The organism is Celeribacter sp., from assembly GCF_048270365.1.
Classification (GTDB): Bacteria; Pseudomonadota; Alphaproteobacteria; order Rhodobacterales; family Rhodobacteraceae; genus Celeribacter.
The window spans coordinates 57,274-112,800 of sequence record NZ_JBLWTA010000011.1 but is presented as its reverse complement, the minus strand read 5'-3'; the positions used below and the strand labels follow the sequence as shown (position 1 = coordinate 112,800).

General features: G+C 60.2%; 60 protein-coding genes (1 of these 60 only partly in view). 30 read left to right on the top strand and 30 right to left on the bottom strand.

Features of this window, described 5'->3' with window-relative positions:
- Positions 1–110: 110 nt before the first annotated feature.
- A complete protein-coding gene (gene dprA, locus ACN0X0_RS15595) occupies positions 111–1,184 on the top strand; it encodes a DNA-processing protein DprA (protein ID WP_417279893.1) in 1,074 nt (357 codons plus the stop codon).
- A 24-nt stretch (positions 1,185–1,208) separates the two neighbouring features.
- On the opposite strand, the gene ACN0X0_RS15590 is transcribed toward dprA, so the two are convergent.
- Positions 1,209–1,664 (bottom strand): hypothetical protein, encoded by a 456-nt coding sequence (locus ACN0X0_RS15590; protein ID WP_417261995.1) that lies wholly within the window; start codon positions 1,662–1,664, stop codon positions 1,209–1,211.
- A gap of 164 nt (positions 1,665–1,828) precedes the next feature.
- Between ACN0X0_RS15590 and topA the strand changes: the two genes are divergently transcribed.
- Entirely contained in the window at positions 1,829–4,468 is a 2,640-nt protein-coding gene (topA, locus tag ACN0X0_RS15585) for a type I DNA topoisomerase (RefSeq protein WP_417279892.1), read from the top strand.
- Between the two features lie 45 nt (positions 4,469–4,513).
- Here the strand turns inward: topA and ACN0X0_RS15580 are convergent, their stop codons facing one another.
- Complete coding sequence (locus tag ACN0X0_RS15580; protein WP_417279891.1) at positions 4,514–5,413, bottom strand: MBL fold metallo-hydrolase; 900 nt, start codon at positions 5,411–5,413, stop codon at positions 4,514–4,516.
- 217 nt (positions 5,414–5,630) lie between these two features.
- Here ACN0X0_RS15580 and ACN0X0_RS15575 point away from each other — a divergent pair, with 217 nt between their 5' ends.
- The 6 genes from ACN0X0_RS15575 (at position 5,631) to ACN0X0_RS15550 (ending at position 11,154) form a co-directional block, all read left to right on the top strand.
- Entirely contained in the window at positions 5,631–6,335 is a 705-nt protein-coding gene (locus ACN0X0_RS15575; RefSeq protein ID WP_417279890.1) for a CoA transferase subunit A, read from the top strand.
- A 12-nt stretch (positions 6,336–6,347) separates the two neighbouring features.
- Complete coding sequence (locus ACN0X0_RS15570; RefSeq protein ID WP_417279889.1) at positions 6,348–7,400, top strand: GSCFA domain-containing protein; 1,053 nt, start codon at positions 6,348–6,350, stop codon at positions 7,398–7,400.
- Positions 7,397–8,212, top strand: a complete 816-nt coding sequence (locus tag ACN0X0_RS15565; protein ID WP_417279888.1) for a hypothetical protein — start codon at positions 7,397–7,399, stop codon at positions 8,210–8,212. Before ACN0X0_RS15570 ends, ACN0X0_RS15565 begins: the two co-directional genes overlap by 4 nt.
- Positions 8,213–8,243: 31 nt before the next feature.
- Positions 8,244–8,888 (top strand): 3-oxoacid CoA-transferase subunit B, encoded by a 645-nt coding sequence (locus ACN0X0_RS15560; protein ID WP_417279887.1) that lies wholly within the window; start codon positions 8,244–8,246, stop codon positions 8,886–8,888.
- Positions 8,889–9,086: 198 nt separating this feature from the next.
- Complete coding sequence (locus ACN0X0_RS15555) at positions 9,087–10,406, top strand: FAD-binding protein (protein ID WP_417279886.1); 1,320 nt, start codon at positions 9,087–9,089, stop codon at positions 10,404–10,406.
- A gap of 1 nt (position 10,407) precedes the next feature.
- Positions 10,408–11,154, top strand: coding sequence for an SDR family oxidoreductase (locus tag ACN0X0_RS15550; protein ID WP_417279885.1), 747 nt, complete (start codon positions 10,408–10,410; stop codon positions 11,152–11,154).
- A 48-nt stretch (positions 11,155–11,202) separates the two neighbouring features.
- On the opposite strand, the gene ACN0X0_RS15545 is transcribed toward ACN0X0_RS15550, so the two are convergent.
- Positions 11,203–12,090, bottom strand: a complete 888-nt coding sequence (locus ACN0X0_RS15545; RefSeq protein ID WP_417279933.1) for a lytic transglycosylase domain-containing protein — start codon at positions 12,088–12,090, stop codon at positions 11,203–11,205.
- Between the two features lie 389 nt (positions 12,091–12,479).
- On the opposite strand from ACN0X0_RS15545, the gene ACN0X0_RS15540 reads away from it, so the two are divergent.
- The 12 genes from ACN0X0_RS15540 to ACN0X0_RS15485 all read left to right on the top strand — a co-directional run bounded on the left by ACN0X0_RS15540 (position 12,480) and on the right by ACN0X0_RS15485 (position 23,603).
- Entirely contained in the window at positions 12,480–12,671 is a 192-nt protein-coding gene (locus ACN0X0_RS15540; protein WP_417279884.1) for a Flp family type IVb pilin, read from the top strand.
- A gap of 31 nt (positions 12,672–12,702) precedes the next feature.
- Complete coding sequence (locus ACN0X0_RS15535) at positions 12,703–12,894, top strand: Flp family type IVb pilin (protein ID WP_226554137.1); 192 nt, start codon at positions 12,703–12,705, stop codon at positions 12,892–12,894.
- Between the two features lie 299 nt (positions 12,895–13,193).
- The gene (cpaB, locus tag ACN0X0_RS15530) at positions 13,194–14,036 is read left to right on the top strand and encodes a Flp pilus assembly protein CpaB (RefSeq protein WP_417261985.1); all 843 of its coding nucleotides are present in this window, start codon (positions 13,194–13,196) and stop codon (positions 14,034–14,036) included.
- Positions 14,037–14,317: 281 nt separating this feature from the next.
- Complete coding sequence (locus ACN0X0_RS15525) at positions 14,318–15,727, top strand: type II and III secretion system protein family protein (protein WP_226554135.1); 1,410 nt, start codon at positions 14,318–14,320, stop codon at positions 15,725–15,727.
- 4 nt (positions 15,728–15,731) lie between these two features.
- Positions 15,732–16,397: an OmpA family protein gene (locus ACN0X0_RS15520; protein ID WP_417279883.1), complete on the top strand. Its 666-nt coding sequence runs from the start codon at positions 15,732–15,734 to the stop codon at positions 16,395–16,397.
- A gap of 277 nt (positions 16,398–16,674) precedes the next feature.
- Entirely contained in the window at positions 16,675–17,928 is a 1,254-nt protein-coding gene (locus tag ACN0X0_RS15515) for an AAA family ATPase (RefSeq protein WP_417279882.1), read from the top strand.
- A gap of 47 nt (positions 17,929–17,975) precedes the next feature.
- A complete protein-coding gene (locus ACN0X0_RS15510; RefSeq protein ID WP_417279881.1) occupies positions 17,976–19,430 on the top strand; it encodes a CpaF family protein in 1,455 nt (484 codons plus the stop codon).
- A 26-nt stretch (positions 19,431–19,456) separates the two neighbouring features.
- Entirely contained in the window at positions 19,457–20,428 is a 972-nt protein-coding gene (locus ACN0X0_RS15505; protein ID WP_417279880.1) for a type II secretion system F family protein, read from the top strand.
- 19 nt (positions 20,429–20,447) lie between these two features.
- Positions 20,448–21,434: a type II secretion system F family protein gene (locus ACN0X0_RS15500; RefSeq protein ID WP_226554130.1), complete on the top strand. Its 987-nt coding sequence runs from the start codon at positions 20,448–20,450 to the stop codon at positions 21,432–21,434.
- Positions 21,435–21,480: 46 nt separating this feature from the next.
- The gene (locus ACN0X0_RS15495) at positions 21,481–22,071 is read left to right on the top strand and encodes a tetratricopeptide repeat protein (RefSeq protein ID WP_417279879.1); all 591 of its coding nucleotides are present in this window, start codon (positions 21,481–21,483) and stop codon (positions 22,069–22,071) included.
- 147 nt (positions 22,072–22,218) lie between these two features.
- Positions 22,219–23,094: a tetratricopeptide repeat protein gene (locus ACN0X0_RS15490; protein WP_417279878.1), complete on the top strand. Its 876-nt coding sequence runs from the start codon at positions 22,219–22,221 to the stop codon at positions 23,092–23,094.
- Positions 23,095–23,102: 8 nt separating this feature from the next.
- Positions 23,103–23,603 carry an A24 family peptidase gene (locus ACN0X0_RS15485; RefSeq protein ID WP_417279877.1) on the top strand — a complete coding sequence of 167 codons (501 nt, stop codon included), beginning with the start codon at positions 23,103–23,105 and terminating at the stop codon, positions 23,601–23,603.
- A 132-nt stretch (positions 23,604–23,735) separates the two neighbouring features.
- Here the strand turns inward: ACN0X0_RS15485 and ACN0X0_RS15480 are convergent, their stop codons facing one another.
- A complete protein-coding gene (locus ACN0X0_RS15480; RefSeq protein WP_417279876.1) occupies positions 23,736–25,370 on the bottom strand; it encodes a hypothetical protein in 1,635 nt (544 codons plus the stop codon).
- Positions 25,371–25,645: 275 nt separating this feature from the next.
- Between ACN0X0_RS15480 and ACN0X0_RS15475 the strand changes: the two genes are divergently transcribed.
- Positions 25,646–26,959, top strand: coding sequence for an ATPase (locus ACN0X0_RS15475; protein WP_226554125.1), 1,314 nt, complete (start codon positions 25,646–25,648; stop codon positions 26,957–26,959).
- A gap of 78 nt (positions 26,960–27,037) precedes the next feature.
- Here the strand turns inward: ACN0X0_RS15475 and ACN0X0_RS15470 are convergent, their stop codons facing one another.
- The 10 genes from ACN0X0_RS15470 to ybgC all read right to left on the bottom strand — a co-directional run bounded on the left by ACN0X0_RS15470 (position 27,038) and on the right by ybgC (position 36,489).
- A complete protein-coding gene (locus ACN0X0_RS15470; RefSeq protein WP_417279875.1) occupies positions 27,038–27,340 on the bottom strand; it encodes a chorismate mutase in 303 nt (100 codons plus the stop codon).
- A gap of 125 nt (positions 27,341–27,465) precedes the next feature.
- Positions 27,466–29,421 carry an ATP-dependent zinc metalloprotease FtsH gene (gene ftsH / locus ACN0X0_RS15465; RefSeq protein WP_417261972.1) on the bottom strand — a complete coding sequence of 652 codons (1,956 nt, stop codon included), beginning with the start codon at positions 29,419–29,421 and terminating at the stop codon, positions 27,466–27,468.
- 56 nt (positions 29,422–29,477) lie between these two features.
- The gene (gene tilS, locus ACN0X0_RS15460) at positions 29,478–30,737 is read right to left on the bottom strand and encodes a tRNA lysidine(34) synthetase TilS (protein ID WP_417279874.1); all 1,260 of its coding nucleotides are present in this window, start codon (positions 30,735–30,737) and stop codon (positions 29,478–29,480) included.
- A gap of 10 nt (positions 30,738–30,747) precedes the next feature.
- Complete coding sequence (gene ybgF / locus ACN0X0_RS15455; protein ID WP_226554121.1) at positions 30,748–31,584, bottom strand: tol-pal system protein YbgF; 837 nt, start codon at positions 31,582–31,584, stop codon at positions 30,748–30,750.
- A 12-nt stretch (positions 31,585–31,596) separates the two neighbouring features.
- Positions 31,597–32,130 (bottom strand): peptidoglycan-associated lipoprotein Pal, encoded by a 534-nt coding sequence (gene pal, locus ACN0X0_RS15450; RefSeq protein WP_417279873.1) that lies wholly within the window; start codon positions 32,128–32,130, stop codon positions 31,597–31,599.
- A 97-nt stretch (positions 32,131–32,227) separates the two neighbouring features.
- A complete protein-coding gene (gene tolB, locus ACN0X0_RS15445) occupies positions 32,228–33,577 on the bottom strand; it encodes a Tol-Pal system beta propeller repeat protein TolB (RefSeq protein ID WP_417279872.1) in 1,350 nt (449 codons plus the stop codon).
- Positions 33,574–34,749, bottom strand: coding sequence for an energy transducer TonB (locus ACN0X0_RS15440; protein ID WP_417279871.1), 1,176 nt, complete (start codon positions 34,747–34,749; stop codon positions 33,574–33,576). The genes tolB and ACN0X0_RS15440 overlap by 4 nt, the downstream gene beginning before the upstream one ends.
- 36 nt (positions 34,750–34,785) lie before the next feature.
- Positions 34,786–35,256, bottom strand: a complete 471-nt coding sequence (gene tolR, locus ACN0X0_RS15435; protein ID WP_417261967.1) for a protein TolR — start codon at positions 35,254–35,256, stop codon at positions 34,786–34,788.
- A gap of 1 nt (position 35,257) precedes the next feature.
- Positions 35,258–35,953: a protein TolQ gene (gene tolQ / locus ACN0X0_RS15430; protein WP_417279870.1), complete on the bottom strand. Its 696-nt coding sequence runs from the start codon at positions 35,951–35,953 to the stop codon at positions 35,258–35,260.
- Positions 35,954–36,099: 146 nt separating this feature from the next.
- Positions 36,100–36,489: a tol-pal system-associated acyl-CoA thioesterase gene (ybgC, locus tag ACN0X0_RS15425; RefSeq protein WP_417279869.1), complete on the bottom strand. Its 390-nt coding sequence runs from the start codon at positions 36,487–36,489 to the stop codon at positions 36,100–36,102.
- 67 nt (positions 36,490–36,556) lie between these two features.
- Between ybgC and ACN0X0_RS15420 the strand changes: the two genes are divergently transcribed.
- Positions 36,557–36,973 carry a hypothetical protein gene (locus tag ACN0X0_RS15420; protein WP_417279868.1) on the top strand — a complete coding sequence of 139 codons (417 nt, stop codon included), beginning with the start codon at positions 36,557–36,559 and terminating at the stop codon, positions 36,971–36,973.
- Here ACN0X0_RS15420 and ACN0X0_RS15415 read toward each other — a convergent pair.
- Positions 36,942–37,571, bottom strand: a complete 630-nt coding sequence (locus tag ACN0X0_RS15415) for a hypothetical protein (RefSeq protein WP_417279867.1) — start codon at positions 37,569–37,571, stop codon at positions 36,942–36,944. The genes ACN0X0_RS15420 and ACN0X0_RS15415 overlap by 32 nt on opposite strands.
- A 107-nt stretch (positions 37,572–37,678) precedes the next feature.
- Between ACN0X0_RS15415 and aroQ the strand changes: the two genes are divergently transcribed.
- Entirely contained in the window at positions 37,679–38,116 is a 438-nt protein-coding gene (aroQ, locus tag ACN0X0_RS15410) for a type II 3-dehydroquinate dehydratase (protein WP_417279866.1), read from the top strand.
- Positions 38,117–38,120: 4 nt separating this feature from the next.
- Here the strand turns inward: aroQ and ACN0X0_RS15405 are convergent, their stop codons facing one another.
- From ACN0X0_RS15405 to ACN0X0_RS15365, 9 genes are all read right to left on the bottom strand, one after another.
- Positions 38,121–38,912, bottom strand: a complete 792-nt coding sequence (locus ACN0X0_RS15405; RefSeq protein WP_417279865.1) for a hypothetical protein — start codon at positions 38,910–38,912, stop codon at positions 38,121–38,123.
- Between the two features lie 29 nt (positions 38,913–38,941).
- Positions 38,942–39,262 (bottom strand): hypothetical protein, encoded by a 321-nt coding sequence (locus tag ACN0X0_RS15400; protein WP_417279864.1) that lies wholly within the window; start codon positions 39,260–39,262, stop codon positions 38,942–38,944.
- Between the two features lie 4 nt (positions 39,263–39,266).
- Positions 39,267–40,295, bottom strand: coding sequence for a Holliday junction branch migration DNA helicase RuvB (ruvB, locus tag ACN0X0_RS15395; RefSeq protein ID WP_417261961.1), 1,029 nt, complete (start codon positions 40,293–40,295; stop codon positions 39,267–39,269).
- A gap of 3 nt (positions 40,296–40,298) precedes the next feature.
- On the bottom strand, positions 40,299–40,979 hold the full coding sequence (gene ruvA, locus ACN0X0_RS15390) for a Holliday junction branch migration protein RuvA (RefSeq protein WP_417279863.1): 681 nt from the start codon (positions 40,977–40,979) through the stop codon (positions 40,299–40,301).
- Entirely contained in the window at positions 40,976–41,485 is a 510-nt protein-coding gene (ruvC, locus tag ACN0X0_RS15385; protein ID WP_066705966.1) for a crossover junction endodeoxyribonuclease RuvC, read from the bottom strand. Before ruvC ends, ruvA begins: the two co-directional genes overlap by 4 nt.
- A gap of 282 nt (positions 41,486–41,767) precedes the next feature.
- On the bottom strand, positions 41,768–42,115 hold the full coding sequence (locus ACN0X0_RS15380) for a hypothetical protein (protein ID WP_417279862.1): 348 nt from the start codon (positions 42,113–42,115) through the stop codon (positions 41,768–41,770).
- A 111-nt stretch (positions 42,116–42,226) separates the two neighbouring features.
- Entirely contained in the window at positions 42,227–43,099 is an 873-nt protein-coding gene (locus tag ACN0X0_RS15375; RefSeq protein WP_417279861.1) for a 50S ribosomal protein L11 methyltransferase, read from the bottom strand.
- Between the two features lie 87 nt (positions 43,100–43,186).
- Positions 43,187–43,888: a peptide-methionine (S)-S-oxide reductase MsrA gene (gene msrA / locus ACN0X0_RS15370; RefSeq protein ID WP_417261957.1), complete on the bottom strand. Its 702-nt coding sequence runs from the start codon at positions 43,886–43,888 to the stop codon at positions 43,187–43,189.
- A 71-nt stretch (positions 43,889–43,959) separates the two neighbouring features.
- The gene (locus tag ACN0X0_RS15365) at positions 43,960–45,213 is read right to left on the bottom strand and encodes an MFS transporter (protein ID WP_417261956.1); all 1,254 of its coding nucleotides are present in this window, start codon (positions 45,211–45,213) and stop codon (positions 43,960–43,962) included.
- Between the two features lie 220 nt (positions 45,214–45,433).
- Between ACN0X0_RS15365 and ACN0X0_RS15360 the strand changes: the two genes are divergently transcribed.
- From ACN0X0_RS15360 to ACN0X0_RS15335, 6 genes are all read left to right on the top strand, one after another.
- Positions 45,434–46,498, top strand: coding sequence for a YeeE/YedE family protein (locus tag ACN0X0_RS15360; protein ID WP_417279860.1), 1,065 nt, complete (start codon positions 45,434–45,436; stop codon positions 46,496–46,498).
- 89 nt (positions 46,499–46,587) lie between these two features.
- Complete coding sequence (locus ACN0X0_RS15355) at positions 46,588–47,463, top strand: TIGR01459 family HAD-type hydrolase (protein ID WP_417261954.1); 876 nt, start codon at positions 46,588–46,590, stop codon at positions 47,461–47,463.
- 193 nt (positions 47,464–47,656) lie between these two features.
- Positions 47,657–48,100: a MaoC family dehydratase gene (locus ACN0X0_RS15350; RefSeq protein ID WP_417261953.1), complete on the top strand. Its 444-nt coding sequence runs from the start codon at positions 47,657–47,659 to the stop codon at positions 48,098–48,100.
- A 32-nt stretch (positions 48,101–48,132) separates the two neighbouring features.
- Positions 48,133–49,059: a bifunctional riboflavin kinase/FAD synthetase gene (locus ACN0X0_RS15345; protein ID WP_417279859.1), complete on the top strand. Its 927-nt coding sequence runs from the start codon at positions 48,133–48,135 to the stop codon at positions 49,057–49,059.
- The gene (locus ACN0X0_RS15340) at positions 49,056–49,505 is read left to right on the top strand and encodes a YcgN family cysteine cluster protein (RefSeq protein ID WP_417261951.1); all 450 of its coding nucleotides are present in this window, start codon (positions 49,056–49,058) and stop codon (positions 49,503–49,505) included. The genes ACN0X0_RS15345 and ACN0X0_RS15340 overlap by 4 nt, the downstream gene beginning before the upstream one ends.
- The gene (locus tag ACN0X0_RS15335; protein WP_417279858.1) at positions 49,505–50,539 is read left to right on the top strand and encodes a threonine aldolase family protein; all 1,035 of its coding nucleotides are present in this window, start codon (positions 49,505–49,507) and stop codon (positions 50,537–50,539) included. Before ACN0X0_RS15340 ends, ACN0X0_RS15335 begins: the two co-directional genes overlap by 1 nt.
- Before the next feature lie 122 nt (positions 50,540–50,661).
- Here the strand turns inward: ACN0X0_RS15335 and ACN0X0_RS15330 are convergent, their stop codons facing one another.
- Positions 50,662–51,273 carry a 2-hydroxychromene-2-carboxylate isomerase gene (locus tag ACN0X0_RS15330; protein ID WP_417279857.1) on the bottom strand — a complete coding sequence of 204 codons (612 nt, stop codon included), beginning with the start codon at positions 51,271–51,273 and terminating at the stop codon, positions 50,662–50,664.
- A 124-nt stretch (positions 51,274–51,397) separates the two neighbouring features.
- Here ACN0X0_RS15330 and ACN0X0_RS15325 point away from each other — a divergent pair, with 124 nt between their 5' ends.
- Positions 51,398–52,414 carry a ribose-phosphate pyrophosphokinase gene (locus ACN0X0_RS15325; protein WP_167602424.1) on the top strand — a complete coding sequence of 339 codons (1,017 nt, stop codon included), beginning with the start codon at positions 51,398–51,400 and terminating at the stop codon, positions 52,412–52,414.
- A gap of 87 nt (positions 52,415–52,501) precedes the next feature.
- Here the strand turns inward: ACN0X0_RS15325 and ACN0X0_RS15320 are convergent, their stop codons facing one another.
- From ACN0X0_RS15320 to ACN0X0_RS15300, 5 genes are all read right to left on the bottom strand, one after another.
- Positions 52,502–52,849: an H-type lectin domain-containing protein gene (locus ACN0X0_RS15320; protein ID WP_417261948.1), complete on the bottom strand. Its 348-nt coding sequence runs from the start codon at positions 52,847–52,849 to the stop codon at positions 52,502–52,504.
- Positions 52,850–52,922: 73 nt separating this feature from the next.
- Positions 52,923–53,276, bottom strand: a complete 354-nt coding sequence (locus ACN0X0_RS15315; RefSeq protein ID WP_417279856.1) for a hypothetical protein — start codon at positions 53,274–53,276, stop codon at positions 52,923–52,925.
- Between the two features lie 74 nt (positions 53,277–53,350).
- Entirely contained in the window at positions 53,351–53,758 is a 408-nt protein-coding gene (gene atpC / locus ACN0X0_RS15310) for an ATP synthase F1 subunit epsilon (RefSeq protein ID WP_417279855.1), read from the bottom strand.
- 24 nt (positions 53,759–53,782) lie between these two features.
- On the bottom strand, positions 53,783–55,207 hold the full coding sequence (atpD, locus tag ACN0X0_RS15305; protein ID WP_417261946.1) for a F0F1 ATP synthase subunit beta: 1,425 nt from the start codon (positions 55,205–55,207) through the stop codon (positions 53,783–53,785).
- Between the two features lie 18 nt (positions 55,208–55,225).
- Positions 55,226–55,527, bottom strand: the 3' portion of a protein-coding gene (locus tag ACN0X0_RS15300) for a F0F1 ATP synthase subunit gamma (RefSeq protein ID WP_417279854.1). It continues 571 nt past the right edge of the window; the window shows 302 of its 873 coding nt (coding positions 572–873); its start codon lies off the right edge, out of view; the stop codon is at positions 55,226–55,228.

Below are 55,527 nucleotides of genomic sequence, written 5' to 3'. Positions count from 1 at the left end.
TGGTGAAGGAGCAAGAGACGGAGAGAGTTGGTTCATTGGAGTTCATCCCTTCCCACCACCCCCTCACCCCACCCCACACCGTGGAAGATAGGGCCAATTGGCTCCGGCTCTTGCGCTCCAGACGCGTTGGCGTCAGCACATTTTACCGGCTTTTGAGTGAACATGGCGATGCGCGGACGGCCTTGGACGCCCTGCCCGCGATTGCCCGTCAGGCCGGTGTTTCCGATTATCAGATTTGCCCTCAAGGCGTGATCGACGCCGAATTGCGCGCAGGCCGCAAACATGGCGCGCGGCTGATCCTGCGCTCCGATCCCGACTATCCGCCCCTTTTGGCGCTCATCGACGACGCCCCGCCCGCGATCTGGGTCAAGGGTGATCTGTCGCTGTTCGAACGCCCCACATTGGCCGTGGTCGGCGCGCGCAATGCGTCGTCTTTGGGGCATCGCTTCACCCGCACGCTGGCGCGTGAGTTGGGCGAGGAAGGCTTTGCCATCGCCTCCGGCCTTGCGCGTGGCATCGACGCCACCGCGCATGAGGCCGCTTTGGACACCGGCACCCTCGCCGTTCTCGCGGGCGGTCTCGATGAGATTTACCCGGCTGAGAACGCCGCGCTCTATCACAGCATCGCCGAGAGCGGCCTTTTGATCTCCGAGCAGCCCTTCGGGATGAAACCCTTCGCCCGGCACTTCCCCATGCGCAACCGTATCGTCTCAGGCCTGTCGCGCGCCACCATCGTGATCGAGGCCGCCGCGCGCTCGGGTTCATTGTTGACCGCTGGCAACGCGCTCGATCAGGGGCGCGAGGTCATGGCGGTGCCGGGACATCCCTTCGATGCGCGCTCTGCGGGCTGCAATATCTTGCTGCGCGACGGGGCCACGCTCATTCGCGGCGCGCGTGATGTCATGGACACGCTGGCCGCCGCCTCGCCCTTGGCGCAGACCGCGATGGAAACGCCGGAGGATGCGATCCCCGTGCCCGAAGCCCCCGCCGAAATGCGCAGCCTCGCCGACCACGCCGCCCTTCATACCGAAATCCTCGCGCGTCTCGCAGGGGCGCCTTTGCCCGAGGACGACCTGATCCGCGATCTCGGCGTCACCGCGGACCGCGCCAGCGCAGAAATCCTCAGCCTCGAATTGGATGGGCGCATCGCCCGCAAACCCGGCGGGATGCTGGCGCTTGGATAGGGGATGAGGTCAGTTCAGCGGGCATCAATTCAGCGGGCAATAGTCGAACAAAAGCTCTGGAAATACGGTGCAATAAGGCTCGGCGGCGAACCAGACATCCGTCGCGCCGATGCTGTGATCTATCACGGCCCATTGATCGCCCTCACGGATCAGAAAAGCGATCACGTCAAGGCCTCCGACCTCTTCGAAATAGGACGCATCATCTCCCCAATAGCGCACCATGGGCGCCTCGCGGATGTCGATCGTGCCACCGCCGGGACGCTGCGGCGCGAGACTGGCAAAGGCCCGCTCCCCCGTGGAGCGCAGCTCATAGACGACAAACTCCACCGGCGCGCCCAGCCGCCACTCGATCACGGGGCGCAGCGCATTCATGATCTGCGTGCGTTCAAGACTGCCACGCGCGGGTTCATGCCAGTCCTGAGCGACCACAGGAGGGGTCACGGCAAAGGACAAAACGACAGAGACAAACAGGGCACGCATGGAAAACTCCGCAACTTGGAACACTGGGACAATTCATCGCAACTCTTTCGAAAACCCATGCTCATTGGAACAATAATCTGTGCAGTCCATTGACATTTCACATAGCCTGCCCCCATTTTCCGCCGCCATAGGCCCCAGTCACCCGAGAATCTTAAGGACCGTCCATGCCAGTTGTTGTTGTCGAATCCCCCGCCAAGGCCAAAACGATCAACAAATACTTGGGCAAGGATTACACGGTGCTGGCCTCCTACGGACACGTGCGCGATCTGCCGCCGAAAGACGGCTCGGTCGATCCGGACAATGATTTCGACATGACCTGGGAAGTGGGCGCCGACAGTCGCAAACACGTCAAAGCCATCGCCGATGCGCTCAAAGACGATGACGAACTGATCCTCGCGACCGACCCCGATCGCGAAGGCGAAGCGATTTCGTGGCACTTGCAGGAGGCGCTGACCAAACGCCGGGCGATCAAGAAATCGACCGCCGTGTCGCGCGTCACGTTTAATGCCATCACCAAGCCCGCCATTTTGGAAGCGATGAAAAACCCGCGCCAAGTGGACGTGCCGCTGGTCGACGCCTATCTGGCGCGCCGGGCGCTAGACTATTTGGTCGGGTTCAACCTCTCGCCGGTTTTGTGGCGCAAACTGCCGGGCGCGCGCTCGGCGGGACGGGTGCAATCGGTCTGCCTGCGTCTGATCGTCGAGCGTGAACAAGAGATCGAAGCGTTTAATCCGCAGGAATATTGGTCCGTCAAAGCGATGCTCGAGACCCCGCGCGGTCAGGATTTCGAAGCGCGTTTGACGCAGCTTTCGGGCAAGAAGCTCGACAAATTCGATCTGAAAGACCGGATGAGCGCCGAAATGGCAGTGCAGGCCGTCAGCTCGCGTGCCCTCAAAGTCGCCTCGGTCGAGGCCAAACCCGGCTCCCGCAACCCTTCGGCGCCCTTCATGACCTCGACGCTGCAACAAGAGGCCAGCCGCAAATTCGGCATGGGCGCGCGTCAGGCGATGAACGCGGCGCAGCGCCTCTACGAGGCCGGCCTCATCACCTACATGCGGACCGACGGCATCGACATGGCGCCCGAGGCCGTGGCGCAGGCGCGCGATGCGATCAAGGATCGCTACGGTGACAAATACGTCCCCGCCAGCCCCCGCATCTACAAGAACAAAGCGAAAAACGCCCAGGAGGCGCACGAATGTATCCGCCCAACGGATATGTTCAACGCGCCTGACAAGCTGAACCTCACAGACGCCGATCAGCGCAAGCTCTATGATCTCATCTGGAAACGCACCATCGCGTCCCAGATGGAAGGCGCGAAGATGGAGCGCACCACGGTCGACATCGCCTCTGACGATGGCGAAGTTGTGCTGCGCGCCACCGGTCAGGTCGTGGTCTTCGACGGCTTCATGGCGGTTTACACCGAGGGCCGCGACGATGTGGACGAGGATGACGAAGGCCGCCTGCCGCAAATCAGCGAAGGCGAGGCCCTCAAGAAGGTCGCAGGCGGGCTCAAGGCGCAGGCCGCCGAAAAAGAGGCCGTTCTGGGCGACAATGACGCCGTGCTGGGCCTTCAGCACCACACCAACCCACCGCCGCGCTACACCGAGGCCACTTTGGTCAAACGGATGGAAGAGCTGGGCATCGGGCGTCCCTCGACCTATGCCTCCGTGCTCACCACGATCGTGGATCGCGAATATGTCCGCAAGGAACAGAACCGCCTGATACCGGAGGACAAGGGCCGGATCGTCACGATTTTCCTGATGAATTTCTTCCGCAAATACGTGGGCTATGAATTCACCGCCAACCTCGAAGAGGAGCTCGACGAAATCTCGGCGGGCGATCTCGATTACAAAGAGGTTCTGGCGAAATTCTGGCGTGATTTCCATGCGGCCATCGCGGAGACCTCTGACCTGCGCATTTCCGAAGTGCTTGATAAACTTGACGAAGCCTTGGCTCCGCAGCTTTATCCGCCGCGCGAAGACGGCAGTGACCCGCGTATTTGTCCGAAATGCGGGCAAGGGTCTCTGCACCTCAAGACCTCGCGCACCGGCGGTTTTGTCGGCTGTTCGAACTACCCAGAGTGCACCTACACGCGTCCGATTGCGGGCGAAGGCGCCGAGGGCGATGAGCGGCTTTTGGGCGAGGATGCCGGCGATGAGATCTGGCTCAAGGCCGGGCGCTTTGGTCCCTATGTCCAGCGCGGGGAACCGACGCCGGAAAACAAGAAACCGCCGCGGGCCTCGCTGCCGAAAGGCTGGTCGAAGGACGACATGGACCTCGCCAAAGCGCTCACGCTCTTGTCCCTGCCCCGCGAGATCGGCGAGCACCCGGACGGCGGCATGATCAAGGCCAACTTTGGCCGGTTCGGCCCCTACCTCATGCACCAGCTGCCGGATGAGGCGAAGCCGGTCTATGCCAATCTCAAAGACCCGAACGACGTATTCGAGTGCGGTATGAACCGTGCGGTCGAGCTGATCACCGAGAAGCGCAACAATCCGGGACGCGGGCGTTCTGCAGCGGCGAAGCCCTTGAAAGAGCTGGGCGATCACCCCGATGGCGGTCCGGTGCAGGTGATGGAAGGCCGCTACGGTCCCTATGTGAAATGGGAAAAGGTCAACGCGACGCTGCCGAAAGACGTCAAGCCCGAGGACCTGACCATGGATCAGGCGGTCGAGCTGATCGCGGAGAAGGCGGCGAAGAGCGGCAAGAAAGCCCCCGCCAAGAAAAAGGCGGCGCCGAAGAAAGCGACGGCCAAAAAACCGGCCGCAAAGAAAGCTCCGGCGAAAAAGAAAGCCGCTGAATAAGCGAGAGACTGATCAGAGGGCGCCCCGAAAGGCGCCCTTTTCATTTCAGAGCTTTGGCTCGAACCGGTTGACCGGAATGGAAAACACCGCGCGGCCCTTGTCATCCGGCTCCGGCAAACGCCCACCCCGGATGTTGACCTGAAGCGCATAGAGCATCCGCCCCGGCAAAGGCAGGGTCGCATCGCGCGCGTCCCGGGTTTCGATGAATTCCTCTTTCGAAATCCCGTCTTTCACATGAATGTTCGAGGCCTTGTGTTCGGCCACCGTGGCCATACAGGCCTCTTCCCGCCCGCCTTTCTGATAGTCATGCCCAACAAAAATGCGGGTGTCTTCCGGCATGGCGAGAATGGTCTGCAAACTGTCCCACAGTTCGGCGGACGAGCCGCCCGGGAAGTCGGCGCGCGAGGTGCCGCTGTCGGGCACCATAAAGGTGTCATGGGCAAAAACCGCATCGCCGATCACATAAGACACCGAGGCCAGCGTGTGACCAGTCGAGAGGATGACATGTGCCGTCAACCCGCCGATGCCGAATGTGTCGCCCGGCTCGAACAGGCGCTGCCAATACTCGGGGCGGTTCTTGAGGCTGTCATCGGCGTAAAGATCGGCCCAGATGTTTTGCACCTCGAGAACCTTCTTGCCGATCGCCTGCGGCGCCTTAAATCGTTCGGCAAGATAGGGCGCGGCGGAGAAATGATCGGCATGGGGGTGGGTGTCGAGCACCCAGACGACATTGAGCCCCTGCTCTGTCACAAAGCTTGCGATCTCATCGGCGCTCGCCGTCCATGTGGCGCCGGAGGCCGGGTCGAAATCCAGCACCGGGTCGATGATCGCCGCTGATTTCGTGGCCGGGTCGATGACGACATATTGCCAGGAACCGCTGGCCTCTTCGTAGAAGGCGGCGACATCCGGGCTTCCGGGGCGGTTTGACGCGGCGAAAAACTGCATAGGGTATCCTTTGTGTATTAATCACATTCTCTCTTGTGAATATGATGCACCGCACGCCGCAATCAAGCCCGACAAAAATAATAAATTATTATGACGTCCCGTATTTGACCTAATAGCTCCTTCGCAGGAAAACCAACCTGTTGCAGTGCAGCAAAGAATTGACTCACTCCGCCAGAACCCGGTTAATCAGGCAAACGCCATTCACGGGAGGACGAAGATGAGTAAGGTGTACGGGTCGGCCAAAGAGGCCCTCGACGGGATTTTGAAAGACGGCATGCTGATCGCCGCGGGCGGGTTCGGCCTCTGTGGCATCCCTGAGTTACTGATCGACGCCATTGTCGAGAGCGGCGTCAAGGATCTGACCGTGGCCTCCAACAACGCAGGCGTCGACGGGTTCGGTCTCGGCAAGCTGTTGGAAACCCGCCAGATCCGGAAAATGATGTCCTCCTACGTGGGCGAAAACGCGGAATTCATGCGTCAATATCTCTCCGGCGAGCTGGAGCTGGAATTCAACCCGCAGGGCACGCTGGCCGAACGCATGCGCGCGGGCGGTGCTGGCATTCCGGGGTTCTACACCAAGACAGGCGTCGGCACGGTCATCGCCGAGGGCAAAGACCACAAAGAGTTCAACGGTGAAACCTACATCATGGAAGAGGGCATTTTTGCCGATATTTCTATCGTGAAAGCCTGGAAAGCCGATGAGACCGGCAATGCGATCTTCCGCAAGACCGCGCGCAATTTCAATCCGCCGGCGGCGATGTGCGGCAAGATCTGCATCATGGAAGTCGAAGAGATTGTGCCCACCGGCTCGCTCGACCCGGACCACATCCACATGCCCGGCGTCTATGTGCACCGCCTGATTCAGGGCGAGCATGAAAAACGTATTGAGCAGCGCACGACGCGGCCCCGTCCGGCGGCGTAACGCGACACGATCTTGGGCAGCCCCTATGACACCCTCCCGGCCTCCGCCTTTTGGCGGAGCGGCGTCGCCGAAGCAGAGCTTTCGGCGATCAAGGGGCTGTACCTGCCGAAATTTCCGATCACCCGCGAAACGAAAATCATGACCGCGGGCAGTTGCTTTGCCCAGCATGTGCATCGCGCTCTGGCGGCCCGCAATTGGGCGGTGATCGACACGGAAACCCCCGTGGCCCCGATTGCCCGCGAGGTGCTCAATCGCTTTGGCTACGGGCTTTACTCCGCGCGGTACGGCAATATCTACACCGCGCGTCAGATGCTTCAGCTTTTGCGCGAGGCCCTAGGCGAATTCGCCCCGGCCGAACCGATCTGGACGCGCGAAGGCCGCTATGTCGATGCCCAGCGCCCCAATGTCGAAGCCGAGGGGCTCGAGCGTCCCGAACATGTGCGACAGGCCCGTCGAGTGCATTTGCGACGGGTGCTTCGGGCGGTGAAAGAGGCGGAGGTTTTCGTCTTCACCCTCGGGCTGACCGAGGTCTGGCGTCACCGCGACAGCGGCACGGTCTACCCGACCGCGCCCGGCACGCTCGCCGGGGACTATGACCCGGAGCACTACGAATTCCACAACTTTACCCTGCCCGAGCTGCGCAAGGATCTCGAACAGCTGCGGACCCTGCTCGTGCTGCTCCGCCCCGGGATCAGGATGCTGTTGACCGTCTCGCCTGTGCCCTTGACCGCCACGGCCTCGGGCAAACATGTGATGGTTTCGACGGGCTATTCCAAAGCCGTGCTACGTGCCGCCGCCGGCGAGCTTGCAGACAGCTATGGCGATGTCGATTACTTCCCCTCCTATGAGCTGATCACAAACCCGGCGGCCCAGGGCCGGTTTTACAAGGACAACCTGCGCTCCGTCACCGACGAAGGCGTGACCGCCGCCATGCGCATGTTCTTTCAGGCCCATGACCCGCAAGGCGAGGCCTATGTTGCCGCCAACACAGCCGCGCAAATCGACGAGGACGAAGACGATGATCTGGTCTGCGAAGAGGCCCTGATCGAGGCGGAGCGCTCATGACGGACGAAGTGGGCAAGCAAAAGGTTCTCATCGTCGGCTCCTCGCATACCGGCGCCTTCTACACCGCGCGCGAGCGGATCAAGACGGGCTTCCCCGGTCTTGAGGTCAGCTATTTCGGCATGCCGGGGCGGATTTTCAGCGAGGCCCTGTTCGAGAATGGCATTTTGCGCGCGGCAGATGCCAAGGCCCGCAAACTCGCCTGGATGGACCGTCCTGAGATTGATTTTTCGCCCTTTTCCCTGATCATTCAGGTCGGCGAACGTTTCACGCTCAACCACGTGATGCGGCTCATGGCGTTTCACGATGTGCTCGAAGAGGCGGAGCGCAGCGGGCGGGCGCCGATCTCCACCGCAGCGCTCACGGCCTTTCTGACCAGCATGGTGCAATCGCGCGTCGATCACATCGTGGACCGTTTCGGGGCCGACGACCGCTACTGCATCCTGCCCGCGCCCTACCCGCTTGCGCGTTCGACCACGCCGGGGCCGAAACATGAATACGGCCTCACCGCGCTCTCACAACGTGGCTTCGCCGATCAGTGGATGACGCACTATGAGGCGATCATCACGGAGCGGATGCAGGCGGCGGGTCTCGATGTTTTTCTACAACCGCATGAGACCCGCGCCGGGCAATTCATGACGCAAGACCGCTATGCCCGCCCCGGCACCGACATCGCCGCGCCCGAAGGGCAGGTGGATCATCGGCATATGAATTCAGACTACGGATGGCAGGTGTTCTGCGCCATCGCAGAGCATCGTCTTGGACTGACACCGGAGGGCGACGCCCTCTCGACCCAACAGAAAATGACAGGATGACCGAACAAGCGTTCGGCAAAGGAGGAGAATTATGGCCGAGAAAAACAAAGGCTGGGACCGCAATCAAATGGCCGCGCGCGCGGCGCAGGAGCTGGAAGACGGCACCTATGTGAACCTTGGGATCGGCATCCCGACCTTGGTGCCGAACTTCATCCCGGAGGGCGTTTCCGTGACGCTTCAGTCGGAGAACGGCATGCTCGGCATGGGGCCGTTTCCCTATGAGGGCGACGAGGACCCGGACCTGATCAACGCCGGAAAACAGACCATCACGGAGCTGCCCAACACCGCCTATTTCGACAGTTCTTTCAGCTTCGGCATGATCCGTGGCGGCAAGATCGCCATGGCGATCCTCGGCGCGATGGAGGTCGATGAGAAGGGCGATCTGGCGAACTGGATGATCCCCGGCAAGTTGGTGAAAGGCATGGGCGGCGCGATGGATTTGGTCGCGGGCGTGGGCCGTGTGGTGGTGGTGATGGATCACACCAACAAACATGGTGAGAGCAAACTTTTGAAGGCCTGCACTCTGCCTTTGACCGGTCAGGGCGTGGTGGATCGGGTGATCACCAATCTGGGTGTGCTGGACGTGGTCGAGGGCGGTTTGAAGATCGTCGAACTGGCCGATGGGGTCACGGAAGACGAGCTTCGCAAAGCGACCGAGGCGACGATTGTGGGCTGAACGCCTGTCTGAGTATTGTCACCGCAATGAAGACGGAACGCGGCTCAGAGATGGGTCGCGTTTTTCTCTGCCTTGATTGTTCAAAAAACAGAAACAGCATCATATTGTCGCCCCAATTGTTTTTTAAACCTCCGAGCAATCACAAGGCCTTTCTCTTAGAAAAGGTCAGAGCAGACACCGTCATCCACAGGATTTCCGATGACCTGGAACACAGTTACTTACGCCGGCTGGGGGCGGGCGCGCAGCGCCACGGGCCAGATCGCCCGCCCGGAACGCCAATCTTCTTTGCTGCGCGACATCGCGGGCTTCGCCGCGCCTGCCTTTGGGATGCGGCGCTCTTATGGCGATGTGGCGTTGAATGACGGCGGCCACGCCTATGACATGACGCGGCTGGACCGCGTGGTGTCTTTCGACGCCGAGACCGGCATTGTCGAGGTCGAGGCCGGGATGCCGATCGGGGATTTGGGCCGCGCCTTTGCCGCCAAGGGATGGATCCCCCCCGTCATGCCCGGCACAGGCTTTGCCACGGTCGGCGGCTGTATCGCCAATGACGTGCATGGCAAAAACCACCATGTGAAAGGCTCCTTCGGCCAGCATGTGACCGAGATCACTCTGATACAGGGTGCTGCGGTCAAAACCATCACGCCCAAGAGCGGCGCGATCTGGAAGGCCACCATCGGCGGCCTCGGCCAGACCGGGGTGATCGCCAAGGCGAAGCTTCAACTCATGCCCTGCAAAGGCGACATGATGGTGCTGACCGAGCGGCGGATCGACAGCCTCGATGACTTCCTCGTGGCCTTTGACGAGAGCAAGACGGATTACACCGTCGGCTGGATCGACGCGACGGCGACCGGCGCGCATCTGGGACGCGGGATTTTGGAGGAAGGCGAGATCACCTCCGGCATCAACACCAGCAAGGAGGGCGCCAAGGCGGTGCCGTTCAACGCTCCCGGCTGGGCGCTGTCGGCGCCGGTGGTGCGGGTGTTCAACGAGCTCTATTTCCGCCGCGTGCCCGCGAAAGGCCGCACCTCTGTCAAACCGATCACCGAGCCGTTTTTTCCGCTCGATGCGATCCACGACTGGAACCGCCTCTACGGCAAGCATGGATTCAACCAGTTCCAATGCGTGGTGCCGCCCGAGCGCGTCGATGTGCTGCGCCTGATGCTTGAGAAAATCGGCGCGTCGCATCTGGCCTCGCCTCTGGCAGTGCTCAAAAAGATGGGTGCGGGTCGAGGTGGCTATATGTCTTTCCCGATGGAGGGTTACACGCTGGCCGTCGATTTCCCGAACAAGGACGGATCAGAAGAGCTGATCAAAGAGCTGACCGATATGGCGCAGGACGCGGGCGGGCGGATTTATTTCGCCAAGGACGGCGTGGCCGAAGCGGCCCAGGTGGCTGGCATGTATCCCGAACACGACAAATGGCAGCGCGCGGTGGAAAAAGCCGACCCGGAGGGAGCGATGACGACTGATCTGGTACGGCGTCTGAACCTGCGTGAAAGCGCAAAGGAGAGTTGAGATGACACAGACAGCACAGACCTGGATCATCCTCGGCGCAACCTCTTCGATGGCGCGTGCCATGGCACGACGGCTGGCGAAAGAGGGCGCGATGCTGATCCTTTGCGGGCGCGATATGGAAGACCTCGCGGCCTCCGCCGAAGATTGCAAAGCGCGTGGGGCAAGCGAGGCTTTGGCGATGCGGTTCGATGCCCGCGACAGCACAACCTTCGCCCCCATCATCGACCACGCGATCCTGAACGAAGGTGCCATCAACTGCGCCGTCTTTGTCGGCTCCATGCCGGAACAATCCGCAATTGACGCCGACCCGACCCTGATCGACGGCGTGGTGCAGGACAGCCATATCGGTCCGGCGACATTTTTGTCGATGCTCGCGCCCCAAATGGAAGCGCGCGGTCAAGGCACCGTCGTAGGCGTCGGATCGGTCGCCGGAGATCGTGGCCGGATTGGAAACTATGTCTACGGTTCGGCCAAGGCGGGATTCGCGACATATCTTTCGGGCCTGCGCAATCGCCTGACGCGCGCGGGCGGTCATGTGGTGACCGTGAAACCCGGCTTTGTCGACACGGCGATGACCTGGGGCATTGAAGGCATGTTCCTCGTCGCCTCCCCCGATGCGGTGGCGAAAGACATCCTGCGCGCGGTGGCGAAGAAAAAGAACGTGATCTACACGCCGTTTTTCTGGCGCTACATCATGTTGATCATCCGGCACATCCCGGAATTCATCTTCAAGAAAATGTCGATCTGAACGCCTGTTGAGATCAGGGGCCCCACAGGAGCCCCTTTGGGCCCCTTTTCAATTGGACGCCCGCACCGCGTTGGTGGCAAAGACGCAGCCGTCTGAATAAAGCTCCGGCTGGGTCACGCAGAGGCGCTTTGTCACCTGCCAAGCGGCCAACACCTTGGGCACATAGGCACGTGTCTCGGCATAGGGCGGCGGGCCGCCGGCGGATTTCACCGCGTTTTCCCCCGCATTATACCCCGCAAGCGCCAGCGCCACATCGCCGTTGAACTCTTTCAACAGCCAATCGAGATAGGCGATGCCGCCCTTGATGTTCTGGTCCGGGTCCGTGGCGTCGACGCCAAAACGTTCTGCCGTGGCGGGGATGAGCTGCATGAGCCCTTGGGCCCCTGCCCCGCTCAGCGCCGCCTCATCGCCCGAGGATTCGACCGCCATCACCGCCAGCGCCAAGGCCGGGCTGACCTGTGTTCCGATGGAGTTGAGCAGGAGCGACGGGCCGTAACGATTGGCCAGATCGGTCACATGTTGAAACGAGGGCGAGGGAATCGTCTTTTTCGTATCGAGATCGAGCGCCGCCAAAGCCGCGCCGAACCGCGACGCCTCGGCCCCCGCCAGATCATGCGGCACGGCGGTCCAATACCAGTCCAGAAGATCCTGCGGCGCGGGCGCCTCGGCGGCTTGGGCCACAGGCGGGGCTTTGAGGGTTTTGGGGCCGGGACGGATTTGCACATTGATCAGATTGCCCGCGCCCCCTGTTGGCACACCGAGACGCTTGGTGCGCACCTCAGGCCAGGGCGGCGGAACCTGTGCCTCAGCGGTGGCGGAGGGCGTAGCCTCCTGGCCCTGATCCTGCGCGAAGACAGGCGCAGCAGAGGCCATGGCCATTAAACTCACAGAGAAAACAATCGGAGACAGCGCCCCGGATCGAAACTTTTGAATCATACGCAACTGCTCTCATGACAGGCCTGTTGGTCGGCCTTTTCAGTGGAATTGCATCCAGTTTCGCAAAAATCACCACGTTTTGCGAGTGATTTAGAGGGATTCAGAATAAATCAAAGGCCCGCATTAACCGGTTTTTCACTTAAAAAGCATTTTCTCAAAAAATAGTTAAAATTTTTTATTATTTAAAATCATACACTTAATAAATTGTGACCCGGATTTCTTCGCGTTTCCAAAAACGTACCAATGCTGCCCAACTCTCGCCCCAGTTCGGGGGCCATATAGGCTCATCGAAAGCGCAACGGAGCGACACAGCCAAGGGAAACGGCAGGTGCTCCAAACGCTAAGACGTGGAAAAACTGAGCTGAAACATATCCTCGGAGGGTAAACTTATGAAATTCTTCAAACTCGCAAATCGCTTCAAACGTGACGAAGACGGCGCCGTGACCGTTGACTGGGTCGTGCTGACTTCTGCCATCGTCGGCCTCGCCATTGCCGTTCTGGCCTCCGTTTCCAGCGGCACCACTGCCCTCGGCGACAAAATCTCCGCCGATCTGATGTCCCGCACTGTGGTCACATACTAATCCCACTGAATTCCAAATTCGGAGTAGACTGATGAAATTCTTCAAACTCGCAAATCGCTTCAAACGTGACGAAGACGGCGCTGTGACCGTTGACTGGGTCGTGCTCACTGCTGCCGTCGTCGGCCTTGGCATTGCCGTTCTGACCACCGTGTCCAACGGCACCACCGCACTCGGCGACAAAATCTCCGCCGATCTGATGTCCCGCACTGTGGTCACCTACTAATCTCTGCACGGTCCACACGGGCCGAGCAAGATACAAAAACCGCGTCTTCACTGGGAGGCGCGGTTTTACTTTGGTGGGTGGCAGTGTCTGAGAATTCAGCCTGTGTCATCGGAGCGGAGCATATCGGCCCCAATCGAGCGACCGAGAACAGCCCGCGCAATTCGGGGCTTTTGTTCCGGAAAATGCAAAAATTCATGCCAACGCCGCCTTGGCACCACCGAAATGCCGTATTTGACTGAAAAGTTAAGAGCGTATCGCGAGGGGAGAAATCTGTCCTCCGCAAGAAAGGGACGACTGTTATGCGTATCATTTTCGGATTGGTCCTCGTCATCGGGGTCGCACTGGCGGGATTTGCCGTTCATATGACGCGGGGCTACCTGTCGACATATCAGGCAGAGCTTGACCGAGAGAAAGCCATGCGCTCCTCTTCCGTCCAGACCGAAGAAATTTACGTTGCCCTCGAACAACTGACCTATGGCGAACCGATCCTGCCGGAAAAGGTGAAAAAGGTGCTTTGGCCGGTGGACGCCATCCCCGCCCAGCCTTTCATGACCGAAGAACAGCTTTTCCCGGAAGGTCCCGACGTGCTGCGCGCAGCCCTGCGCACCATCGAGCCGATGGAGCCGCTCATGGGCGCGAAAGTCACACGTCCGGGTGAGAAAGCCGGTGTTGCGGCCCGCCTGTCAAAGGGCATGCGTGCCTTTGCCATCCGAGTGGACGTCAGCTCAGGCGTTTCGGGCCTGTTGCGCCCTGGCGACCGTGTCGATGTCTATTGGACCGGCCGTCTGCCGAACGCCGCCAGCGAAACCACAAAGCTGATCCAATCCTCCATGCCGCTGGTCGCCGTCGACCAATCCGCCGACGAAGAGCGCCAGACCACCGTGATCGCCCGCACCGTGACCGTCGAGGCGACCCCGACAGAAGTCGCGGCCCTGGCCACCGCGCAAAGCACCGGGCGCCTGTCGCTGGCGCTGGTCGGTCGCGATGACGACACGGTCGTGGCCGGTGTCGAAATCGACAAGAACACGCTTTTGGGCATTGTCGAACAGGAATATGTCGAGGCCCCGCGCGAGGAAGTGTGCACCATCCGCACCCGCAAGGGCGGCGAGATGATCGTGACCCAAATCCCCTGTACAGACTAAAAACAGCGAAGACATAGCCGTCAGGCTTAGAATTCATACAGTTTGCGCCAAACCTGCCTCGGGTTTGCTGCAGTCGTTTTTATGTGGAGGCTTCAAAGACTTGGCCGGTATTCTTCGGCATTTTGGCCAAAGCGCGGCATTTAGGTCTTGTGACTTATCCACATCACCAAATGCGCCCAAGAGATTGATTATTGCAAAAAAAGTTAATTTACCGCATGGTCGAGCCCAAGTGGACCGTCAGAGTCCGTTCTTGAGGCGTGGTCGATCAGAGGCAGGATCACATGAAAATGTTGAATATGTTCAAGGCAGCCCTCGTCGGGTGTGCCCTTATCGGTGCAGCACCCCATGGGGCGTTTGCAGATAAACTCCGTGTTATGACCGGGTCTCCTTCGGGCGTTCTGAACGTTCCGATGAACCGCGCCGTGGTCGTCGAAAGCGACGAACCCTTCGCAGAGATCTCGGTCGCCAACGCAGAGATTGCGGATATTTCCACCCTGTCGGATCGCACGATCTACGTCCTGGGCCGCACCCCCGGTCTGACGACGATCACGCTTTTGGCGCCGAACGGCTCGCTGATCACCAACGTTCAAGTGCAGGTCACCCCGGACGTGACCGAGTTCAAGGAACGCCTGCGTCAGATCATGCCGAATGAAACGATCGAGGTGCGCACCGCCAATGACGGCATCGTGCTGTCGGGCGTTATTTCCTCGGTCACCATGATGGAACGCGCCGTCGAGCTCGCCGAACGCTACGCGCCGGGCCGGGTGTCCAATCTGTTGAACATCGGCGGCACCCAGCAGGTGATGCTGAAAGTGCGTTTCGCCGAAATGACGCGCTCTGTGTCCAAGAACCTGTCTTCCTCCATCGGCATCGCCAGCACGAATGTTGCCGGGTCCAGCGGCACTTGGCTGAGCGCAAACAACTCTGCCGCGGCGATTGCGCAAAACGGCGGCGTCACGGTGAGCGAGGGAACTCTCGGCGCACTGAACATCGGCGGATCAATCGGCAACACCCAGCTTTCTGTCCTGCTTGAAGCCATGGAAGAAAAAGGCCTCGTCCGTACTTTGGCCGAGCCGAATCTGACCGCACTGTCCGGCCAACAGGCCAAATTCCTCGCCGGTGGCGAATATCCGATCCCGGTGTCCAGCGAGGACGGCATTTACATCGACTTCAAACCCTTCGGCGTGGAACTTGAGTTCGTGCCCCGCGTGGTCAATGGCGATCAGATCAACCTTGAAATGCGCGCCGCCGTTTCCGGGATCGACTCGACCGTCAACTACTCGGTAGATGGCTTTACGTTGAACTCGTTCAAACGTCGTGAGACCTCCACCACAGTCGAGCTGCGTGATGGCCAGAGCTTTGCCATCGCGGGCCTCTTGCAGGACGACTTCGAAGATCTCGTCGGTCAGGTGCCGTGGCTGGGAGACATCCCGGTTCTGGGGGCACTGTTCCGCTCCACCGATTATTCGCGCCGTCAATCCGAGCTGGTGATCATCGTCACCCCGCATCTGGTGACGCCGACCAACGGTTTGGCTCTGGCCCTGCCGACGGATCGCGTCAAAATCCCGACCGAGAGCGATTTGTTCCTCTTTGGCAAAACCTTCGGCGGCACCTCCGCGCCGCAATCCGGCAGCGCCGCCGAAGTTGCGAAACAGGACTTCTCCGGGTCCTATGGCTATGTGATGGAGTAAGGACATGCGGGATACTTTGAAACTGACCCTCGCCGCCTCTGCCCTTCTGGCGCTTGGCGCGTGCTCCGATCAACCAGCAGGCTCTTCTTGGTTCCAAGAGGCGGGCGGCTATCTCGACAATGGCACTTTCGGCAATGCGACCATGAACAACACGTTGGTTCAGACCGGTCAGCTGAGCTACGTGATCGACCTGAACGAACGCTTTGCCTCGCAGGTTCCAGCCACGGTGAATTTCGAATTCAACTCGGCCGTTCTCGATGGCGTGGCACGCGATGCGATCCGCAAACAGGCGCATTTCATGGCACAATTCCCCGAAGTGCGCTTCCGCGTCTACGGCCACACCGATCTCGTCGGCTCGAACGCCTATAACAAATCGCTCGGCCTGCGCCGCGCGAAAGCCGTCGTCGCCGAACTGGCCCGCAACGGCATCTCGCGCTCGCGTCTCGAGGCCATGGTCTCTTACGGCGAAACCCAGCCGCTCATCGTGACTCAGGACCCGGAACGCAAAAACCGCCGCACGATCACCGAAGTTTCCGGCTTCGTCGAAAACTCGGACCTCGTGATGGACAGCCGTTACGCCGAGATCATTCACCGCGAATATATCGAAAGCGCCACGGCGCCGTCCGATCTGGTCGATTTCGGCAGCCGGGAGATCAACCCGGGCGGCTAAAGAGTTTCTCGACACAGCACGCAATATGAACAATGGGGCCAAACCTGCACCGGGTTTGGCCCCATTCGCGTTCATATCGTCCCCCAATAGCGAATTATTACGCGATTTCGGCCCTATTGTTGCCCCAGTTGCCCGGCACCTTATCCCCAATGGGAGCAGTATGTCCGACCTGTGAGTCGGGCAGACGCGCCAGGGGAAATGGGGTGTTGGGTCTCTATCTTTCAAAGACTTGGCGGACAATCGATCCTGGCGTTCGAGTAAAAGGACGCTTTGAGCAATGACGAGTGAAGCTCTATTGCAAAACGACCCGGCCCCGCTGGTTGCCTGTACGATCAGCCGGGACGTGCAGAATTTCGATCTTTTGATCGAGGATATGGAGAGCGAACTGGGCGAAGCCTGGGGCGATCTTTCCTTTGAAGATGCGCGACAATTTTTCCGGCAACCGGAAAGCGGCGGGCTGAAATTCGTAGCCATTGCCCTCGATCAGGAAGACGAGGGCCTTTTGGCGATGATCGCCGACCTGATCAAATCGGCCAAGGTTCAGGGCATCAAGGTGATCCTGATCGCCGATGAGGTCTCGCCGATGGCGCTGCACCAGCTCTTGCAACTGGGCGCTGAAGATTTCATCCCCTACCCGCTTCCGGAACAGGCGCTCCACGATGCGATCGAGCGGCTGAACGCCCCGCGCAAAGTGCCGGCGGTCGATTTCATCGACACCGCGCGTCCTGCGACCTCGAAACACGGTGGTGCGAACGGGATCGTCCTTCCTGTCCACTCCATCGCGGGCGGCACCGGGGCGACGACGATTGCCGTGAACCTCGCTTGGGAATTGGCCACGATCGAAAAGAAAGGCCCGCAACCGCGCGTGCTTCTGATCGATCTCAACTTGCAATTCGGTTCGGTCTCGACCTATCTCGATCTCCCGCGTCGCGAGGCCGTCTATGAATTGCTGTCCTCGACCGAGAGCATGGACGACGATGCGTTCAAGGGCGCTTTGATGAATTTCAACGACAAGCTGTCGGTGCTGACCGCGCCGACCGAGGTCTTGCCGCTCGATTTCATCGAACCCATCGATGTCGAGCGCCTGCTCGACAAGGCGCGGGCGCATTTCGACTATGTGATCATCGACATGCCGACGACTTTGGTCGCCTGGACCGAAACCGTTCTGACCGCGGCAGAATTCTATTTCGCGCCCATCGAGCTCGATCTGCGCTCGGCCCAGAACATCCTGCGCCTGCGCAATGCGCTGCGGGCCGAGGAACTGCCGTTCGAAAAGATGCGCTTCCTGTTGAACCGTGCGCCCAAAGGGATGGACCTCTCGGCCAAGGCGCGGATCAAACGCATGGCGGAAAACCTCGAGATTGCCATCGAGGTACAATTCCCCGACGGCGGTCGCCCAGTGCGCGAGGCCTGCGATCAGGGCATGCCTTTGGGGCTTGAGGCCACGAAAAACCCGCTGCGCAAGGAGATCCACAAACTGGCCGCCTCCCTGCACGCCCGCCAGACCGAACAGCTTGAGGCCGCACAATAAGGTCCCGCAAGGTCCCGCCTCGGTGGGCCAAATGAGGTAAGAGACAGATGTTTTCGCGATATAAGAAATCAGAGACCCAAAAGGCGGCGCCCGTCGCGGCGACGGCCGCGCCAAGCGCTCAGTCGACCCCTGCTCCCAAGTCGGCGAAACCCGTCAAAGCTGCGGCGCCTACACAGAAACCGGCCAGCCGCGCGGCCCAGCCGACGCCGATGGATAAGGAACGCCGCCGCAAGGAGCGTCTCAGCGAAATCAAAGTGGAGATGCACAAGCGTCTTCTCGAAGACCTCAACCTCTCAGCCCTTGAAAACGCGGCGGAAAAGGACCTCAGATCCGAGATTTCCGATATCACCGCCGAGTTTCTGGCCGATCAGGGCCTGGTGCTCAATCGCGATGAACGCATTACACTGAACCAGGACCTCTACGACGAGGTGCGCGGTCTCGGCCCGCTTGAGCCGCTTTTGAAAGACGAAAGCATCAACGATATTCTGGTCAACGGCCCGCAACAGATTTTCGTCGAACGCGCCGGTAAACTCGAACTGTCGGACATCACCTTCAAGGACGAAAAGCACCTCTTGCGGATCATCGACAAGATCGTCTCCGCTGTGGGGCGCCGCGTCGATGAATCGAACCCCTACGTTGACGCCCGTCTCAAGGACGGATCGCGTTTCAACGCCATGGTGCCGCCCGTTGCGGTGGACGGCTCGCTCGTCTCCATTCGTAAGTTCAAAAAAGAAAAACTCGCGATCGACGATCTCGTGCGCTTTGGCGCCTTCACTGAAGAAATGGCCGCCTATCTTCAGGCCGCCGTCTCCACCCGTCTCAATGTCATCGTGTCGGGCGGTACCGGCTCCGGGAAAACCACGACGCTGAACGCGCTGTCTTCCTTTATCGACAATGACGAACGCATCCTCACGATCGAGGATACCGCGGAACTTCAGCTGCAACAGACCCACGTCGGTCGGATGGAAAGCCGCCCGGCAAACGTCGAGGGCAAGGGCGCCGTGACCCAGCGCGACTGTTTGCGCAACGCGCTGCGGATGCGTCCGGACCGGATCATCGTGGGGGAAACCCGTGGTGAAGAGGTGATCGACATGTTGCAGGCCATGAACACCGGCCACGACGGCTCGATGACCACGATCCACGCCAACTCTGCGCGCGATGGCGTGTCGCGTCTGGAAAACATGATCGCCATGGCCGGGATCGAGATGCCTTTGAAAGCCGTGCGCTCGCAAATATCCTCGGCTGTGAACCTGATCGTGCAGGCCTCGCGTCTGCAAGACGGCTCGCGCCGCATGGTCTCGATCACCGAGGTGACCGGGATGGAAGGCGATGTGATCTCGATGCAGGAAGTCTTTCGCTTTCAGCGCACGGGGCTGACGCCCGACAATAAAATCATCGGCCACTTCACCGCGACCGGCGTGCGGAGCCACTATTCCGAACGCTTCCGCATGTGGGGTTACGATTTGCCGCCGTCGCTCTTCGAGCCGACGAACCCGCGTTAAAGCGTTTTAAAAAGAGGACGACGCTCATGGTCATTTCTATGGAACCCGTCATTTACATCGTGATTTTCGTCGCGGTGCTGGCCTTGGTCGAAGGCATTTACCTGACGGTGTTCGGCAAGTCGATCTCGCTGAATTCGCGGGTCAACCGCCGTTACGAGCTTTTGGAAAAGGGCACGGGCGATCGCGAAGAGGTGCTCAACCAGCTCCGCAAGGAGATGAGCCAACACCTCAAATCGCGCAAGATCCCGCTCTATTCCGTACTGGCCGAAAAGGCGCAAAAGGCCAATATCGCTTTCTCCCCGCTACAGCTTTTGCTGGTGATGGGGCTGTTGGGCATGGTCGCCTTTGTCGGTCTGTCGATCGGCACCGCCGCCTCAATGCCGATCCGTGTGGTGGTCTCCATCGCAATGGGCATCGGCGCGGTTTACGTCTGGATTCAGACCAAGGCCAAGAAACGCCTCGCGCTTATCGAGGAACAGCTTCCCGATGCGGTCGAGTTGATGGTGCGCAGCCTGCGCGTCGGGCACCCGTTTTCCAACGCGCTCAACATCGTCGCCAAAGAGGTTCCCGATCCCTTGGGCACCGAAATGGGCGTGATCGCGGATGAAAGCGCCTATGGTCGCGACGTGGGCGAAGCCCTCAAAGACATGGCCGAACGGCTCGACATGCAGGATTTGCGCTTCCTCGCGGTGGCTGTGGCGATCCAACAGCAATCGGGCGGCAACCTCGCCGAGGTGCTCGACGGTCTGTCAAAAGTGATCCGCTCGCGATTCAAACTGTTCCGCCGGGTCAAGGCGATCACCGCCGAGGCAAAATGGTCCGGCAACTTCTTGTCTGGCTTCCCGCTTTTGGCGCTTTTGGCGATCTCGCTGGCGAAACCCGATTATTACGACACGGTCAAAGGCACGCCGGCCTTCATTCCCGCCTGTCTGGTCGTCGCCGGCTTCCTCGTTGCGAATCTCTTCGTGATGAAAAGCCTCGTGAACATCAAGGTCTGAGACGGAAAGGACACCGATCATGCAAGAGCTGTTTTCTTCCATCCTGGGCGAACAACTTGGCCCCTTCGGCCCGCTGATCCTGATGGGCACATTGGGCGCCGTGTTGATCCTCTTCACCCTGCCGGTGCTTTTGAAAAAGAAACGCGACCCGATGGATCGCCTGCGCGAACAAACCCAGTCAACCAAGGCTACCGCCAAGGGAAAATCCCCAGCCAAGCTGCGTTACGACAACAAGAAAGGCGCCAAGCTCGAAAAATATTCCGCCTTCCTCGAGCCCCAGAACGAAGAAGAATACTCCGCCGCCCAGCTCAAGATGATTCAGGCGGGGTATCGGACGAAAAACGCCGTGCGCATGTTCCACTTTGCGCAATTCGCGATGGGTCTGAGTGCGCTGGGGTTTGGTCTGATCTATGCGCTGATGAAATCCTCCGAACAGGAAATGACCCCGAAATCCCTGTTCCTGACCGTGCTTCTACCCGCGACGATCGGGTATATGCTGCCGAAATACTGGGTCACGCGTCGGGTCGAGACCCGCAAGGAAGAGATCATCAACGGCTTTCCGGACGCGCTCGATTTGATGCTCGTCTGCGTCGAGGCCGGGCAATCTCTGGATCAGGCCATTATCCGCGTTTCGAAAGAAATCCGCTCCGGCTTTCCGGCGCTGGCCGATGAGTTCGAAATCGTCTCCTATGAGATCAAGGCCGGCAAGGACAAATCCATCGTGCTCAAGGACATGGCCGAACGCTGTGGCGTGCCCGATGTGGCCTCTTTCGTCACCGTTCTGATCCAGTCGCAGCAATTCGGCACCTCGATCGCCGACGCGCTTCGGATTTATGCTGCAGAAATGCGAGATAAACGCGTGATGCGCGCCGAAGAGGCCGCAAACAAGTTGCCTACCAAGATGACCCTTGCCACAATGATGCTGACCGTGCCGCCGCTTCTGATCATTCTGATCGGCCCGTCGGTGTATGACATCTACATCATGCTCGGTGAGAACAGCTTCTGATCTTCGGATCATCGGCCTCACCGGCGAGACAACAGCAAGGGACATCATGTCTCCACGATTTTCGCGCGCGGCCCTCGGGCCCGCGCCTTACGTCTTTCTCATGGGCCTCTCTCTTCTGGCCGCCTGCCAGGACGGCGGGCTGAAACCGCTTCGGGATTCCGGGGATTACGCCCCCGTGGGCGTCGATGCCTCCGAACAATCCGTCGACGGGCTGATCGTCGGCCACAGGTTGATGGCGGCTGGCGAATATGAGCTGGCGCTCAAGGCCTATTACCGCGCCGCCGCGCATCAGGGCATGACCGTCGACACGCTTTCCGCCATCGGTTCGGCCAAGCTCCGGCTCGGGCGATTGGGCCAGGCCGAAGCGGACCTGCGCCGCGCCATCGAACTTGACGACACCTTCGTGCCCGCCTGGAACAACCTTGGCGTCACCCTGATGGAACAGGACGAATATGGCGAAGCCGAACGGGTGTTCCGCACCGCCTTTGCCCTCGACAGTGGCCAATCTGCCGAAATTCGCGAGAATTTGCGCTTGGCACTCGCTAAACTCGAAAATCCTGAGTATAGTGAGACCTACGAGAGCAATTTCACCTTGGTGCGACGCGGGACGGGAGAATATCTTATCCTTGCGCGCTGAGACGGCCAGAGACCCGAAAACGGGCCGGACGTCAAAACAAGGCGAGACCAGAGATGAGGCAAACCGGGTCAAAAGGCGCAAAGCCACGAGGATCAATCCTCAGACGCCCGAGCAGACAAGAGGTGGCAGGCACCCATGACCAACATCATGACCCCTATTTCCCTGCGCAAGCAGACCGTGATCACGCTCGCGCTGATGGGCACTGTCGCCCTTTCGGCATGTCAGAAACCCTTTGGTGGAGATGTCCGCCGGGCCGACACCTCTGTGAACGCCATCGATGGCACCGGGCTCTCGGACATCATGCTGAACGCCGCCGATCCGGCCGAAGCTGTCTCATATTTCTCACGCTCCGTGGGCGAAAACCCGGACCGTATCGACCTTCGTCGTGGCCTCGCGCAATCGCTGATCCGTGCGGGCCAAAACGACGCTGCCGTCGCCGCCTGGAAAGCCGTGGTGGGCCATAAAGAGGCGACCAACGACGACCGTGTGGACTATGCCGACGCGCTCATTCGCACCGGCGAATGGAAACAGGCCGAAGCGGAACTCGACAGCGTGCCGCCGACCCATGAGACCTACAAACGCTATCGTTTGGAGGCGATGATCGCCGACAGCAATCAGGAATGGAAAAACGCCGACAGTTTCTACCAAACCGCCGCGGGCCTGACCACACGCCCCTCTGGCGTGTTGAACAACTGGGGCTATTCGAAACTGACGCGCGGCGAATATAAAGAGGCTGAAAAGCTTTTCGCGCAGGCGATCACCTACGATCCCTCGCTTTTCACCGCCAAGAACAACCTCATTCTGGCCCGTGGCGCGCAGGGCAAATACGACCTGCCGGTGATGGAAATGTCCCAGACCGAACGCGCGCAGCTTTTGTACACGCTGGGCCTTGCGGCCGTGAAAGCGGGCGATGTCGCCATCGGCAAGGGTCTGATCAAGGACGCGATCGACACCCATCCGCAGCATTTCGAAGCCGCCGTGCGCTCGCTCCGTGCGCTTGAGGCCAACGTCAGCAACGGCTGAGGAACACCATGATTTCCCTGTCTCCTCAGGCCGCGCTCTGGTTTCTCGTACCGGTCGCCGTGGTGTCCTTTGTCGCGGCCTTCAATGACCTGAAACGCATGAAGCTACCGAATGCGGTCGTACTTGCGCTGGCCGCAATCTATGTGGTCATGGGGCCGTTTCTCTTGCCCTTCGATCAATATCTCTGGGGCTTTGCCCATGCGGCGGTGATGTATGTCGTGGCGCTTTTCGCCTATGCTTATCTGGGCGTCGGCGCAGGCGACGGCAAATTCGCGGTCGCCATGTCGATGTTCATCCCTTTCTCCGACGTGGGGGCCGTCCTGACGCTGTTTGCGGCCTTTCTTTTGGGCGCTTTCGTGGCGCATCGCATCGCCCGCGCCATTCCCGCCATTCGTCGCGCGACGCCGGACTGGGTGTCCTGGGAGCACAAGAAATTTCCGATGGGTCTGGCCCTAACGGGCACGATGGTAACCTATCTGGCACTGGCGGTGGTGATCAGGGCGCTCTGAGTAAAGCGCATATGCGCCCCACGCTCTCGTCTGGCGTTAACCTTAATCTGATTAACCTTAACGCCAGATCAAACGCCAAAGGAGCAGAGATAGCCACTCCCTAAAGGTTGGGCGGAAGGCAGGGCGAAGCCCTCACTCCTTCACAATCGGATAAACCAGCATCATCGGATCACGCAGCGGCGGGCGCAGGGTCAGCCCGGCCTGCTCAATCGCCTCCAAAGCATGGCGCTGGGTCGAGACATCAATCGGACAGGTCGGGACGATGATGGCATCGGCATGTTCGATCCCCGGCACGCCGGAATAATACCATGGCGCGCCGCCTTCGAGCGGCGCGAAGCCGCCCAAAATCCAGATGCCCGACGCAATATCGGCCACGAAAAATTCGCTCTCGGGCGGGAAGTTGAACGGCGGCTGTTTCAAACGATCCGCCATATAGCTATGGAGCGCCACTTCGCCGGCCTGAAGCGTACAGCGCGGCAAGGTCTCACCCAGAAACGTCACCGCCTCAAAGCGTTCGCTTTCAATGACATAGGGTTCAAGCTCCGGATACCGATCCACCATCGCTTCGCGTCCCAAGACCATGCTCGTGCGGTCGGCTTTGACGAAAATATCCGGAAGCTCGGAGCGCGACGCAAATTGCGGCACATAGTCGTCGGCCTCCACCGCGAAAAGCCGGAAGGGGCTTGTGACGATGTTCTGCAACGAGGGCGCAATCAGGGCAAAGGCCACCAGCGCCAGAGCGGAGACCGCGTTGCGCGCATCGGCGTTGAACAGCACGCGCTGGCCCCGCATGGGCCGCTGCGCCATGAGCAACAGGCACAAAAGGATCAGCCAGGTCGGATCATTGCCGAAATTCTGATAGGTCACATAGATGAACCCCGGCGCGAGGAGCAAAAGCAACAGCCCCGCCATCGCCTGCCCCGACTGGCGCAGGACGATCACCGAGAGGATCAAACACAGGCTGCCAATAAGGAACCGCGGCGCATTCATCACCTCGATCAGCGACATCCCCGGCGCGGCGCGCGTGCCCGAGCGTGTGACGGTCAAGAGATCGTTGATATAGGCCGGAAAGAAATCGACGCCGTAAAACGCAACCATGACACCAGCCACCACCAGCCCCGTCGCGATCCCCGCCACAAGGCTGCGCATCGCACCACGCATGAGGAACCCGAGCGCCACGGGCAAGACGAAGGCCACGAAATACGTCGGCTTGATCAAGGCCAGAACCGCCAACAACAGCCCGGCGATGACACCATCGAGACGCGGCGCCTTGCGGCCCTCGAGAGGCGGCAGAACGGCGAGCAAGATCACGATGAAAGACGCCGCCCAAGCCCAGCGGTTGTAATACATCGACACGGAAATCGCGGTGACATTTTCACCATGCACAAGCGCCAGAACCAGCGCCATGATCACCGCGCCAAAGACCCAGGCCGACAGCCCCCTGAGACGCGACACGGCCACCCAAAGCACCATCGGTGCCAAAAGCACGGCGATCAGCACCTGCGCCGCGATAAAGGCCATGCCCATGCCGAGCCCCGCCTTGGCAAAGGCCAGGATCGGCAAAAAGGCCAAAATCCCGATGGGCGTGGAGAAATCGAGATGCGGCACCTGCCCGTCCAGCATGCGCAACAGAATCTCGATCATATGCGCCGCATCGCCTTCGTGCCGGTCGAGATAGAGCCCGGACTTCGCCAAAGCGACACCCCCGAACACACAGATCAAAACCGCGAGAAATGCCGCGTATTTTCCGGCCGAAATTCTTGTCATACTGCCTGCCTCATGCATCGCGCGTTCTCTTCCGGGTATAAGGTGTTTCAACACCGCAATCACACCCCGAATTCCGCCGAAAAGCTGCTCATAGCGATGGCGGATCGCTTTCGTTCATTTTTGCGAAAGATTATGGCCAAACACTGGGTTTTGCAAAGGCAGCGTCGAAAACCCTGCCGAAAATCTTGGCTTTGGCGCCGGGGATTCGTACACTCGCGCAAAAGAGACACCGCGTGGCCCCATGAGGCCCGCAAGGCGCATAGAGAGAGCAGAGCATGAACATGGAAGTCACCCCCAATGTGATCGCGCCGGTCCAGCCGCGGCGGGCGGAGGAGACGGGTCTGTCGCCCGTGATGATGCGCGACATCGTGTTGAAAACGATGTTCCGCACCAACCTCGAACAGGTCTCGCGCCTATCACAGGTTCTGGCTTTGCCGATCTCCGTGACGCAGGATCTGGTCGACAGAGCCCGCGAACAGGGCATGGTCGAAGCCACAGGGACGATGCACGCGGGCGCGGGCTCAGAGATGGGGTTTCGCCTCTCGGACACCGGCAAAGCGCGCGCCTTGGACGCGCTCAGCCAGTCAGAATACTACGGCGCCATGCCGATCCCGCTTGAGAAATACGCCGAACAGGTCAAACGCCAATCCGTGCGCAACATGAAGGTGACGCGCGATGCGTTGCTGGGCGCGATGGGGCATCTGATCCTGCCGCCCGATCTGTTGGACCAGCTTGGGCCTGCGGTGGGCGCCGGGCGCTCGATCCTGATGTACGGGCCGCCGGGGAACGGGAAATCCTCGATCTCCAACGGCATTCGCGATGCCTTGGGCGATCTGATCTACGTGCCGCGCGCGATTGAGTACAACGGCTCGGTGATCACGGTCTATGACCCCTTGATGCATGTAAAACGCGAAGATGCCGATGACGATGCGAACGCGCTGCGCAAGACCGCGAACCGCTTTGACCGGCGTTATGTGCGCTGTGAGCGGCCTTCGGTGGTCACCGGGGGGGAACTGTCGCTCGACATGCTCGATCTGGTCTATAACCCGACCGCGCGGACCTATCAGGCGCCGTTGCAGCTCAAATCCACAGGCGGGATTTTCATCGTCGACGACCTTGGCCGCCAGGAAGAGCCGCCGCAGAAACTCGTGAACCGCTGGATTGTGCCACTCGAAGAGAGCAAGGATATTCTGGCGCTGCAATCGGGCGAAAAATTCGAAGTGCCTTTCGACACGCTGGTGATTTTCTCGACCAACTTCCACCCGAACAAGATCTTCGACACCGCTGCACTGCGCCGGATTTTCTACAAGATCAAGATCGACGGGCCGGATCAGGCGGGCTTTCTGAAAATTTTCGCCATGGTCGCGCGCAAGAAAAAGATGCCCTTGGATGAGGCCTCTTTGGTCTATCTGTTGAAAGAGAAATACCCGACCATCGACAATGTTTACGCCAACTACCAGCCGGTCTTTCTGATCGACCAGATGATCTCGATCTGCGAATTCGAGGACATCCCCTATCAGATGACGCCCGAACTGGTGGACCGAGCCTGGGCCAACATGTTCGTCGAAGAAAGCGAATTCGCGCATTGATCCGAGGCGCTAGAAATCAGTAACGCCCCGATCATCGGGGCGTTTTTGAGTATTTTCACCAAGAAAAAGCGGTGCCGTTCAAGTGCTCGGACCGAGCACGCGTTCTTCGCGCGCGATCATGGCATCGACCATCAAGGCCCACATCTGACGCGCCAGAGTGGGCTCGAACCCTGTCTCTTCGGCGCAGGCCTCGACTTTGTCCAAAACATCCTTCACGCGGTCTTCAATGCGCGCCGGAAGCCCCTCCCCCGGTTTCAACTCCGCCGCACGATCCACATGCGCCTGACGCAGCGCTAAAAGCGCCAGAAGGTCACGATCGATCTGGTCGATCTGCATCCGCAAATCGGCCATGGTGGAAATCTCTTTGGGCAGTTTGAGCATGGGGAGGTCCTTTTTCTTGGGCTTTATCACGCGCATGCCGCGCAGAAAAGATGCGGGCAGGGTCAAAAGCCGCAAAGCAAAACCGCGCCTCAAAAGAGACGCGGTTTTCTCATGTGTCAGCGCGTTCAAGCGGTGGGTTCCGGCTCCATGCCGCCATCGCTTTTCGGCTTTTTCTTGGTCTTCGGAATGGCCGTCACAGAAGGCGCATCCTCGCCCTTGCCGGAAGCGCCACCGTCGCCGTCTTCGCCGGGCTGCGGCGGGTTACCTGCGATCACGCGTTTGATTTCGTCACCGGTCAGAGTTTCATATTCCAGAAGCCCCAGAGCCAGACGTTCGAATTCCTCGGCATTCTCGGAAATGATCCGATAAGCCTCGGCATAGCCTTCGTCGATGAAGCGTTTCACCTCTTCCTCGATCAGCTCTTTCGTGTGGGCCGAGACGGAGAAGCCCGCAGTGTTGCCGGAGTACCCTTCGGCGGCCTCCGCGTAATCGACGTTGCCGACCTTGTCCGACATGCCGTAGCGCATCACCATGGCGCGCGCCAATTGCGAGGCTTGTTGGATGTCACCGACCGGGCCGGAGGACACTTCGTCCTCGCCGTATTTGAAAATCTCGGCGGCTTTCCCGGCCATGGTCATCGCGATGCGCTGACGCGCCTCGTCTTTGAACATCTGGAGTTTGTCCATCTCCGGCAGGCTCATCACCATGCCCAAAGCGCCACCGCGCGGGATGATCGTCGCCTTATAGACCGGATCGCATTTCGGCAATTTCATCCCGACGATGGCGTGACCCGCTTCGTGATAGGCGGTCTTTTCCTTTTGCTCATCGGTCAAAACCATGGAGCGGCGCTCGGCGCCCATCATGACCTTATCCTTGGCCTGTTCGAAATCGTCCATCGTCACCTGACGACGCCCGATCCGCGCAGCCATCAGAGCGGCTTCGTTCACGAGGTTCGCCAGATCCGCACCAGAGAAGCCCGGCGTCCCGCGCGCGATCACGCGCAGATCGACGTTCGGACCCAGCGGCACTTTGCGCGCGTGGACGTTGAGGATTTTCTCGCGGCCTTTGATGTCCGGGTTCGGCACGGTGACCTGACGGTCGAAACGGCCCGGACGCAGAAGCGCGGGGTCCAACACGTCACGACGGTTGGTCGCGGCCACGATGATGATGCCTTCGTTGGCTTCAAAGCCGTCCATCTCAACGAGCAATTGGTTGAGCGTCTGTTCGCGCTCGTCGTTGCCGCCGCCGTAACCGGCCCCACGAGCACGCCCCACGGCGTCGATCTCGTCGATGAAGAGGATACAGGGCGCGTTCTTTTTGGCCTGTTCGAACATGTCGCGCACGCGGCTTGCACCGACCCCCACGAACATCTCGACAAAGTCAGAGCCGGAAATGGTGAAGAACGGCACACCCGCTTCACCCGCGATGGCGCGCGCCAAAAGCGTCTTACCCGTGCCCGGAGGACCGACCAGCAAAGCACCCTTCGGGATCTTGCCGCCAAGCGCGGAGAACTTCTGCGGGTTGCGCAGGAATTCGACGATCTCTTCAAGCTCTTCCTTGGCCTCATCGATGCCCGCGACATCGTCAAAGGTCACGCGGCCTTGTTTTTCGGTCAGAAGTTTCGCACGCGATTTGCCAAAGCCCATCGCGCCGCCTTTACCCCCGCCCTGCATCCGGTTCATGAAATAAATCCACACACCGATGATCAGGAAGATCGGCAGGAAGGACAGAACGAACGGCATGATGCCGCTTTCTTCCTGCGGCTCGCCTTTGACTTGCACGCCCTCTTCCAAAAGCTGGGACACGAGACTGTCGTCGCCCGGGTTGATCGTGTATTTGCGCCGGTTGTCAGCACCGGTGAAATACACCCGCTCACCATCAATATCGACGGAGGTGACGGTGCCGTCATCCACTTTCGACATGAATTCGGAATAGGGTACGACTTCTGACGACATGGTGTTCTGATTGCCGCCCAGCACCTGAAACAGGGCCAGGACGAGCATCAAAAGCACGAGCCAGAAGGCGAGATTGCGTGCGTTGCCCAAGGGGATCTCCTCGAAATAATCTGGGGTCGCACCCATGATGCATATCACGGGCGCGAAGCTTACCCCTTAAAATAGGCATCCCAGCCCCAAGTTCAATGCGATAAAAGCGATGTATAGAAACCACCTTCCGGGTGGATTAACCGCGCCCGCGCGGCGCCATGGCCGGCAAGCGGCGCCGAGATCAACGTGTTGCCGTCGAACACCGCCGGAGAGGCCCCCAATGTTTCGCGCGGCGGGGCATCTTTGGGCCGTTCGCCCAGCTGCAAAAGCCCGTCTTCGCCCAAGGCGCGGACAATGAAGTCCTTGTTTTCAAAGCCTTCCACCACCCATCGCCCGTCCCAGACCGCGCCCGTCAAAGCCACGGCACCCGCCACGGCGGCATGCTCACGGGTCAGACGAAAACTGTCCTTGCCCCCCAAAAGTCGCACGCCATGCAGTGTTGCATCACGCCCGCGCATCATGGCGGAAAGAAACTCCTGAAGCTTCATCCCCCTTGGGCCATACTCCGCCGAGGCAATCCACCGCAGGGCGGCGGCCACCAGACGGCGATTCACTTCGGGCGAGCCTTCGGCAAACCGGCGACGATCGATGATCAGATCGCCATGCTCCTCAAAGACGCAATCGAGCGCGTGATCATGCGTGGCGAAATCCAGCGCCGAACGCACCTGCCCCAGATGATCCATCACCCGGCCCACCACATGCACGTCGATGCCCAGTTTGGTGAGTTCTTCCATCGCGCGGCGTGCTTTGACGCGCTCAAACGCCTCGTCGTCATTCGACGGATCGTCGATCCACGGCGCGCGCAATTCACGTAGATATTGCCGCAACTCAAAGCGCTCCTGCATCAACAGGGGCCGCACCCAAGTGATGCCATCGGACACCCGCCGCCGCTGCATCCCGGTCAATCCGTCGATGCCGGAGGCCCGCGCCAAACGCATGAAAAACGTCTCCGCCTGATCGTCGGCGGTATGCGCCAGCGCGATGGTGGAAATGCCGCGAGGCTTGGCCCATTCGGCCATCAGGCGATAGCGCGCCCGCCGCGCCGCGTCCTGAAGATTGCCTGTGCCTTTATAGCCGGACCAATTCAGCGTGGTGTGTTTGACTTTAAGGCGCTCGGAAACTTCGGCGACGAATTGCGCCTCATGAGCGGCCTCGGGACGCAGCCCGTGGTTGACGGTGACGGCCTCAAGTTTGACCCGCTCTTCCGCCGCCCATTCCGCCATAAGATGCAACAACGCCAGACTGTCCCCGCCACCAGAGACGGCGACGGCCAGATGGTCCGGCTTATCGAAAGAAAACGCGGTGGCCACGAAATGCCGAAGCATCGCCCGGTTCGCCGCTTTTTCCTCCATGATCAGCCCCTTACAGTGAGCACCCACGCAGGGACGCGTCGGTTTGGGCTTGGCTTGCGGCTTGCGAACCGGGGAAGCGCGCGATGACTTCGCCGAACATGACACAGCCTTTGTCGGTCTGCCCCAAATCGCTCAGAGCGCCTGCCAGACGCAGCAAGGCATCTGGCGCCCGGTCGCCTTCGGGGCTGCCGGAGAAACTGTCGAGATAGGCCCGCGCCGCATCCGCCGTTTGGCCCGAAGCCGACAGGGCTTCGCCGCGCATGAAATGCGCCTCGCCGGTCAGATAGCCGCCGGTGTAGGTCTGGGCGAAGTTGCCGAAAGCGGTCGCGGCCTCCGGGTATTTGCCGTTGGTGAACAACGCCATCGCCGCATCGAAATCGCTTTGTTCAGAAAGCGCCAGATCACCGCCCCCGTCCATCGGCGGCTGATTCCCCGGTGTCGGCACGACGACATCCGTGGCCCCCGCTTCACCGCCGATGGGTTTCAGCGGCGGCAGGTTGCCGATGTCACAGCCCGCTTCCAGCTCGCAGAGCCGGAAGTTCAGGTCGTCCAACTGGTTCGTGCCATCGCTCACCACCCGGTCGATGCGGAATTCCAGCGCTTCGATCTTGGCCGTCAAATTGGCCAGCGCCGCTTCCATCAAATCGACCCGCTCCTGCGTCCCCGCTCCCGCAAACTGCGTGTTGGGGGCGCCGGTGGTGGACAGCTCGCGCTTGAGCGTGTTGATCTCGACAGAAAGCACGGCGGCTTCCTGACGAATATCGGCCAGCGTCTGCGCGTCCTGGGCGAAGATCGGGGTGCCGAGCGTCAAAGCACTCAGCGCGGCGGAGAGGAAAAGCGCTTTCATCGTGAGCGGCCCTTACATGCCCGCGCCAGCGGCCAGCACGGTCACCGCGCGGCGGTTCTGGCTATAGCAGGACTCGTCGGAACAGATCGCGAGCGGACGTTCCTTGCCGTAGGGAATGGTCTTGAGACGCGAAGGGTTCACACCCTGGTTGATCAGATATTCCTGCACGGAGGCTGCTCGACGGGCGGAAAGCGCAAAGTTGTAATCGCGTGTGCCCTGCTCATCCGCGTGGCCTTCGATGATCGCGGTGTAGCCCGCGTTTTGGGTCAGCCAGTTGGCCTGACCGGCCAGAACGGTGCGCGCCTCATCGGACAGCGTGGATTGGTCCACCGCGAACAGCACACGATCACCGATGGTCTGGTTGAAATAGGCGACCGAGGTCGGATCAGAGGCCGAACCGGCCAGCGCGCCATTGGCACCGGCACCCGCGCCATTCGCCCCGGCACCGCCCGCGCCGAACCGGCCGGGGTTGGTACAGGCAGACAGGCCCAAAGCTGCGATCAAAAGGACGGCACGCGAGGTGCGGGAGGTGAGAATTTTGGTCATGAGGATCTTCCTTTGCGGAAACTCGAAACTGCTCTTCGCAGCGACTATAACACCCTCCCCGCGACTTGGGGAGGGTGACACGATTATTTCAACTGGATCATTTCAAAAGCGGCGACCAAGCGGCGTCAGAGGCCCCCGCATTGGTCGGTACACGTTTGAGATTGCGGCCAGAAATATCCACCGAGTAGAGCGCACTGGCGCCCGAGGCCCCTTGGCTTTCACGGGTGAACATGATCACGCGACCGTTGGGGGCCCAGCTCGGACCTTCATCGAGGAAAGAGGCGGTCAACAGACGCTCTTCGGAGCCGTCGGTGCGCATCACGCCGATGTGGAAGCGGCCTTGGTTTTGTTTCGTGAAGGCGATCAGATCGCCACGCGGCGACCAGACCGGCGTGCCATAGCGCCCCTTGCCCGCCGAAATCCGCCGTGCTTCGCCGCCATTTGCGGGCATGATGTAGAGCTGCTGCGTGCCGGAGCGGTCGGATTCAAAGACAATCTGCGAACCGTCGGGCGAAAACGACGGCGCTGTCTCGATCGCGGGCGTGCTGGTCAGGCGCACATTCTGCCCGGTCGCAATGTCCATGCGGTAGAGATCGGTGTTGGTGCCGGTGGACATGGAATAGACGATGGACTGGCCATCCGGCGAGAAACGCGGCGCAAAGGTCACGGCCTCGGCAGGCACAGGCAGACGCGTGCGCGTCACCGTGCCGACATCGAGCATCATGATCTGCGGCGTGCCGTTTTCATAGGACGTATAGAGCACCCGGTCGCCAGTGGGAGAAAAGCGCGGCGCAAACACGATGAAATTATCGTCGGTCAGATACTGAAGCCCTGCGCCATCGTAATCCATCACGCCCAGGCGTTTCAGACGGTCGTTTTTCGGCCCGCTCTCGGAGACGAACACCACACGGCTGTCGAAATACCCGCCCTCGCCGGTGATCCGGCTGTAGACCACATCGGCCACCTTATGCGCGATCCGGCGCCAACTGGTGGTCGAGCCGCCCAGTTGCAGACCCGATCCCAAAGGCGCTTCGGCGTAGATGTCGAAGACGCGGAATTTCACCGACAGGTTGCCCGAGGCATCCATGCCGACAGCGCCCGTCACGAGGCCCTGCGCATTGATCGCTTTCCAATCCGCATAGGACACGGGCGCGCTGAAATTGGTGACCTGCGAGATATGCGCCGAGGACGGGATTTCCCGGAACAATCCAGTGCCAACCAGATCGGCGGCGATCACTTCAGAGATTTGTTGTGCATATTCTGCGGCTTGCGGTGTCTCGGCGATGAAATCCGGCAGCGCGAGCGGCAGCGGCTCGATCACACCACGGGTGATGTCGAGTTTCAGGGGACCCGGGTCCTGTGCCTGCATCGGCGCGGCTCCGAAAGAGAGCGCGCAGGCAAAAGCACAGGCAAGTGTCGTCAGGCCCAGTGTCTTTAGGCGTTTCATTTGTACCTCATCTGTTCGGGGTCGAACGTCATTTCGATATTGCGCCAATGCGCGTATTTTTCCACCGGCAACGGAAAACCGCTTGCTCCACAGCGGATAATCGCCCGTCGAGCCACCTCAAAAGCGGCGCTCGCGCCCGCCTCCGAGCCGCCCGAATGGGACAAAAGCTTGATGGAGCCGTTTTGCGGCGTGCCATCTTCGTTCATCTGGACGCCGACCGTGATCGTGGTCCGCATCGCCTCGGTCGACATGGCGCCGACGTTCCAACATTGCGACACGGCGACCCGCATGCCTTCGCGCTCGCCAGAGGTGAGCGGCGGACCGGTCGGGCGCTCGGGCGCGGCAGGCGTGGCGCTTTCGGCGGCCAAGGCGGCAGCCGCCGCAGCGGCGGCTTCGGCCACAGCATCGGAATTGTCCTGCTGCGCCTGTTGCGGCTGCTCTCGGGGTTGTTCTTGCGACTGTTGTTGCGGTTCCGGCTCACGCGCGGCCTCTGCCTGTGCGGCCAGATTGGCCGGACGCGATTTCGGACGCGGCGACGAGGTCATGCCCGAAGGCCTTTCAGCCTCCGTCACGATCTCTGTCGTGGTTTCCTGGGGGGCTGCCTCTTCGACCGGTTCCTCGACCACCTCGGGGCTTTCGCTGTCCTGATTTGCGGCTTCGACCGGCGCTTCGGAAATCTCCGGCTGCGGCTCGGGCGCGGTCACCACCTGATCGGAAATGCGCGGCACCGGGCGCGGCGTCGGGCGCTGATCCGGGATGTCGGGCATATTCGCGCCGGGGTCTTCGAGAGAAATCTCCGGCTCGGCTTGCGGCATGGGCGGGGTTGGCGTCACCTCGACGGGCGGCGTCACGCTGGTTTGCGGCTCGGGCGGCGCGTCCGGCGCATCGGGCGGCGGCGTCACAGGTGGCGTGCTTTCGGGCGAGGCTTCTTCGGTCGGGCTCACGTCGGGCGCAGCCTCGGTCCGGGGGGCCTGCAATTGCGGCGCATTGTCGAAATTTTCGGGCGCCGTGCTGCGCTCGACCATGGCGGCGAATTCGGACTCGGAAATCAGCGCGACCTCTTGCACGGACACGTCCTCCGGTCTCTCGGGGCGCAAGAACAGCCCCCCGAAAAGCATATAGGCGATGAGGCCCAGATGGCCCGCCCCAGAGATATATTGGCCCGCGTTCACGCTGACTGTTCCCCAGTTGACCGTTTCGTTGCCAGTTTAGTTTCCTGAGCCGTCAAGACGCGGCCCGCCCTGTTCGGTCACCAGACCGATGGAGCGAAACCCGCCCGCATTCAATGCGCCCATGACCTGAGCCACACGTTCGTAGGGCACAGATCCGTCGGCACGCAGGAAGACTTTGTCATCGTTGCGCTCGGCGGCGATGGCCTGAAGCTTGGTCACCAGATCGTTCTCAGGCGTCTCATTCTCCATCAAAAGGACCTGCCCATCAGCGGTGAGCGTGATGGTGAGCGGCTCTTGTTCCTCTTGCGGCAAAGCGGTCGCTGCCGTTTCCGGCAGTTCCACTGGCACGCCGACAGTCATCATCGGAGCAGCCACCATGAAGATGATCAAAAGCACGAGCATCACGTCAACAAAGGGCGTGACGTTGATCTCACTCATCGCGGCGGGGCGACGGCGACGTCCGCGACGTCCGCCTCCACCCGATTTCTGTACCACACCCGCGCCCATGTCAGCTGTCCAATTCCCGCGACAGGATGGTCGCGAATTCATCGGCAAAGGCTTCGTAACCACCGAGGATGCGCTCGCTGTCGGCGTTGAGTTTGTTGTAGAAAATCACCGCCGGAATAGCGGCCAAAAGGCCCAAGGCGGTGGCCAAAAGCGCCTCCGCGATGCCCGGCGCCACGACGGCCAGGTTGGTGGATTGTGCCATGGCGATGTCTTCAAAGGCGGTTTTGATGCCCCAAACCGTGCCGAACAGACCCACGAAAGGCCCGGTCGACCCGACGGTCGCGAGGAATGAAAGACCCGAGGTCATCTCTTCGCTCTCTTTGGCAATCGCCACATCCATCGAGCGGTCGATGCGCGATTGCGCCCCCGCGATCAGCCCGCCATCGGCTTTGTGAGAGCGCCGCCACTCGGTCATGCCGGCGGAAAACACCCGCTCCGGCGCAGACATCGGCCCATTGGAGATTTGGTCGTAAAGCTCGTCCAAAGGCTCGCCCGACCAAAAGGCCTGATCAAAGGCGGCGGCTTCCGCGCGGGCCTTTTTGAAGGCAATGAATTTCTGGATGATGATCGACCATGACCAAAACGAGGCCACGATCAGCATCAGCATCACGATTTTCACGGTGAAGGTTGCGCGCATGAAAAGCGCCAGCAAGGAGAAATCGATCTCCTGCGCCATCGCAAGGGTTGTCTGGTCCATGAACCTGCTCTTTTAATCGCCTGTTGGCCGCATTTACACGGCTCTCATCATTACCTTAGATTCTATCCTATCCACAGGGGCTTCGCCAACACGAACCTGTGAGAGTTAGGCGAGATTTTCCGATTTTCGGCGATTTTGCCGGGAGGTTAGTGCAGATTTCGGCGGAGAACCGCCGGAAGACGCGCCGGATGGCCCGTTGCGGTGAGCGCCACGAGGGTAACCTGGGCCACGAAAAGCTCTTCTTCGCCGCGTTTGACCTTTTGGCTGACCACGATCCGGGCGCCCGTCATGGCCTCAAGCGCGGTCTCGACCACGAGATCGTCATCGAATCTGGCCGGAGACAGGTAATCCGCCTCGACGCGCCGGACGGCAAAGACGATGCCTTCTTCTTCCTTGAGCTTGACCTGATCGACGCCCAAGTCGCGCACCCATTCGGTGCGGCCACGCTCGATGAATTTGAGGTAATTGGCGTAATAGACGATGCCCGCGAGATCGGTGTCCTCGTAATAGACATGGACGGGAAATTTATGGGTCATCTGACGGGTCTTTCGTTTTTGCGTCTCAAATTATATAAATGGAGCAACTCTTTTCACGAGGTACAATTTGAAAAAGCTCTTGTCAAAATTGCATCGTGTGCGTTGGCATTCCGAACTCCATGTCCTGCATTTTTCTCGCAAACTATGGCTGTTAGCCCCGATGCCAATCTTTCTCATGATCATCTTTTGGTGTTTTGTATATGCGCTTCCGATCCTGCCGGTGTCGATTTTCAGCATCTTAATCGTGGAGCAAGACCCACAACCGCCCTCTTGGCTCTTCCTTTCGGTGACATTACTCCAAATGCTAATCGCGCTTCCTGCGACGATCATCGGCTTCGTCTACATGACGAAATGGTATATGGTCGCCATCGGCCTGATGTTCGGGAAAACCCAAGTCGCAGACAAGAAAGAGGCATTCCTGCGCGAGAAACTGAACTTATTCGCAATCAGCCCTACCCCGCAATCACCCTCGCATAGAGCCTAAGCGCATGTGACGCATCCCGCGCCGCATCGGGCAACATCGGATCATAGGCCGCGCGCAGGACATTCGCCACATCCGGGCGCACCACCGTGCCCTCGGATGTCTCGGCCAGCGGGCTGTCTTGGGTGAACTCGACGTCCGACCACAAAAGCATCGCCTGCACGGCCTGAGAGAGAGCGATCACCTCGGCGGGCACCTCATCCATCGCACCACCCATGCGCACGAAGGTAAAGCACGCCTTGATCGCGCCCTGATCGTCGAACCGAAAGGCCCGGTATTGATGCGCGCCGCGCGTCTGAAGTGTCGCCACCCGCGCCTCCAGATCGGGGATCAGATCGCCCATGTGCGGGACATCCAACAGCTCTGCCCAATCGGACAGGAAAAACACCATGAGGTTCGTGCCCAGCTCCGGGTCCATCTCTTCGATGCGATGCCCGGCAATGGCGACACAGGCCTCGATCGCGGATTTCACCGTCACCAAGGTCTCGTCCGCGACGCCAAACACCACGGGCGCAATCGGCCGCCCCCAGCGCGCAAAGACGTATTCGCCATTCGAGCGGGTGAAAAACTCTTCGATCCGGTCCGGGGTGATGTCCGTCATCTGGCTCTCTCGTGTCACAAGGTTTCGCCGTTCTTTTGCAACAGGGTGGCTTGCGCAGCAACCCCTGCCCCGCGTAGCTTGGCCGCGAAAAAGAGACGAGGCGCATCATGAGCAAGACAATCTACATCCTGAACGGTCCCAACCTGAACCTTCTGGGCAAACGCCAGCCGGAGATTTACGGCGCCGACACGCTCGAAGATGTCGAAGCGCTCTGTGCCACTGAGGCCTCCGCGCATGATCTCGACGTCGTTTTCGCCCAGTCGAACCACGAGGGCGAGATCATCGAACTGATCCATGAAGCCCGCGACAAAGCCGCCGGCATCATCATCAACCCGGCGGCCTATACGCATACCTCTGTGGCCATTCTCGATGCGCTCAACACCTTCGAAGGTCCGGTGATCGAGGTGCATATCTCTCAGGTCCACAAACGCGAAGCCTTCCGCCACCACTCCTACGTCTCGATGCGTGCCGATGCGGTCATGGCGGGGTTCGGCGTCAACGGCTACAAGCTGGCAGTCGCGCAGATGGGGCTTTTTTTGGGCTGATGCTTTAGTCGGTCTGCGCGTCCCACCAACGGATGAAGGCTTGGAGCACATCCGCGTTTTCACGGCCAATAAGCAACACCGGCTGCATCTCAGCGCCATCCCTGCGTTGAACCGCTGCCGCCAGCCGATCCCCCTCCTTGTGCAGCATGAGAACGCCCAGACGCGCGCTGCACTCCCCCGCCTTGCAGCCCTCTGCCACCAACCAATCCCCTTCCCAAGACAGGAGACTGGCCTGTTCAAACACGTCGCGAAGCGCCAAAAGCCCGACAGGACCGACGCGCTTCAGGAACCATGCCTCCCACGCCGGATCGTTTACTAAGAGCTTTGGAGACATCCCCTCCCATTGAGCCACTTGGGGCAAACCCAGCGACATGGACGACGCCTGCGCCTCATGGATGTCACGTCCCTCGAGCCAGTAAAGCAAATGCCCGCTCTGCCCCGGAGCAATCGCAGGAGAAATCACCTCGATCCCCCGCTCCGTCCTCAACGCCTGCGCATCGTCGTGGCATCTTCCGAATGGCTCCGACACCCAGATCGGATCAGCCCCGGCATCAACATAGGCCCACATCTTCGGACAGGCCGTCCCGCCCGACGCCAAAAGGATCAACAGCAGATTCCCGTCCTGCGCGGCAATGTCGAGATGATCCACGACAAGCGGCAAGGCCACAGGCTCATCGGCAATCCAGAGAGCATCTGTCTCAAGGGGCCCAAGCGGCAAAATCTCCGCCACACCCGCAGAGGTCTCCGCCCGATCCGTCGCGAAAGCCCCGAACGGCAGCGCACTCAACATAAACAACAGACAAAAGCGCCAAACACATCCGCGCCTCATAGATACTTGCCCCATTTGCGCGCAAAGGCCTCTGCCAGATCAACACCTTCTGTCTCGGCCAAAACCGTCAGAAACCCCAACAAATCCGCCAGTTCATCCTCGAAATCGCGCCGCAAGGCCTCCGCATCGCCATCCGCGCCCCGCGCGCGTCCGTGGAGTTTGAGATAGGCGGAGGCCACCTCGCCCATCTCTTCGGTCATCTTGCCAATGAGCATCAAGCCATCACGCGTCAGGCCGAAGGTTTCGACATAAATGTCGTTCACCGCCTTCGCCTGCCGCTGCACCTCCGCGAGGCTGATGTCTCCTTTGTGGCTCAAATACTCACTTCCCGAACATATCGGACTGATCCGGCGCTTTCGGGGCCTCGAGCCCCAGATGTTTCCACGCTTTCTGAGCCAGCATCCGACCACGCGGAGTGCGTTGGATGAGACCCTGCTGCAACAGATAGGGCTCGATCACATCCTCAATCGCATCTCGCGACTCCGAAAGTGCCGCCGCCAGGGTCTCAACCCCCACCGGCCCACCGCCGTAATTCTCTGCAATCATCCCGAGATACCGCCGGTCGGCGCCATCAAGCCCCAGAAGGTCAACGCCCAGACGCGTCAGCGCCCCGTCGGCAAGCGTTTTGGTGATCCGCCCGTCGCCCTCGACCACGGCGAAATCCACCACACGTCGCAGGAGCCGACCGGCGATCCGGGGCGTACCCCGCGCGCGTTTGGCGATCTCATGCGCGCCGTCCGGCTCGGCAGGTACACCCAAGAGGCGCGCGCCACGGGTGACGATCTCGTGCAGCTCTTCGGTGGTGTAAAATTGCAACCGCGTCGGGATGCCGAAACGGTCGCGCAAAGGCGTCGTCAATAGCCCCAAACGCGTGGTCGCGCCGACCAAAGTAAAGGGCTGCAACTCGATCCGCACGGTGCGCGCAGCGGGGCCTTCGCCGATCACCAGATCAAGCTCGAAATCCTCCATCGCCGGGTAGAGCACCTCTTCGACCACCGGGTTCATCCGGTGAATCTCGTCGATAAAGAGCACATCCCGCGCCTCAAGATTGGTCAGGATCGCCGCCAGATCGCCCGCCTTCGCCAAGACCGGCCCGGAGGTCATCTTGAAATTCACGCCCAACTCGCGCGCCATGATTTGCGCCAGTGTGGTTTTGCCCAGCCCCGGCGGCCCGTGGAACAACACATGGTCCATCGCCTCTTCGCGCATCTTGGCAGACTCGATGAACACGCGCAGGTTGGCGCGCGCCTCCTGTTGGCCGATAAATTCCTCAAGCGCCTGCGGGCGCAGGGCGCGGTCAGCATCCTGCGGTTGGCGCTCCGGGCGCAAAGTGGGATCGGGGCTTTCCATCTCTTACCCTTTCGGCGCCAAAAGGCGCAGCGCGGCTTTGATCAGGGTGGAGGTGTCCGCCTCCGGCGCGTCCTGCGCAGATTGCGCCACGGCCTGCGCCGCATCAGACGGTGAATAACCGAGGTTTTGCAGGGCGGACAGGGCTTCGGCCTCTGCCGATGCATTGGCCTTCGCGGGCGCTTTCTTCGGCGCGGGTTTGGCGACAGGCGCGTTGCTCTCAATCACCTCAGCAGTTTCCGGCGCTTCCAGGGCTTCGGACAGTTTACCGCCCATCGACATCACCACCGGCGCCTTGTCCTTCAACTCGTTGACCACACGCTGCGCGATCTTCGGCCCCACGCCGGGTGCTGCCTTGACCGCCGTCCAGTCGCCCAGCGCAATCGCCCGCCCCGTCGCCTCCGGCCCCAAAGTGCCAAGGATCGCCATGGCGGCTTTCGAGCCGATGCCCTGCACGGAAATCAACAGGCGATACCATTCCTTTTCCAACAGAGAGGTAAAGCCGAAGAGTTGCAGGTTCGTCTCCTGCACCAGCATATCAGTGTAAAGTGCGACCGGCGCGCCGCGCCCCGGCAGGGACATCCGCGTGCGTTCCGACACATAGACGATATAGCCAACGCCGCGCACGTCGATCAGAACGTGATCCGTGCCAATATAATCGATGACACCCGTGAGTTTGCCGATCATGAGGCGGCCTTTCTAAGCGCGTCTTGCAGCCGCGAGGAAGATTGCGCGTGGTAGGAATGCGTGATCGCGATGGCCAGCGCGTCGACCGCATCCGGGCCTTCGAGTTTGGCACCCGGCAGTTGCAGCTTGATCATATGTTCGACCTGTTGCTTGGCGGCGTGGCCGACGCCGACGACGGTCTTTTTCACCGCGTTGGGGGCGTATTCGCCGATGGGAATACCCGCGCGCGCCGGGACCAAAAGCGCAACAGAGCGCGCCTGCCCGAGTTTCAGCGTCGCGACGGCGTCCTTGTTGACAAAGGTCTGCTCGACGGCGGCGCTGTCGGGGCGATAGGTCTCGACAATGGCAGTGAGTTGATCAAAGAGCGACAAAAGCCGCGTGGCGAGATCGTCGGAGGAAGCCGAGCGGCAGATGCCGTTGGCGACATGGCTGATACGGGGCCCAGCGACATCAATGATGCCCCAGCCCATATTGCGCAGCCCGGGGTCGATGCCCATCACACGCATGGTCTCACCTGCTCGTTTTATTCGTTAGCAAAGAGTTAGCACGAAACGAGAACATTTGCCAAGACTGGTTTCTACGCCCTCGTTTCCACAGAAGCACAGCTACGCTGCCAAAGGCAACGAGTCACGCGACCGCGGGACCGGCCGGTCAGGCCGCCCCCTGCGGAGGCTCCGCCGTGAGCAGATAAAAAGAGAAAACCCGCACCGGAGGGGGTGCGGGTTTTGACGTGGATGGGATGTGAGACGGCAAAGTGGGAAACAGCCGTTCACTCCCGGAATATATTTTCAGTTCAGGAGCATCTTGCCCTGAAGCGCCAGCCAGATCGTGAGATCGTCGGCATGCATGACCCAAGCGCCAGCGCGCTCGATCATTGTGCCCTCGGCCAGCTCCGCCACACGGGCGACATAGGTCGAGGCGCCAAGCGTCGCATAGAGCACCGCCTTGAACAGCATGACCCCGGCGAGAGCCACGACCAACAAGTGGATCGGACGTCGCAAACCGCGACGACGCGGGCGGGCGATGATCAGCCCATCCTGGTTAACGGAATAAATGACACCCTTGCTCAAAGCACGCCGCCGCGCCTCGATCCGGGTCAACCGTTTATTCAATTGCTGCGAGCCGGCATAAGCCATGGCAGCCTCCTCATACATCATACATCGGCCCCCACCGACCATGACATGATTGTGGCGAAATGTGGCAAAATTGGGGCAAAAGCGGCGAGAAGGTGGTTTTTGTCTTTGATATTAGGCAGTTCGCGACATGGTCAGCGTCGTCCAGTCAACAATCTCCTGGCGATCCACAAGATTGAACCCGGAGCGTGTATAAACCTCGACAACCTCATCGGCCTGCGGATTGAGAATCCCGGAGAGAATCACATGACCGCCCTCTTTGACGTTGGCGGCCATATCGGGTGCCAGCGCCACCAAAGGGCCTTTGAGGATGTTGGCAAAGACCAGATCAAAGGGCGCTTTTTCGGCCAGTTCAGGATGGTTAAACCCGGCGGCCTCGAGACAGATGACGCGGCCCGCGAGATCGTTGGCATCGACATTGGACTGCGCCACCTCGACGGCCACCTCGTCGATGTCGGAGGCATAGACGATCTGGTCGGAGATTTTCGCCGCAGCCATCGCCAGAACGGCGGTGCCACAACCGATGTCGGCCACATTGTCAAAGCTCTTGCCCTCGCCCATCAGACGATCCAGCGCCTTGAGACAGCCCAAAGTCGTGCCGTGATGCCCGGTGCCAAAGGCCATGGCGGCCTCGATCAAAAGACCGATCTTGTCGGCGGGCAGTTTGTCGGCATCATGCGAGCCGTAGACAAAGAAACGACCGGCCTCGACGGGGGCCAGATCGCGGCGCACCTTGGCGACCCAATCGGTTTCCGGCAGCTCGGAGATGACGAAATCCGGCGCATCGTTGGCCGCCGCCAAAAGCGCGAGCGCGATCTCGTCGGGCGCCTCAGTGAAATAAGCGCCGACTTCCCAGAGACCCGAGCCGTCCTCGATCTCGAAGACGCCCACGCCGGTGGGTTCCGGGTCGAGAAATTCCAGCGCCTCGCCAATGGCTTCGGCGGGGGCTTTGCCGCGGGTCTTGGTGAAGGCGGTGAAAGTGGTCATGGCTGCACTCCGAAATGGGCTTTGCCTTCGCCATAAAGCGAAGCCGCGCTTTACTCAAGCGCGGCTCTGGATTTTGCCCGATTGGACTTATTCGCTATGGCCCTGCGGCTCGACCGGGTCGGTCCATTCGATGGAGCGCTCCATCGACAAACCCACGGGACAGCTCACGCCCGTGCCGCCAATGCCACAATAGCCGTTCGGGTTCTTCGCCAGATATTGCTGGTGATAGTCTTCGGCATAGTAAAACGCGCCCGCAGGGAGCACTTCGGTCGTGATCGCACCAAACCCTTTGTCCTGCAACAACACGTTATAGCCCGCCAAAGAGGCCTCTGCCGCCGCGCGCTGTGCCTCCGACGTGTAGTAGATGCCGGAACGATATTGCGTGCCGCGATCGTTGCCCTGCTGCATGCCTTGGGTCGGGTTGTGACCTTCCCAAAAGACCTTGAGCAGCTCGGCGTAAGTGACTTTCGACGGATCAAAAATCACGCGCACCACCTCATTGTGGCCGGTCTTTCCGGTGCAGACCTCTTCGTAGGTCGGGTTCGGCGTATAGCCCGCCGCGTAGCCGACGGCGGTGTTCACAACCCCCGGCACCTGCCAGAACTTGCGCTCGACACCCCAAAAACAGCCCATGCCAAACACGGCCTCCTCACAGCCCTCCGGCACATCCCCCTCAAGCGGCACGTGCAACACGAAATGCTCCAAAGCGGTCGGGATCGGATCGGGACGCCCCGGCAGGGCGGCGTCGGGCGTGGGCATGGTGAGTTTCTTGGTCAGTGCAGAGAACATGGCGGGCTCCATCATGGCGTTTCGCTCTCAATATAGAGTGCAAAACGCCAAGCGCCAAATCCGTGTTGTCGTTATTCGGCAGGCTCGCTCAGAACCGCGCTTTCGCGCACCAGTGGCAGGAAGCGCCATTCATTGCCCTTTTCCGGGTGACGCGGGATCAGCGCAGCCAAACCCAAGGACGCCATCGCCATCCCTGCGGCCAGCGCGAACACCCCGCCCGGAGAGGCAACCCAGAGATAGCCCAACACAGCCGGCAGGAAGACCGCCGCGATATGGTTGATGGTAAAGGCCACGGCGGCGGTGGGCGCGATGTCTTCGGGGTCGGAGATTTTCTGGAAATAGGTTTTGAGCGCGAAGGCGAGGCCAAAAAGCATATGGTCGATCACGTAAAGCCCCGCCGCGATGACAACGCCCCAGCCCAGCCAGTAAATCCCACCGTAAGCGAGGAACACCAGCGTCAGACCGATATACTCCAGCATCAGGACAAAGCGTTCTCCCTTGCGGTGCACCACTTTGCCCATGAAGGGCGCGATCACCATGTTGGCGACGTAGTTGATCAGGAACAGCGCCGTGATCTCATGCACCTCGAAACCGAATTTCTCGACCATCATGAAGGCGGCGAAGACGACGAAAATCTGCCGCCGCGCGCCGGACATGAATTGCATCGCATAATAAAGTGCATAGCGGCGTTTCAGGACGATTTTCTTGGCCTGCGGATTGGGGGCCTCGAACTGCGGATAGGCGGTGAGCGCGAAAATCGCGATCACTGCCGTGAAGCCCCCCGAGACCACATAAACCAGCGCATAGGACAGATCGAAGGTCTTCCACGTCAGAACCAACACACCATAAGCGACCAAAGAGGCCGCCGAGCCCGCCGCCATCAACCGCCCGATCACGATGGGCGCGCGATCCTTTGACAGCCATTGCAATTGCAGCGACTGGTTCACCGTCTCAAAGTAGTGAAACCCGATAGAAGACAGCATGGTGACGGTCAAAATGCCGCCCAGCGAGGGGAAATAGGCGGTCACAGCCGTCGCCACGCCCAAGAGCAAAAGCGACACCACGCCCAGCACCTGCTCGCGAATGATCATGATCAGCGCGATCACCCCAATGGCGAGAAACCCCGGAATTTCGCGGATCGTATGAAGCCAGCCGATCTCGACACCTGTGAACCCCGCCACTTCGATGACGAAATTGTTCAACAAAGCATTCCATGTGGCAAAGGCCACCGGCATGGCAAAGGCCATCAGGAACAACAACCCCTCGGGCCTGCGCCACAGCGGCAGGTGCGAGGTTTCGGACAGGGGGATCGGTGCGTTTTTCATAAATTTGCTTTAGGGCGAGAAAACGATTTTGAATAGCCAAAATTCCTGCACACCCCCTTCCGACACAGCCGAGCAGAGATATGCTCAATACATTCACACATGCAAAACCATGTGACTCACATCAAGGCGCGGCTATACTGATCCCATAAAATAGCCGGAATTTGCGCTGGGTTTTGCGCTGGATTTTTGCGCTGGGATTTGCCTGTGGGAGGAGCAGATCATGGATATTTTGACCCTCGTCGAGGGGATCGGCGAAAGCCCCTCTGCGGCCATCTTTGGTCTGATCACCGGGGTGATTTTCGGCGTCTCCGCGCAGCGCTCGCAATTCTGCCTGCGCGCGGCGACGGTTGAGTTTGCCCGTGGACGCCTCGGTCCGAAAGTTGCCGTCTGGTTCTTGACGCTCTCCACCGCCATCGTCTGGGTGCAGGGCGCGCAGATGTTTGGGCTGTTTCGCGGCGCCGATGCGCGCGTCATGGCCGTGCCCGGATCGTGGTCGGGCGCGGTGATCGGCGGGTTGATGTTTGGCGCGGGCATGGTCTTGTCGCGCGGCTGTTCGGGGCGGCTTTTGGTTCTCGCCTCGACCGGAAATTTGCGCTCCGTCGTCTCCGGCCTGATCTTTGCCGTCACCGCTCAGATGAGCCTCCATGGCGTCTTGGCGCCTTACCGCGACAAGCTGGCCTCTCTGTCGATCACGCCCGGCGGTGAAAACGTCAACCTTTTGAATGTGCTACATCTGCCAGAGGGCACGGGACTGGCGCTTGGGCTGGGGTTCGCCGTCTTGGCGCTGGTCCTTGCGATCAAGAACCAGATCGGCCCGAAAATCTGGATTTTCGCCTCGGGCGTCGGCTTTGCGGTCGCGGTCGGCTGGGGCCTTACATGGTCCTTGGCGCAGGTCGCTTTTGATCCCGTTCCCGTGACCTCCGTCACCTTCTCCGGCCCCTCGGCCAACACATTGATGTTCTTTCTCGACCGCAACGCGGTGTTGGAATTCGACGTGGGCCTCGTCCCCGGTGTGGTCGTCGGCGCCTTTGTCGCCTCGCTCGTTACTGGTGAATTCCGTTGGCAAAGCTTTGACTCTGTCCCCGTCATGCGCAAATCCATGATCGGGGCGGTGCTCATGGGCTTCGGCGCGATGCTCGCGGGCGGCTGCGCCATCGGCAACGGCGTCACCGGCAGTTCGGTCTTTGCCGCCACCGCCTGGCTCGCGCTCTTTTGCATGTGGATCGGCGCGATTGTCACGACGCTGATTGTGGACCGCGAGGCCGATCCGGCGCTGGCCTGTTGAGCCCTTTGATCCGTCGCATTCGCATCCCGCTTTCCTTTCGATGAGTTCCGGGCTAGCTAAAGGGGGCCTAAAACGGAGCCTGCCCGCACATGACCCGCCTGATCCAAACCCTGTCCGACATTTCGACCGATTACGATGCGCTTTTCGTCGATCTTTGGGGCTGTGTGCACAACGGTATCACGGCGTTTCCCGAGGCCTGCGCCGCGCTTCAGACCTACCGCGCGGGCGGTGGCAAAGTCGTCCTCGTGACCAATTCACCGCGCCCTTGGCACGCGGTCGCACAACAGATCAAACAGTTCGGCGTTCCCGATGACGCCTATGACACCATCGCCACCTCTGGCGATTCCGCACGCATGGCAATGTATCTGGGCGTCGTGGGCGAAAAAGTTCACCACATCGGCGACATGTTCAAAGACGACTTCATGCAGCCGATGGAAATCGTGATGGATGAGGCTGTCGAGATCACCGAAGTCCCACTTGAAGAGGCCGAGGGCATCGTCTGCTCCGGGCCCGAGGATCCGCTGGCCGACCCTGAGATTTACCGGCCGCAGTTCCTATACGCCAAACAAAAAGGCCTGAAGCTCCTCTGTGCCAACCCCGATATCGTTGTGGATCTCGGCGAGGTCCGGGAATGGTGCGCAGGCGCCTTGGCTGCGCTTTATACCGAGATGGGGGGCGAAAGCCTCTATTTCGGCAAGCCGCATCCGCCGATCTATGATCTGGCGCGGCGCCGTCTGGCTCAACTGGCCCCCATCGACGACAACCGCATCCTCTGCATCGGCGACGGCATCGGCACCGATGTGATGGGCGGCATTGGCGAGGGGCTGGACGTCTTGTTCATCACCGGCGGTCTGGCCGCGAAAGAATTCGGCCCCGATCCGGTGAACCCAGACCCGGAGCGGCTCAAGATGTGGCTGGCGGAACAGAACCTGTCGCCGACGGCGGCGATTTCGTTTTTGCGCTGAAATCTGAGTATTTGAGACACAAAGGAAACGAGGCGCTGGAGGGGATCCGGCGCCTTTTTAGCATCCAAACCCCGCCCTCGCGAAACTTATTTCCAATATTTGAGCCATCATAAAAATTTTCTTGCGCGCAATATTGTTTCTTCGCCAACCTTCCGCTATGCTGCACTGCAATATCAAGAAGGAATCGGAGCGCATGTTGGACAATCAGCCCCGCGGAACCATCTGCATCGAAGACATCGAGATCGGCATGACGCGCTCTTTGCGCAAAACCATCACCGACCACGACATCGAGTTGTTTGGTGAGGTTTCCACCGACCGCAACCCTGTGCATTTCGACGATGCCTATGCCAATGATACGATTTTCGAAGGCCGCATTGCCCATGGCATGCTGACCGCCGCTCTGATCTCTGCCGTGATCGGCGAACAGCTTCCGGGGCACGGCACGATCTACATGGGGCAAACGCTCAAGTTTTTGGGCCCGGTGCGCCCCGGCGATACGGTTCTGGCCGAGGTTACAGTGACCGACATCATCCATGCAAAACGCCGCGTTGCCCTTGAATGTCGCTGCACCGTGGGCGATACCGTTGTCTTGAAAGGCGATGCCCTTGTGCTTGCGCCGAGCCGTAAATTCGACTGACGACGCGAGGGGCGCCTCTCGCGAGGAGCCCCATGCAGATTTACACGCACTGGACCGACATTCCCGAAGAGGCCAAAGGCTGTGCCGCAGCGATTGGCAATTTCGATGGCGTACACCGTGGCCATCGTCATGTGATTGATCTCGCCCGCGCGCATGGCCCGCTGGGCATCGTCACATTCGAGCCGCACCCCCGTGAATTCTTCGCCCCCGGCGCCCCACCCTTTCGCCTGATGAATGCCTCATCAAAGGCCAGCCGTTTGGCCAAACTCGGCGTCGAGCAATTGTTTCAACTGCCGTTCAACGCCGAACTGGCCGCCATGACGCCCGAGAGATTTGCCCGCGAGATCATTGTCGAGGGGCTAGGTCTTAAACATGTCGTCGTGGGGGCCGATTTCCATTTCGGCGCGAAACGCGCGGGCAAGGTCGAGGATCTTAAACGTTTTGGCGAAGAGATGGGCTTTGGCGTCACCGTCGCCGAGCTTTTGGAAACCGACAGCGGGATTTCTTCGTCCTCAGCGATCCGTGTCGCGCTCTCGGAAGGCGCGCCCGAGAAAGCCGCCGAAATGCTAGGCCATTGGCACCGGATCGAGGGCAAGGTCGGCCATGGCGACAAACGCGGGCGCGAGCTGGGCTTTCCCACCGCGAACATGTCGATCGAAGGGCTGCATGCGCCGAAATTCGGGGTCTATGCGGTGCTGGTCGATGTGCTGACAGGGCCGCACAAAGGCACCTATCAGGGCGCGGCATCTTTGGGCGTGAAACCGACCTTCGGCGCCAATATGCCCTGTCTCGAAACCTTTATCTTCGACTTTTCCGGCTCGCTTTACGACGAACACCTCTCGGTCGCTTTTGTCGAATATCTGCGTCCTGAGCTTGTGTTCACCGGGCTGCAACCGCTCATTGACCAAATGGATCTCGATTGCGCCCAGGCCCGCGCGATCCTTGAGGCGCTGGAATGAGCAAACGCGAGCGCTTTTGGGAAACCGTGCCTCTGACGAAGATGTCGGAGGAGGAATGGGAAGCGCTCTGTGACGGTTGTGGCAAATGCTGCCTCAATAAGATCGAGGATGCGGACACGGGCGAAGTCTATCTGACCCGTGTCGCCTGTCGTCTGCTTGATGATCAGTCCTGCCAATGCGGACAATATGAGATTCGCAAAAACCTCGTGCCGGAATGCATTCGCCTGACGCCGGAGAACATCGACAGCCACGCCTATTGGATGCCCACCACCTGCGCCTATCGCCTGTTGTGGAAGGGCCGCCCCCTGCCCGATTGGCACCCGCTTTTGACCGGCGACCCGGAGAGCGTGCACGCCGCGGGCGTCTCCGTGCGGGGCATGACCGTGCCGGAATTCGAGGTGGATGAGGATGATTGGGAAGACCATATCATCGAGGAACCCACCTGATGTTTTTCGGGTCAGATAACACCTCCGGCGTGCATCCGAAGATCATGGAGGCCCTGGCCCGCGCCAACGACGGATACGCCGCGCCCTATGCCGGGGATCGTTGGACCGCAGAGCTGACGGAACGGCTGCGCGACATGTTTCAGGCACCCGATGCGCTGGTCTATCCGATGGTGTCTGGCACCGGGACGAACGCCGCGCTTTTGGCCGCGATGACGCCACCTTGGGGCATTATCTATTGCCACAAGACCGCGCATATCGAGGTGGACGAGCGCAATTCCGTGCCGTTTTATTCGGGCGGCGCGAAGCTTAAACTCTTGTCCGGCGTTGGCAGCCGACTGGAACCCGCTGAGCTGCGTCAGGCGGTGATCGGCGACAGTGGTGACGACATCCACGCCAGTCCGCCCGCCGCCGTCTCGCTGACCAATCTCACGGAATTCGGCGAACTTTATCGCCCGACCGACATTGCCGCATTGGCGGAGGCGTCACGCCTGCCGCTGCACCTCGACGGGGCACGTTTTGCCAACGCCATGGTCGCGAGCGGCGCGACGCCTTGGGAAATGACGCGTGAGCTGTCGGCGCTCTCTCTGGGGGCCACAAAGACCGGGGCGATGGGCGCCGAGGCGGCTGTGATCTTCGATCCCGCCTATCAAGAGGCCTTTGAAAGCCAGCGGATGCGCGGCGGGCATAACCTCTCGAAATCCCGCTATATTTCGGCGCAGATTTTGGCTTGGCTGGAGGATGATCTCTGGCTGGAGCTGGCGACACAGGCGAATGCGATGGGCGCACGTCTGGCGCAAGGTCTGGCCGATATCGGGGGCGAGTTGACCTTTACCACCGAGGGCAATCTGGTCTTCGCCCGCCTGCCCCGCAAGATGCATGTCAAAGCCAAAGCAAAAGGGGCGGTCTATCACCTCTGGGGGCCGAACACGGCTTTGGCTGGCGATCCGGAAGAGCCGCTCTTGGCGCGTTTCGTGGCAAGCTGGTCGACGACAGAGGCCGATGTGGACGCGCTATTGGCGGCTCTGGCGGACTGAAGCGCGCCAGAGCAACATCACTTGCCTCTTCGTCCTCTTTCACCTCGCATTAAGGTTAATCAGATTAAGGTTAACGCGAGAGAAAGAGGCGCGAAACGTATCGGCTCAAAGGGCTGGAACGCTCACAAGGTTCCGAGATAGTCGTCCAACATGTCCAAACGATCCTGTCCCCAAAACCGCTCATCCGTATCAGTAACGATGAAGAAGGGCGAGCCAAACACCCCCGCCGTCATCGCATCCTCGAGATTGCTTGGGTAAAGCTCCGCCCCCGTCAGCATACCGGTCATCGACAGCATCGGATCGAAACCCGCCTGCTGCAGCGCCTCTGTGATGACCGCATCCTCGGAAATGTCTTTATCATCGCGCCACATTGCAGCGGACAAGCTGTTCACCAGCTTGCCAAGATCGCCGTCACTTCCCTTCCGCACCGCCTCCTGAGCCGCGATCAGCGCATAGGATGCCGGGGCCACATTCGTCGGCCAGAAGGGCGGCGTGAGGTTCATCGGCAAGCCGGATTTTGCCTTGAACCGCTTCAGCTCCTGCATCCGGTAGATCTTGCGGCCCTCAGGACGTTCGGAGGGCCGTGGCGCTCCAAGACGATCGAATGCCGTCAACAGATCGAAGGGCTTGTAGGTGACAGTCGCCCCATGTTTTGCCGCGATCTTTTCGAGCCGCCCGTCCGAGAGGTATATCCATGCAGACAAAAATGAAAAATAGTAGTCGATATGTGCCATTTGCCCCCTCCTCGGGACGCTCGGGATGTTTCCAAAAACCTAGCCGGGTGGTAAGCGGTGTCAACGTTACGATTCCGTGACGACCCCCGCGCCACATCCGCCAAACACTCTGGGAAAAGCTGCCATGCCCACATCTCATGAACCGAAACTCATCTCCGGCAATGCCAACCGCACGCTGGCGAATTCCATTGCCCGCCGTCTGTCGATGCACCGCGGCATGTCGATCGACCTGTGCGATGCCCGCGTCGAGCGGTTCAACGATGGCGAGATTTTCGTCGAGGTCTATGAAAACGTGCGTGGCGAAGACATGTTCGTGGTTCAGCCGACCTCGAACCCGGCCAATGACAACCTCATGGAATTGCTGATCATCACCGACGCGCTGCGCCGTTCGTCGGCCGGTCGTATCACCGCCGTGATCCCCTATTTCGGCTATGCCCGTCAGGACCGCCGCACCAAGGCCCGGACGCCCATCACTGCGAAACTCGTCGCCAATATGATGGTCGAAGCAGGCATTGAGCGCGTTCTCACCCTCGACCTGCATGCGACGCAGATTCAGGGGTTCTTCGACATTCCGGTGGATAACCTCTACGCCTCGCCGGTCTTCGCGCTCGACATCAAACATCATTTCAAGGACGGGCTTGAGGACATCATGGTCGTTTCCCCGGACGTTGGTGGCGTGGCGCGTGCCCGCGAGCTGGCGAAACGCATCGACGCGCCGTTGTCCATCGTCGACAAACGCCGCGAAAAGCCGGGTGAGGTCGCCGAGATGACCGTGATCGGCTCCGTCGAAGGCAAGAAATGTATCATCGTCGATGACCTTGTGGACACCGCCGGGACGCTCTGCAAAGCCGCCGATCTATTGATGGATCACGGCGCCGCCGAGGTACACGCCTATATCTCCCACGGCGTGCTGTCCGGCCCGGCCGTGGAGCGCGTGACCAACTCCAAGCTGTCGTCTTTGGTGATCACCGACTCGATTGAGGCCAATGAGGCCGTCGCCGCCTGCAAGAACATCCGCATCGTGCCGACCGCGCCGCTCTTTGCGCAGGCGATCATCAACACCTGGAACGGCACCTCCGTGTCGTCGCTGTTCGAAGACAAGACGCTCGTGCCGCTCTATGAGGGTGTGTATCACCCGTAAGCTGCTGAGCCCATTTACAGAAAAAGGCGCGTAGGGTTTCCCGACGCGCCTTTTTTCATGTGCATTTTTCAGACCCGGGAGCGGCTCTCAGACCTCCCAGTCGTCCTCATGACGCACCGGCCCGAAGGCGGTCCAATCAGAGCGCACACGCGCGATCTTGGTGTCGCCCCAAGTGCGGAAGACGATGACAAAGCCCTCCTCCGACACCATCTCAGCGGAAATATCGACGCGGTGGTTGGTGCTTTGGTCGATGTCGAGCATCGACAGGCTCACCTGCACCAGAGGCGGGCGCAGAAACGGCTCGTCAAACTCCACCACACGGCGCAGCTCACGCGGGCCTTTGCCGGTCCACATCGCGCCGCCGTCCTGAAAATCGGAAAAAAGCACAAAGGACCCTTGCGTGATCCCGAGCTGATGACTGTCTATTCTAAGCATTGGTCTTTTTCTTGTCCCCCGAAGGCAGATTGCCCCGAAACGGACGACAAAGGGAAGGGGAAACGTTAACGCTTCAGACCTTCGGCTTGCCCGCATGTTTGGCGCGGATTTTGGCGATCACTTCGGGGGCCTTGATGCGGATCAACTCCTTGTCCGCCTCCCCTGCCATATCCATGCCTTGGGTGGCGCAGAGCGAGGCTAGCGTGACCATGACGCCGCCGACTTCTTGCGCCGCGTCGCCTTTGGGACGGGAAAAGACGTAATCGACCAGCTCATGCACCGCAGATTGCGTCATGCCCAGAGATTGCACCAGTTCCAGCGCTTCTTCCAAAAACCGCCGATTGCGCTCCGCCGCGTCCATGGCGATCTCTTCGCCGAAACAGGTCACGACCCAGTCGTGCACACGGGGTTGAAACGCGTCATCCATCTTCACTCTCCTTGAAGCCAATAAAAAAGCCCCGCATTTCGGCGGGGCCTTTCCAAATCACGTGTCACAGCCAATCAGAGATTGGTGTGGAACCCGAGGTCTTCGGCGATGTGGAAGAGATCGGACAGGAACGTGTGGGTCTCTGCCTGATCTTCTTGCGACGCCTTGTCATGTTCGGCGCGGGCTTTGGCGATGAGATCGGTGACGATCTCTTGCGACATTTCCCCACGCGGCAAAGCCACCTCTGCCAGCACAGAGATATTCTCCGGCGCCAGTTCGGCAAACCCGCCCGTCACGATGAATTCCATCTCACCTTCCGGCCCGTTCACGATCAAACGACCGGGACGCAGGGTGAGGATGGTGGGCTCGTGGCCCGCCATCGCTGTCAAACGGCCTTCGGAACCCGGGATCTGGACCTGCTCCACTGCGAGAGACGCAAGTTTGCGCTCGGGAGAGACGAGATCAAATTGGACAGTCGCCATAATTGGCCTCCTTCCGGGGTTCTATTAAGCTGCTTCCGCGGCCAGTTTCTCGGCTTTTTCAAGCACTTCGTTGATGCCGCCAACCATGTAGAAGGCTGCTTCCGGCAGGTGGTCGTATTCGCCGGCCACAACCGCCTTGAAGGACGAGATCGTGTCTTCGAGCGGAACCTGCACACCGTCGGAGCCGGTGAACACTTTCGCCACGTCGAACGGCTGGGAGAGGAAACGCTGGATTTTCCGGGCGCGAGCCACGGTCAGCTTATCTTCTTCCGAAAGTTCGTCCATGCCGAGGATGGCGATGATGTCCTGAAGCGACTTGTAGCGCTGAAGGATGTTCTGAACCTGACGTGCGACGTTGTAGTGCTCTTCGCCAACGATTTGCGGATCGAGGATACGCGAAGAGGAGTCGAGCGGGTCCACAGCCGGGTAGATGCCGAGCTCGGAGATCGCACGGTTGAGAACGGTGGTCGCGTCCAAGTGAGCAAAGGTCGTGGCCGGTGCCGGGTCGGTAAGGTCATCGGCGGGCACGTACACAGCCTGGATCGAGGTGATCGAGCCGTTCTTGGTGGAGGTAATACGCTCCTGCATCGCACCCATGTCGGTGGCCAGCGTCGGCTGGTAGCCCACAGCGGAGGGGATACGGCCGAGAAGTGCGGACACCTCGGAACCGGCTTGCGTGAAGCGGAAAATGTTGTCCACAAAGAACAGAACGTCGGTGCCGGACTGGTCACGGAACTGCTCAGCCAGCGTCAGACCGGTCAAAGCGACACGGGCACGGGCTCCCGGAGGCTCGTTCATCTGACCGTAAACCAGAGCCACCTGAGACTCGGACAGGTTGTCCGGCTTGATGACGTTGGATTCGATCATCTCGTGGTAAAGGTCGTTGCCTTCACGGGTCCGCTCGCCAACACCGGCGAACACGGAGAAGCCCGAGTGCACTTTTGCGATGTTGTTGATGAGTTCCATGATGAGAACGGTTTTACCCACGCCTGCACCACCGAAGAGACCGATCTTACCACCTTTGGAGTAAGGTGCGAGAAGGTCGATCACCTTGATGCCGGTGACGAGGATGGAGGTCTCGGTCGCCTGTTCGGCGAACTCGGGGGCTTCTGCGTGAATCGGACGATGCTCGGTGGCTTCGACCGGGCCTTTTTCGTCGACCGGCTCACCGATCACGTTGAGGATACGACCGAGGGTCGCGTTGCCCACCGGGATGGTGATCGGGCCGCCGGTGTCGGACACCGCCTGACCGCGCACGAGACCTTCGGTCGCGTCCATAGCGATGGTGCGGACCGAGTTTTCGCCGAGGTGCTGAGCGACTTCGAGAACCAGACGGTTGCCGTTGTTGTCGGTTTCAAGCGCGTTGAGAATGGCGGGGAGCTCGCCGTCGAACTGTACGTCGACAACGGCGCCAATCACCTGCGTGATCTTGCCTTTGGACTGTGCCATGTTTCTTTACTCCGGGTCTTAGAGCGCTTCAGCGCCCGAGATGATTTCGATAAGCTCGTTGGTGATGACGGCCTGACGCGAACGGTTATATTCGATTGTCAGCCTGTCGATCATGTCGCCTGCGTTGCGGGTGGCGTTGTCCATGGCGGACATCCGCGCGCCCTGTTCGGAGGCACCATTTTCCAGCAACGCCGAGAAGATCTGCGTCGCCACACCGCGCGGCAGAAGGTCGGCAAGAATGCCTTCCTCGGAGGGCTCATAGTCATAGAGCGAGCCACCGGCATCCTCGTCGGTCTCATAGGCCGCCGGGATGATCTGTT

Excerpts from the sequence above, each read along its gene's own strand:
- ACN0X0_RS15590 (WP_417261995.1), bottom strand. The coding sequence starts at position 1,664 with ATGCGTGCCCTGTTTGTCTCTGTCGTTTTGTCCTTTGCCGTGACCCCT.
- topA (WP_417279892.1), top strand. The coding sequence starts at position 1,829 with ATGCCAGTTGTTGTTGTCGAATCCCCCGCCAAGGCCAAAACGATCAAC.
- ACN0X0_RS15580 (WP_417279891.1), bottom strand. The coding sequence starts at position 5,413 with ATGCAGTTTTTCGCCGCGTCAAACCGCCCCGGAAGCCCGGATGTCGCC.
- ACN0X0_RS15575 (WP_417279890.1), top strand. The coding sequence starts at position 5,631 with ATGAGTAAGGTGTACGGGTCGGCCAAAGAGGCCCTCGACGGGATTTTG.
- ACN0X0_RS15565 (WP_417279888.1), top strand. The coding sequence starts at position 7,397 with ATGACGGACGAAGTGGGCAAGCAAAAGGTTCTCATCGTCGGCTCCTCG.
- ACN0X0_RS15560 (WP_417279887.1), top strand. The coding sequence starts at position 8,244 with ATGGCCGAGAAAAACAAAGGCTGGGACCGCAATCAAATGGCCGCGCGC.
- ACN0X0_RS15555 (WP_417279886.1), top strand. The coding sequence starts at position 9,087 with ATGACCTGGAACACAGTTACTTACGCCGGCTGGGGGCGGGCGCGCAGC.
- ACN0X0_RS15550 (WP_417279885.1), top strand. The coding sequence starts at position 10,408 with ATGACACAGACAGCACAGACCTGGATCATCCTCGGCGCAACCTCTTCG.
- ACN0X0_RS15545 (WP_417279933.1), bottom strand. The coding sequence starts at position 12,090 with ATGATTCAAAAGTTTCGATCCGGGGCGCTGTCTCCGATTGTTTTCTCT.
- ACN0X0_RS15540 (WP_417279884.1), top strand. The coding sequence starts at position 12,480 with ATGAAATTCTTCAAACTCGCAAATCGCTTCAAACGTGACGAAGACGGC.
- ACN0X0_RS15535 (WP_226554137.1), top strand. The coding sequence starts at position 12,703 with ATGAAATTCTTCAAACTCGCAAATCGCTTCAAACGTGACGAAGACGGC.
- cpaB (WP_417261985.1), top strand. The coding sequence starts at position 13,194 with ATGCGTATCATTTTCGGATTGGTCCTCGTCATCGGGGTCGCACTGGCG.
- ACN0X0_RS15525 (WP_226554135.1), top strand. The coding sequence starts at position 14,318 with ATGAAAATGTTGAATATGTTCAAGGCAGCCCTCGTCGGGTGTGCCCTT.
- ACN0X0_RS15520 (WP_417279883.1), top strand. The coding sequence starts at position 15,732 with ATGCGGGATACTTTGAAACTGACCCTCGCCGCCTCTGCCCTTCTGGCG.
- ACN0X0_RS15515 (WP_417279882.1), top strand. The coding sequence starts at position 16,675 with ATGACGAGTGAAGCTCTATTGCAAAACGACCCGGCCCCGCTGGTTGCC.
- ACN0X0_RS15510 (WP_417279881.1), top strand. The coding sequence starts at position 17,976 with ATGTTTTCGCGATATAAGAAATCAGAGACCCAAAAGGCGGCGCCCGTC.
- ACN0X0_RS15505 (WP_417279880.1), top strand. The coding sequence starts at position 19,457 with ATGGTCATTTCTATGGAACCCGTCATTTACATCGTGATTTTCGTCGCG.
- ACN0X0_RS15500 (WP_226554130.1), top strand. The coding sequence starts at position 20,448 with ATGCAAGAGCTGTTTTCTTCCATCCTGGGCGAACAACTTGGCCCCTTC.
- ACN0X0_RS15495 (WP_417279879.1), top strand. The coding sequence starts at position 21,481 with ATGTCTCCACGATTTTCGCGCGCGGCCCTCGGGCCCGCGCCTTACGTC.
- ACN0X0_RS15490 (WP_417279878.1), top strand. The coding sequence starts at position 22,219 with ATGACCCCTATTTCCCTGCGCAAGCAGACCGTGATCACGCTCGCGCTG.
- ACN0X0_RS15485 (WP_417279877.1), top strand. The coding sequence starts at position 23,103 with ATGATTTCCCTGTCTCCTCAGGCCGCGCTCTGGTTTCTCGTACCGGTC.
- ACN0X0_RS15480 (WP_417279876.1), bottom strand. The coding sequence starts at position 25,370 with ATGACAAGAATTTCGGCCGGAAAATACGCGGCATTTCTCGCGGTTTTG.
- ACN0X0_RS15475 (WP_226554125.1), top strand. The coding sequence starts at position 25,646 with ATGAACATGGAAGTCACCCCCAATGTGATCGCGCCGGTCCAGCCGCGG.
- ACN0X0_RS15470 (WP_417279875.1), bottom strand. The coding sequence starts at position 27,340 with ATGCTCAAACTGCCCAAAGAGATTTCCACCATGGCCGATTTGCGGATG.
- ftsH (WP_417261972.1), bottom strand. The coding sequence starts at position 29,421 with ATGGGTGCGACCCCAGATTATTTCGAGGAGATCCCCTTGGGCAACGCA.
- tilS (WP_417279874.1), bottom strand. The coding sequence starts at position 30,737 with ATGGAGGAAAAAGCGGCGAACCGGGCGATGCTTCGGCATTTCGTGGCC.
- ybgF (WP_226554121.1), bottom strand. The coding sequence starts at position 31,584 with ATGAAAGCGCTTTTCCTCTCCGCCGCGCTGAGTGCTTTGACGCTCGGC.
- pal (WP_417279873.1), bottom strand. The coding sequence starts at position 32,130 with ATGACCAAAATTCTCACCTCCCGCACCTCGCGTGCCGTCCTTTTGATC.
- tolB (WP_417279872.1), bottom strand. The coding sequence starts at position 33,577 with ATGAAACGCCTAAAGACACTGGGCCTGACGACACTTGCCTGTGCTTTT.
- tolR (WP_417261967.1), bottom strand. The coding sequence starts at position 35,256 with ATGGGCGCGGGTGTGGTACAGAAATCGGGTGGAGGCGGACGTCGCGGA.
- tolQ (WP_417279870.1), bottom strand. The coding sequence starts at position 35,953 with ATGGACCAGACAACCCTTGCGATGGCGCAGGAGATCGATTTCTCCTTG.
- ybgC (WP_417279869.1), bottom strand. The coding sequence starts at position 36,489 with ATGACCCATAAATTTCCCGTCCATGTCTATTACGAGGACACCGATCTC.
- ACN0X0_RS15415 (WP_417279867.1), bottom strand. The coding sequence starts at position 37,571 with ATGACGGACATCACCCCGGACCGGATCGAAGAGTTTTTCACCCGCTCG.
- aroQ (WP_417279866.1), top strand. The coding sequence starts at position 37,679 with ATGAGCAAGACAATCTACATCCTGAACGGTCCCAACCTGAACCTTCTG.
- ruvB (WP_417261961.1), bottom strand. The coding sequence starts at position 40,295 with ATGGAAAGCCCCGATCCCACTTTGCGCCCGGAGCGCCAACCGCAGGAT.
- ruvA (WP_417279863.1), bottom strand. The coding sequence starts at position 40,979 with ATGATCGGCAAACTCACGGGTGTCATCGATTATATTGGCACGGATCAC.
- ruvC (WP_066705966.1), bottom strand. The coding sequence starts at position 41,485 with ATGCGTGTGATGGGCATCGACCCCGGGCTGCGCAATATGGGCTGGGGC.
- ACN0X0_RS15380 (WP_417279862.1), bottom strand. The coding sequence starts at position 42,115 with ATGGCTTATGCCGGCTCGCAGCAATTGAATAAACGGTTGACCCGGATC.
- ACN0X0_RS15375 (WP_417279861.1), bottom strand. The coding sequence starts at position 43,099 with ATGACCACTTTCACCGCCTTCACCAAGACCCGCGGCAAAGCCCCCGCC.
- msrA (WP_417261957.1), bottom strand. The coding sequence starts at position 43,888 with ATGTTCTCTGCACTGACCAAGAAACTCACCATGCCCACGCCCGACGCC.
- ACN0X0_RS15365 (WP_417261956.1), bottom strand. The coding sequence starts at position 45,213 with ATGAAAAACGCACCGATCCCCCTGTCCGAAACCTCGCACCTGCCGCTG.
- ACN0X0_RS15360 (WP_417279860.1), top strand. The coding sequence starts at position 45,434 with ATGGATATTTTGACCCTCGTCGAGGGGATCGGCGAAAGCCCCTCTGCG.
- ACN0X0_RS15355 (WP_417261954.1), top strand. The coding sequence starts at position 46,588 with ATGACCCGCCTGATCCAAACCCTGTCCGACATTTCGACCGATTACGAT.
- ACN0X0_RS15350 (WP_417261953.1), top strand. The coding sequence starts at position 47,657 with ATGTTGGACAATCAGCCCCGCGGAACCATCTGCATCGAAGACATCGAG.
- ACN0X0_RS15345 (WP_417279859.1), top strand. The coding sequence starts at position 48,133 with ATGCAGATTTACACGCACTGGACCGACATTCCCGAAGAGGCCAAAGGC.
- ACN0X0_RS15340 (WP_417261951.1), top strand. The coding sequence starts at position 49,056 with ATGAGCAAACGCGAGCGCTTTTGGGAAACCGTGCCTCTGACGAAGATG.
- ACN0X0_RS15335 (WP_417279858.1), top strand. The coding sequence starts at position 49,505 with ATGTTTTTCGGGTCAGATAACACCTCCGGCGTGCATCCGAAGATCATG.
- ACN0X0_RS15330 (WP_417279857.1), bottom strand. The coding sequence starts at position 51,273 with ATGGCACATATCGACTACTATTTTTCATTTTTGTCTGCATGGATATAC.
- ACN0X0_RS15325 (WP_167602424.1), top strand. The coding sequence starts at position 51,398 with ATGCCCACATCTCATGAACCGAAACTCATCTCCGGCAATGCCAACCGC.
- ACN0X0_RS15320 (WP_417261948.1), bottom strand. The coding sequence starts at position 52,849 with ATGCTTAGAATAGACAGTCATCAGCTCGGGATCACGCAAGGGTCCTTT.
- ACN0X0_RS15315 (WP_417279856.1), bottom strand. The coding sequence starts at position 53,276 with ATGGATGACGCGTTTCAACCCCGTGTGCACGACTGGGTCGTGACCTGT.
- atpC (WP_417279855.1), bottom strand. The coding sequence starts at position 53,758 with ATGGCGACTGTCCAATTTGATCTCGTCTCTCCCGAGCGCAAACTTGCG.
- atpD (WP_417261946.1), bottom strand. The coding sequence starts at position 55,207 with ATGGCACAGTCCAAAGGCAAGATCACGCAGGTGATTGGCGCCGTTGTC.